The following is a 57,671-nucleotide window of genomic DNA, read 5'->3' as shown; positions in this document are numbered from 1 at the left end:
GCTTTTGTTTCCTCTTTAACTGATATATTTCCAAGCCTTGAAAGGTCAAAATAATAAAATATTCTTAAAAGCTTTACAGCTGCAGCTGATATTTTAAAGTGATACGGGTCTTTTTCAAGACAGCGGTGGCAGATAAATCCTCCCTCTCTGACTGAAAAAGAGAATTGGCCCTCCATACTGCCACAAACTGCACATTGATTCAATATAGGATGTAGCCCAAGTACATTCAGTATCTTCAATTCAAAAATATTCTTGAGCACCTCTGGATCATAACCCTCATCCAAGTAATGAAGCGTTTGAAAAAGCAGCTCAAACAAAAATGGGTCGGGCTTTCTATCATCTGTGCTTTTATCTGTCAGCTCCACAATATAACTCGCGTAGGCAGTTAAAAAAATATCTTCCCTTATGGATCGCAAAGATGAAATCATTTCGCCCTGCTGAAGAGTTCCGAGTCCCGACCCCTTTTGAACAAGGAAGTATCCATGTGTAAAGAGCTGAGAGATGGCAGCAAGGCGGCTGTTTGTTTTTTTTGCTCCTCTTGCCATCGCCCCAATTTTGCCCCACTCACGTGTATAAAGAGTAACTATTTTATTTGTTTCACTATAATCCGTATTTCTTATGACGATGCCTTCGCATTTTTCGAGCATTTTAAGCCACCATCCATTTATGGAAGGTCAAACTTATGAAACAGGAGAATCCATTGTTGCTAGTTCATCATCCAGAGTCCCGGGTCTGTCTTGTCTTTCCTTCTCAAGCTCTTTAAAGAGAAGATATGTGTCAATGTTACCTGTTTCACTGAAAACCTTCCAGGTAAAATCCAACATTCAAAACCCCACCTTTCAATATTTATACTAGCATTTACAAATTCAAAACCTTACATTTATCATAGCCTGCCATCCTAAAATCATGAGTACTAAAAACTGTTAATCCAGAGCATGCATAATTTCCCTTGACTACTAATAATCTAATTAGGGCTCAAATTAATATTCGTCATCCCTGAATCCAAAGTCACGAAGCTGGGAGGCTTTATTTCTCCAATCCTTCTGAACCTTCACCCAAAGCTCCAGAAAGACCTTTGAGCCGAGAAGATTTTCAATATCCATTCTTGCTCGTTTTCCAATCTCTTTCATCATGGCTCCTTGTTTTCCGATAACAATGCCTTTTTGTGAATCTCTTTCCACAATAATTGTTGCCATGACATTGATAACATCCTTATCCTGGCGCCGTTCCATCTTATCGATTAATACTGCCAGAGAGTGAGGAATTTCTTCCCGTGTCAGATGAAGCGCCTTTTCCCTGATTAATTCTGAAACGATAAAACGCTCAGGATGGTCTGTAACCTGATCCGCCGGGTAAAATTGCGGCCCTTCAGGCATATAACCTTTAATTTGATCCAACAATCGATCAACATTATTGCCTTCAAGGGCAGAAATAGGAATAATTTCTTTAAAAGAATACTTTTCTTTATAAGATTCCATGATTGGAAGCAGATCATCGGGATGAACCTGATCAATTTTGTTAATAACAAGGAATACTGGGGTTTTTATTGATTGAAACTTTTCAAGGATAAATTCCTCACCCCGGCCAAAGCCTTCCTCTGCATTAACCATAAAAAGAACAAGATCCACCTCTTTGAGTGTATTTTGAGCTACTTTCATCATAAAGTCGCCGAGTTTATGCTTTGGTTTGTGAATTCCTGGTGTATCAATAAAAATCAGCTGTGCATCCTCAAGTGTAAGGACACCCTGTACTTTATTTCTAGTAGTTTGCGGTTTATCACTCATAATTGCGATCTTTTGTCCGATAACGCGGTTCAGGAAAGTTGATTTCCCAACGTTTGGCCTTCCGATAATAGAAATAAAGCCTGATTTATATCCTTGATTGTTGTTCATATTAGTTTCCATTTAGATCCTCCGGTGAAAAAGCCCCTGGCAGAAGTTCCCTTACAGTTAACTCTTGTATATCCCCTTTAAGGTTGGTTAAAACCACTACCATCTCTTTATCGCAAAGCTCAGCAATAACCTGCCTGCAGGCACCACAGGGCGAGCACGGACGGTCTGTATCAGCCACGACTGCAAGCATAGAATAATTCTTATCACCTTCTGAAAAGGCTTTAAAGAGTGCTGTGCGCTCTGCACAGTTGCACATTGTATATGCCGCATTTTCTATATTGCATCCTCGGTATACCTTGCCGTCACTAGTTAATAAAGCTGCTCCAACAGGGAAATTAGAATAAGGAACGTAAGCCATTTCCCTAGCCTTTTTTGCTTCTTCAATAAGTTCATTGATATTCAAGATGATACTCCCTTTCCAGCGGAAAAAGTTGGGATATATTTATTTTACCTCAAAACCAGCGGCTTTTCATTATTTGTAGCAAAATCGTAATAAAAAATTTAGAATTTTCTCATAACATTAAGGCATTATTTAACTTGCCTGCCTTGTCATTTTAACGGAACGTGATATCGTTTTCAAATGGCCATGAAAAAAGCCTATAAAAAGGCGTTAATAATCTTAGGAAGAAAAATAAACAGCCCTATAATAGCTGAAACAATGGAAAATCCAAAAACTGCCGCTGCGGCAATATCCTTTGCCTGTTTTGCCAGAGGGTGAAAGTCCTTTGTAACAAGGTCTACCACCCTTTCCATTGCCGTATTCATTAATTCCAAAGAGATTGTTCCGCCAATAGCTAGTATGATACAGACCCATTCAACCGATGAAATAGAAAAAAAGAAAGAGAGAAGGATAGCAACAACTGCAGCAAATAAATGAATTCGAATATTCCTCTCTGTCCTTACGGCTGAAGCAAGACCTGCTATGGCATGTGAAAAAGACTTCCAAAGAGGGATAGGCTTAGTGGTTTTCTTACCGTCTAAGCCCATACTCGTCCAATATATCCTTTTGGAGTGAAAACATTTCTTTTTCATCTTCCTCATTTTCGTGGTCATACCCAAGGAGATGAAGGAAGCCATGAACAGCTAGAAATCCGAGCTCACGCTCAAAAGAGTGGCCATATTCTTCAGCCTGCTCTTTAGTTCTCTCAGTGGAAATAATAATATCCCCAAGTACACGAGGCAAACCAGCGCCAATTAATTCTATTTCACCTTCTCCCATTTCCTCCATTGCAAATGAAATAACATCTGTAGGTCTGTCCTTATCACGATATTCCCGGTTAATTTCCTGAATCTTATCATTTGTTACAAAGGTAACTGAAAGCTCTGTGCCACCTTCAACCTTTTGCTTTTCGGCTGCAAAATTCAGGAGCTTTTCAATTTCTTTAATATCGTCTTCTGCTACTTGATTTGTTTCATCCATAAAGTCAATATTTAAATTCATGCCTCTATCACCTTCTGTTTTGTAATTTCCGGATATTCAATCCGGGAGTGGAATATTCCTTTTAATGTTTCACATAGAGTATGGGCAACCACTTCAAGTTCTTTTAGTGTAAGTTCACATTCATTAAATTGCCCATCCTGCAGCTTGTCAGCTGTAATGGCCCTAACAAGCGATTCTATTTGCACTGGGGTTGGCTGGGTCATTGAGCGTACAGCTGCTTCCACACTGTCTGCTATCCCAATAATGGCAATCTCTTTAGTTTGCGCCTTGGGCCCGGGATATCTATATTCTTTTTCTTTAATATCCGGATTAACCTGAACCGCTTTGTGATAAAAAAATTTCAGCAAAGAAGTTCCATGATGCTGTTCTGCAATTTCGACAATCTCTTTTGGCATATGGTACTTTCTTAGGATTGCCCCACCATCTGCTGCATGAGCAATAATAATTTGCGCACTTTTCTCCGGTGGCAGTCGATCATGAGGATTATCTCTGTTCAGCTGGTTTTCGATAAAAAAGAGGGGCCTTTTTGTTTTTCCTACATCGTGATAATAGCAGCCTACACGTGCAAGTAATCCATTAGCTCCTATAGCTTCACAGGCTGATTCAGCCAAATTGGCAACCATTACACTATGATGATAGGTTCCGGGAGCCTCTGTCAGTATTTTTCTTAGTAAAGGATGATTCGGGTTTGAAAGTTCAATCAGCTTCATTGTAGATAAAATCCCAAAGCTAGCTTCAAAAAAAGGCAGAAAGCCTATACATAAAACAGCAGACACTACTCCGGAAACAAGTGAAGCGATAATGAAAAAACCATATTCCATGCCGGAATACTGCCCATTTCGCAAAAACATAAGGGACAATAAAGTGATGAGGTTGACTGCCGATGCAAAAAATCCCGCTTGCAAAATCTTAGATCTCTGGTTTTGAGTACTGAGAAACAATATTCCAGCAAGTGAACTGAAGAGAATATAAATCCCTGCAGAAATATTTAAAGCCCCGGAAATCCCTTCATTAAAAATGATGCTCCCGCATACGGCCATAATGATTGAAATAAAAACAGCCAGCTTCTCATCCATTAAAATTTTGATAAGCATCCCGCACATAGCAGCGGGAAAAATATAACTGATTTCGGTGTAGTTCAGTTCGTGAAGCAGACTGACCATTTTCATTAAGAAAATGGAAAGCGTAAATATTAATCCAAAAAGCAGTAAAAACGTCTGTCTTTTGTCAGGATGCGTCTTCAGCTGATAAAAATAATAATAAATAAAGGAAAGAATAAGCCCTATTAAAAAAGCAAGGCCAATATATGGTTTTAGCGATTGATCATTATTAAGAAAACCTGCAAGCTTTAATTGGCGATATTTTTCCCTGGTGATCAATTCACCTTCTTCAACAATAATCTGTCCCTGAAGGATCTTTACAGGTTCCACATTTTCTGCAGCCTGGTTTCGCAATTCCTCCGTTGCTTCCGGATCATAAAATTCATTTTGAACAATAGCATATCGGCCAAGTTCAATAGCAGAGTTTTTAAGAGGTTTATCAAGTGTTGTGTATTTTAATTCTTCCTCTACTCTCTTTTTAGCATTTTCCACATCGTCAGCTGAAATTCTTTTACTCATAATATTGTTGATGGCTGTTACCGTTAGGTCCTTCGCAATTGCTAAGTCTTCCTTGCTTGCCTGCATTAAACTCAGGAATACTTCCTCAGGAATATCCTTCGTTACACCTTCAGTAAGCTTCTCTTTGAGCCGGGCTGCCTTTTCAGAGGGGACAGGCTCTAATGGCCTCGAAGAAGCTTCTCCCCCCTCCGCAGCTTTCTTTTGCATCTCATCCTTAATATCTTCATTAACTTCACTTGCTGATTCGAAAATAGATGTGATTAAATCTACCCTGTTCTGAGTGTATTCTTTTTTTAAAATTAGAACATCCTGTACTTGGTCGAGCGCTTCTTTCCTTTTTTTCTCGGTGCTTAGTTTATCCTCAACTGTTCCTGGTGACCGGATCGTTTTTTCAGCCACCTTAAAAAGGCTAATATCAAGCTTTTCGGGTCTGACATTGCTGAACATCGCTATATAGAGGAGTACACCCAAAGTTAGAAAAAATAAAACACGAAAAAAAGTGATATCAAGCAGTTTTCTTATTTTTATGAAATTCTGCTGTATTTTATCCAGTGCGTATCCCTCCAACGTTTTTGCGCCATGCTTTATGTAAAATCATAACAGTTTTTCTTCCAACTTTCACCTTAAATAAGAAAACAAGCACTGTGACTCATAATTATGAGCAAATAGAAAAGGCCGCTCAAAAACTGAACAGCCCTGGGTGTAAAATGTTCTATAAGTTTTTCTCGTAAGCGTCAATAATTCTGGCAACCAGCGGATGGCGAACAACATCACTTTTATCAAGATAAATAAAAGAAATGCCCTTTACATCCTTTAAAATTTCCTCTGCTACAATCAGTCCGGATTTAACACCTTTTGGAAGATCTACCTGAGAACGATCACCTGTAATGACCATTCGTGAACTGAAACCAAGACGGGTCAGGAACATTTTCATTTGTGCATGAGTCGTATTTTGGGCTTCATCCAGAATAACAAATGCTTCGTCCAGTGTCCGTCCTCTCATATAAGCTAACGGAGCGATTTCAATCGTTCCCCTCTCCATAAGCCTTTGGGTATGCTCCATGCCTAAAACGTCATGAAGAGCGTCGTAGAGCGGCCTTAAATAAGGATCCACCTTTTCCTTCAGGTCTCCCGGAAGAAAACCAAGGCTTTCACCCGCCTCGACAGCTGGGCGTGTAAGGATAATCTTGTTGACCTGTCCATTCCTCAAGGCATTTACTGCCATAATAACAGCCAAATAGGTTTTACCGGTACCGGCAGGCCCTATACTAAAAACCAGGTCATTTTCTTTGATTGCAGATATATAAATGCGCTGTCCAAGCGTTTTAATCCTAATGGACTTTCCTTTTACTGTTTTTGCTATTTCTTCATCATAAAGATTTTCAAAATATTCAAGTGTTCCTTTTTGCGCCATTTGAACAGCGTAAGTAACATCTCTCTGGCTAATGCTGACTCCTTTTCGTATAACAAAAAGTAATCTGTCCAGCACCCGGCTTGCAAGTTCCACATCTTCAGTTTCTCCAGACAGGCTGAGAGATTCTCCACGAGTAACGATTGTAACTTTAAGGTCTTCTTCAATAATTTTAAGGTTTGAATCGGCAGTTCCAAAGAGAGTCATTGCCTCATTTGGATTTTCAAGCTGCACATTGATTGTTTCTAACTTTTCAGTCATTCATAAGGTCTCCTTGGGTTATGGGTTGTCCCTTTGCAATATTTTCGTAAATCTTAAAGTGAATTGATAATGTTACTTTACCATTCTGAAATGCCTCATGTAAAATTTTTGTGTCCTTAATCGTAGCATCTTCATCAAGTCGTTTTTTTATATCTTTTTTTGCAATTTCCATTGCCTCTTTAATGGCTTCCTCTTTTGAATACGTTCGGATAATGTCTTCTTTCTCTCGAAAAGTCCTATTTATATATGAAATCGGCAAGCTCCATTTAAAAAAGTGTATTGCATGATCATTCTTTTCTGTTTCATATTCCCGAAACTTCACCTTTTGAAAACCCCATATTGGCAATTCAAATTTTCCAATTAAGAGTGAATGTTTTTGCTGCTCTTTCCCGTTATAAACTTTAAAGCGGGTTTGCAGCGGCAATTCAACATAACTTTTATACCAGGTTTCTCCAAGTATTTCACCCTTTGCTGCAACAGCCTGCGTAGGTCCGTCTTCTTTACCGATTAATCCCGAAACAAGAAGTTGCCCTGCCTCAACATGATCATTGAGATCAACTACCGGTTTTCCTCTTTCAACAAACCTCTTTACAATAATTGCTTTCTTTTTAGCAATAAGGTTTTGAGGCGCCAAAACTTTAGGGTCCTTGGGCTGTTTTTTTTCTACAACCTGAAAATGATAGGTTGTCCCCTTTAATTCCACACCTACCCACGTGATGGCGCCAATATTATTGGTAAGCTTTCGTTGGATACTTTCAACACTATCTACAGTAAATTGAAACTTTCCAACTTTTATTCCCATATGGTCCAATTCCTTGCGTATTTTATATTCCGTTGCAGGCTTGGCCCCCTTTATTTCGATCCCCCATATACTGTTTGATAAAACAATAATTATGAGGAAAAAGGCAACAGCTCCCAGAAAAAATCCGCTGTTTTTAAAGATTCTCTTAACAAGAAATGGGGCACCATTTCGTCTTAAAAAGCCAATAGAGCAATCACTGTGTCTTGCATACCTTCTTATTTGGAGAGCATCCCGCAGCCTCATTGTAAATGTAGCAGTACCGCTTCCATGTCTTTTAACATTCCATACATGCAATCCGTTTCGTATAAGCACATTTAAGAATCTTTCTATTCCCTTTCCTTCAACCCTTACAGTTACACTGCCATAAAAAAATTCAAGCCACTGGTTCTTCATTTTTGTCCCCCTGTTTCATTTAAATAAATGACTTGATCTATTTTTCCTTCCAATAAAATTTCTTCGGGCAAAATGGTTTTTATTACTAATGCCTTTCCCTTTATTAAAAGCTGCCCTTGCTTTAAAAGCAGCCTTACTTCAGAGTCAGTAAACCCCAATAAACCTCGGTGGTTTTCGATATATACGTGTATTTGTCCGATCATCGTGATCCGGGGTAAATCCATCATGACATCTTGAGGAAGATCCATTTTATCTGCCATCCAATTGCGAACACGTTGGCCCCATTTTTTTGCCATAAAAAAAGAACCCCCTTTCATCTCATATTTATGAAATGAAAGAAGGTTCTAGCACCATTTTTCTAAGGAAAATAGTGGGGTTTTCAATGGCGTTTCTGAAAAAAGGATTTTTTGGACCGGGGTGGGCCCAAAATTTCAGTCCATATAATTGCATTTACAAGGCTTTGTTTATCAACATGCAGAGAAGGATTGTCAGCCTCTGTTTCATCTGCCGCTTTGGAAGTTATTTCATTTTTACTGATTAATGGTTTTCTTTCTATTTCTCTTTTTTTCTCGTTGTATTCTTTTTCAAGACTGTTCTGCAGTTCCCTATCCTGCCACGTTTTGGCTGCAGCTGCAGCAGCCTGACGTTTTGGCTGCTGAGGTTTCTTTATGGGTACTGGGTCGATTCTTTCCTTTATTTCTGAGAAAAATGATCGGGTCCCCTTATTATTACGTCCAGCTTTATCTTTTTTCATGCTGTAAATGGCCGAAATTACAATTATAGCTATGAACACTAAACCTTCCAGGAAGCTCTCCTCCCTTCTGACAGGGCATGATTAAGGAGTAAGCTATTATTGCTCATCCTTTTTATTACCAGTCATTTTTCCGATAGAACCTCTCATATCGGTATCAGCAGATATATTTTTATAATTCATATAATCCATGACGCCCATTTTTCCCGATCTTAACGCTTCCGCCATGGCAAGTGGCACCTCGGCCTCGGCTTCTACCACTTTTGCTCTCATTTCCTGGACCTTTGCCTTCATTTCCTGCTCTGTTGCAACAGCCATAGCCCTGCGTTCTTCTGCCTTTGCCTGTGCAATCTTTTTATCTGCTTCCGCCTGCTCTGTCTGAAGTTCAGCCCCAATATTTTTACCGATATCCACATCCGCTATATCAATGGAGAGGATTTCAAAAGCTGTTCCGGCATCAAGCCCTTTTGATAAAACCGTTTGAGAAATCAAGTCTGGATTTTCAAGAACTTTACTATGGCTATCGGAGGAACCAATAGTCGAAACCACCCCTTCACCTACACGTGCAACTACCGTTTCTTCACCCGCTCCACCTACTAAACGCTCAATATTGGCACGGACGGTTATTCTTGCTTTAGCCTTAACTTCAATTCCGTTCATAGCAACGCCCGCAATAAAAGGAGTTTCAATAACTTTCGGGTTTACACTCATCTGTACGGCCTCGAGAACATCCCTGCCTGCAAGGTCGATAGCTGCACAACGCTCAAATGATAATTCGATATTGGCTCGATGTGCAGCAATAAGTGCGTTAACAACCCGATCTACGTTTCCGCCCGCTAAATAGTGGCTTTCGAGCTGGTTTGTAGTCACATTCAGTCCCGCTTTTTGAGCCTTAATGAGTGGAATAATAACACGGCTCGGCGTTACGCGGCGAAGCCTCATTCCTATCAAAGTAAAAATGCTGATTCGAACTCCGGCAGCTAATGCTGATATCCATAGCATGACAGGTACAAAAGACAAAAGAACCCCAAGCAGTATGATACCGACAATAATAATAGCTATTAAAAATACAGTTTCAGTACCCATTTAATTACCCCCTATTTTTTTGAAAGCTTATCTTCTATTTCTCTAACTACAATCCTTGCACCCTCTACCTTTATCACTTTTATTGGACAGTCTTGGGGAATATAACTGCCCTCAGTAACAACTGTGATTCTTTCTTTATTAAACACGCCAGTTCCTGAGGGCCTAAGAACGGTCAGGGCTCTTCCTTCCTGCCCAAGAAGTTCAGTCCGGTTTACATTAGTAACGTAGCCATCTTCCTTTCTTGCCGCCTCCATTAGAACCATACGGTTAAAAAGAACCATTTTTTGGTGAAAAACCTTAATTAATAAAATGAAAAGCACAATGGAAAAAAATAAAGCAATAATAATAGATATGGCCATTTGAAAGGTGTTTTCTCCCGCCCAAAACAGGCTTCCAACTAATGCGGCTATACCAGCTGTTCCGGCAACCGCTCCAGGAAGAAAAAACTCAAGGAATATAAGAACAATTCCCGCGATAAACAATAAAATTGTTCCTGTTCCGGCAAGACCTGCGGCAAAATGCCCGTAAAAAAATAAAATAAGCGCTGCCATCCCTACCAAACCAGGCAATCCGATACGAGGAGAAAAAAGCTCAAGTACCATAGCCATCCCAGCAATACTCAATAAAACCGTAATGGTTATGGGATCCGTAATCCAGCCAGCCATAAACCGGCCTCCTTCCTTATCCTGACAATAATACTTACGTTAAAAGATTCGCAAAGTTTCGCAAAACTTAAATTATTTTTCTGTTAAAGAAGAAATAGAGCCTTAAGTTTTAATAGTATGTAAAAAGTGAAAAACCGCAAGCATCTGCTTGCGGCCTTGTTGTTGTTGGTTTTATGATAGGTGTTGTTGCACAAGTTTATTTACAAGTGATCCATCTGCTTTGCCCTTAACTTTAGGCATTATGGCAGCCATCACTTTCCCTATATCAGCTTTTGATTTTGCATCTGTTTCTTCAATCGTTTCTTTTACAATTCCTGAAACCTTTTCTTCAGAAAGCTGTTCCGGCATATAAAGTTCTACAATTGCAATTTCAGTCTGCAATTTTTCAACCAGGTCAGGACGACCCGCTTTATCAAATTCGTTGAGGGAGTCTTTGCGTTGTTTCATTTCGCGAGAAAGGACAGTCAATTCCTCTTCTTCAGATAGATCTCTGCCAAGCTTGATTGCTTCATTCTGTATCGAGGTTTTGATCATCCGAATAACAGAGAGTTTGTCTTTGTCTTTGTTTTTCATCGCTTGCTTCATTTCATTATTTAAACGCTCGAGAAGACTCAATTATTTACACCCTCTCTTAGAACTTACGTTTTCTGGCTGCTTCAGACTTCTTTTTACGTTTTACACTAGGCTTTTCGTAGAATTCGCGCTTTCTAGCTTCTTGCAAAGTACCAGTTTTAGAAACTGTACGTTTGAAGCGACGAAGAGCATCTTCAAGCGATTCGTTTTTACGAACGACGGTTTTAGACATTCTCTTTCCCTCCCTCCGAACACAACACACTCACATCAGAGACATGGTTTTCCATGTACTTTGCAATTATAATATAACCGCGTGGCAAGGTCAACTGAAAAAACATAATAGATGCCACCTTTATACATATTTTTTTTACAACTATATTTATTGCTGGATTTTTTTAATGGCATGTCCTGGCTTGTCCTGAAATAAGCTTTAAACAGGGAGGGGCTGGACGTTTATGCTTTATCTTTTATTATTCATTTTATGCATCGGTTTATTTATATTTGGAATGACCATTGTCAGGATTGGCATGTTCAATTTATCAGCAGATAAACTGAAGACTTGGCTGAAGAAACTTACCAGCACGCCATTAAAGGGCATGTTAACAGGTACTTTTATTACAGCTCTTGTCCAAAGCAGCTCAACGGTCATGGTACTCACCATTGGTTTAATCTCTGCAAAGATTATGACCTTTCCGCAATCAATTGGGATTATTCTAGGAACCAATATTGGGACAACATTTAAAACGGAGCTAATTACTTTCAATCTCGATCATGCGCTAATCCCGCTTGGAGTAACAGGAGCCGTCTTAATTTTATTAAAAAATAGAACCGCCAGAAGTATAGGAATGCTGATATTTGGAATTGCCTCTGTATTTACAGCCATGAAGGGGTTTGAGTCATTATCCGGGCCATTAACAAGTGTCCCTTTTATCCATAAAAGTCTGTTGTCCTTAAATGGCAGCATTTTTTTCAGTGTTATAGCCGGTGCGATTTTAACCTCCATTATTCAATCAAGTACAGCAATGACGGGAATTGCTATGGGCTTTTTAACTGGAGGAATATTGAATTTGGAAGCAGGAATAGCTGTAATGCTTGGTGCAAACATAGGAACTTGCATTACTGCCCTGGCTGCGGCAATTGGAAGCGGAAAAGAAGCGAAGCTGGCTGCTTTTGCACATGTCTGGCTGAATGTATTCGGTGTTCTGGCTTTCATCCCTCTGATCCCCTGGCTTGCCAATATCGCACCTGAGCTCGCATCCAGTAAGGATGTTCAGCTGGCTCATATAAGTGTTATTTTTAATGTAGCAACTTCAATAATCATGCTTCCTTTTGCAAATAGGTTTGGACACTTTATAATGAGGGTGCATAAATAAAGAAAACACGGCAATTTCCGAGCCGTAGATATCCTTTTCACTAAAATTATAAAGACGGCCGTTACGCCGTCTTTTTTGAATATATAGCTAACATCAGTAATCCGTATCCCCCTGCATTCCCTTGACGATTGCTACACCCGCACTCGCACCAATTCTCGTTGCACCTGCTTCCACCATTTTTTGTGTATCTTCGGTGTTTCGCACTCCCCCTGAAGCTTTAACGCCAATATCGGGACCTACAGTTTTTCTCATTAAAGCAATATCTTCTATGGTAGCCCCACCTGCCGAAAAACCCGTGGAGGTTTTTACATAGTCCGCCCCGGCTTTAACAGCAAGCTGGCAAGCTTTGACCTTTTCTTCTTCATTAAGCAAAGATGTTTCAATTATAACCTTCGTTAATGCCTTACCTCTCGTAGCGTCTACAACAGTGCGTATATCTTTTTCAACGAGTTCATCATTTCCATCCTTAAGGGCACCGATATTTATTACCATGTCTACCTCTTGGGCTCCCTTTTCAATGGCATCCTTTGCTTCAAAACCTTTCGTCTCTGAGGTTGTCGCCCCTAAAGGGAAGCCAATAACAGTGCACACCTTTACATTGCTGTTCTGGAGCAGTTTAGAAGCGGTTGAAACCCATGTGGGATTTACACATACAGACGCAAACTGATACTCTCTGGCTTCTTCACAAAGCTTTTCAATCTGATTTTTAGTTGCATCTGCTTTTAAAAGTGTATGATCTATCATTCCGGCGATATTATTCAACATTTGTCATCTTGCCTTTCCGGTAATAGTTTTTTCTTATTTACTATACCCAAAATAAACGGCAGAAAAATAAACTCTTTGTTCTCTTTTTTGACTATGTTAACTGTATGTTGCCTTTTAGGCCGTGCGCAAGTTCCTGTTATGTTAATAGGAATGAAAGGCTAAAGTCACCACTTCCTCTGGCAATGCGTTCTGACCCACATCCTCTTGACCTTCTTTTCCCTCTGATGAAATCCCAAGCCAACTCGCTGGTGCCTCCTTGGGCTCTTGTCTTCCTGTTTCTTCGCAAGACATCATTCAGACTCGCTAATATTTTTTTATCCTCCAGAGTCAGAGATGAACTTCATTCAGACAGCCTATAATTTTTAACTCACCTAATTGAAGAGAACCTGCTTTTTAGAAAAACTTGGCATTCGCCAATTCCCTTTGGCGGATGCCCTAGTTTTACTTATCACGCCCAAATCGGCACATCCTCGAAAAAGCTATGCTTTTTCTTCGTGCGAGGCAAAGCTGACGAAGCTTTCCTTGTCCTGTGCCTTTCGCCTGACTAGGACTTCCTCGGAAAAGCAGGAGCTTTTCCTTCGTGCGATGATAATGCTCACGAAGCCTTCCTTATCCTGTCCGTCGTGCGTTCAGAATTTAGGGATATAAGTTCTGATTAGCTAAAACAAAAATGCCGCTCCCTGAAAGGAACGGCATCTTCTTTATATTACAGCTTCTGCTTTTTCAATTGAGTAATCCATAACACGGACAAATTGTCCCTTGTTATATGGATAACCCGCTTTGGTAATTTTTACTTTAACAATTTGTCCGACCATTTCTTCTGTAGCAGGGAAAACAACCTTCAGGTAGTTGTCAGTGTAACCTACATACAAACCAGAATTGTTCTTTTCTTTAAATTCCTCTTCCGGAATTACTTCAAGAACTTCATTTTCAAACTGTGAAGCGTATTCCTTGGCAAGCTGGTCAGAGAGTGCAATGAGGCGGTGTACCCTTTCGTTTTTCACTTCTTCATCTACCTGGTCGTCCATTCTTGCTGCTGGAGTTCCAGTTCGCTTGGAATAAGGGAAAACGTGAAGTTCTGAAAATTTATGTTCTTTTATAAAATTATATGTTTCCATAAATTCTTCTTCTGTTTCACCAGGGAAACCAACAATAACATCAGAGGTAACGGCAAGACCAGGAAGAGCTTCCTTTAGGCGCTCCAGTCTTTCTCCGAAAAACTCCATTGTATATTTTCGGCGCATTCTCTTTAAAACTGTATTAGAACCGGATTGAATTGGTATATGAAGATGGCGGACAATGATTTTTGAATCATTAATCACATCAATGACTTCGTCTGTAATTTGGCTAGCTTCAATTGAAGAGATTCGAAGGCGTTTAAGGCCTTTAACTTCGGATTCTAGCTCTCTAAGCAGCATAGCCAGATTGTAATCTTTCATGTCTTCGCCGTAACCGCCTGTATGAATACCAGTCAGGACAATCTCCTTATAACCGGCATCAACCAGCTGTTGTGCCTGGCGGATAACCTCTTGTGGATCACGGGATCTCATTAAGCCGCGTGCCCAGGGAATTATACAGAAAGTACAGAAATTATTACAGCCTTCCTGAATTTTCAAAGAGGCGCGGGTACGGTCAGTAAAAGCTGGAACATCCAGTTCTTCATAGACACGGTTTTTCATAATATTACGCACGCCATTGATTGGCTGGCGTTCCTGCTTATATTGCTCAATATATCCCAGCATTTTAACCCGATCCTGGGTACCTACAACAATGTCTACACCAGGTATAGCCATTATTTCTGCAGGAGAGGTTTGAGCATAGCAGCCAGTTACACAAATAACGGCATCAGGATTCTTTCTTACAGCTCTCCTGATAACCTGACGGCTTTTTTTATCACCTGTATTAGTAACAGTACATGTGTTGATTATATATACATCTGAGGATGATTCGAAATCTACCCTCTCATAACCTTCTTGCTTAAACAATTGCCAGATGGCTTCAGTTTCATAGTGGTTCACCTTGCATCCGAGAGTATGAAACGCAACTGTTGACATGTAAACTCACCCCATTAATTCAAAATGATAGGAAATTGCTCCAAGAGTATATAGCGGGGCAGTTTCCGTACGAAGGATCCTGGGACCCAATCCGCATGTTTGAAAACCATATTCTTTTAACATTGAAATTTCCTGGTCGGTTAAACCGCCTTCAGGACCATAAACCATCATAAGAGATTCGCCTTTTTTCATACTGGAAAGAGTAGATGAGAATACAGAGACTTCACCGTTTCTGCTTTCGTCCTCAAATGCAGCCAATTTTAGATCATAGGCTTTGCTTTTTTGGATCATCTCTTTAAAGCTTAGTGGAGAAAGAACCTCAGGAATATGATTTCGATGAGACTGTTCTGCGGCTTCCTTGGCAATTTTCTGCCAGCGCTCTACTTTTTTCGCAGCCTTCTTCTCTTCCCATTTTACAACGGAGCGGGCAGCAGCAAAAGGGACAAATTCATAAGCTCCCAATTCTGTTCCTTTTTGGATAATCCACTCCAGCTTGTCCCCTTTAGGCAGACCGCTAACAATTGTAACTTTTACCGGAAGTTCGGATGTTTCATCAATCCATTGTACTACGTTTGCTGCTACTTGTTCATCGGTAATTTCTGCAATCTCGCAAACAGCACTTTTCCCATTTGGATCAACACAAATTATTTTATCCCCTGGTCCCATTCTCATCACTTTCAGAATATGATGCCGGTCCTCTTCACCAAGGACAAACCGCTGATTGTTAACCGATTGTTTTACAAAGTATCGCTGCATGCGCTGCACCCCGCTCAATCTAAAAACCTAAAGTAAATTTATTTTACTAAAAAATAGAAACAAAAGCCAAACCATGAAAAAACAAGTTCTAAAAAGAAACAAAGAGGGGTAATTGACTACCCCTCAAAGCAACCTTATTTTCTTTTTGCAATAAGAGCTACCCAGTCTTCCATTAAAATTGTTTCTGTGATCTCAAATCCCGCTTCTGCCAGAGCATCTTTCACTTGATCCTTTTTCTGGTTAATGATCCCTGAAGCAATGAAGTAACCATTTTGTTTTACAACCCTGGCTACATCATCAGTAAAACGCAGGATAACCTCGGCAAGAATGTTCGCTACTACAACTTCTGCACAATCCCTTTCAACTCCATCGAGAAGGTTATTCTGTGATACAGAAGCAACTTGATGAACTTTATTAAGTTTCAAATTCAGTCTTGCACTCGTGACTGCAACTTCGTCAAGGTCAAATGCGCGTACTTCTTTTGCTCCGAGCATAGCCGCTGCAATACTCAAAACTCCAGAGCCAGTTCCTACATCAATTACATAATCACCCTTCTTCACTGTTCTTTCAAGGGCCTGGATGCACATTACTGTTGTAGGATGGGTCCCTGTTCCAAAAGCCATTCCGGGATCCAACTCGATAATCAATTCGTCACTGTTTACCGGGCTGTATTCCTCCCATGTAGGAACAATTGTGAATTTCTCAGATATTTTTACTGGATGGTAATATTTCTTCCAGGCTGTGGCCCATTCCTCTTCATTGACTTCGCTTATGGTTACCTTATTTAAACCTATATCTATATTGTGAATGATAAGATTGTTAATTGAATCTTTTATTTCTTCAACCGTTTCCCCTAGAAAGCTATTAACTTGCAAGTAAGCCTTCACGATAACGCCTTCTTCAGGATAATCGTTTGGATCGAGTTGGTAGATTTCGCCGAATTGATCTTCCCGCTCCTTAATAAGTTCAAATGGATCTTCAATAACGACTCCACTTGCGCCAGCCTCATGTAAAATATGAGAAATCGGCTCAACCGCTTCATTTGTGGTATGAATGCTGAATTCAGACCATTTCATCTCTGCCAACTCCAATCCTTATTCAATCAACTTTAAATGCTCTTTTCACCTTTGAAAAAAAACTTTCCTCATGGTCCCCTAGTGGTGCGGTACCGCTAATCTCCGCAAATTCCTTTAGCAGCTGCTTTTGTTTATCCGACAATTTAGTAGGAGTTAAAACTCTCACCTTTACATGCTGATCGCCTGTTCCATAGCCGCGTACATTCGGAATTCCCTTCCCAGATAATCGGAATATTTTTCCTGTTTGGGTGCCTGATGGAATCTTAAGCTTAACCTTTCCATGAAGGGTCGGAACTTCAATCTCATCACCAAGTGATGCCTGAACAAAAGTGATAGGCATTTCACATGCAATGTCATCGCCGTGTCTTTCAAAAAACTCGTGGTGTTTTACATGGAACACAATATAAAGGTCTCCTGCCGGGCCACCGTTGGTACCCGGTTCACCTTGGCTTGTCATCCTTAGCTGCTGACCGTCATCAATTCCAGCCGGAACTTTGACGCGAACAGTTCTCCGTTTTCTTACTTTACCTGCGCCTCCACAAGTGGAGCACTTATGTTTAATCTCTTTACCTGTACCATTACAATGCTGGCAGACTCTGCGATTAACAATACGTCCAAATGGAGTATTTTGCTCAATATTCAGCTGGCCGGTACCATGGCAATGCTGACATGTTTCCGGCTTGGTTCCCGGTTTTGCTCCAGTACCGCCGCATGTCTCGCAATTCTCTTCACGTGGTATTTCAATATCAGTCTCTTTTCCAAAGGCAGCCTCTTCAAAGGAAATAGTCATATCATATTGAAGGTCTGCTCCCTGTCTTGGCGCATTCGGATCGCGGCGTCTGCCTCCGCCCCCACCGCCAAAGAAGGTATTGAAAATATCTTCAAAACCGCCGAAACCGCCAAAATCTCCGCCTCCGCCTCCGCCGAAGCCCCCAAATCCCTGGTTCGGATCTGTATGTCCAAATTGGTCATAGTGAGCGCGGCTTTGGTCATCACTTAATGTTTCGTAGGCCTCTTTTACTTCTTTAAATTTGTCGGCTGCATCCGGCTCTTTATTAATGTCCGGATGATATTTCTTTGAAAGCTTGCGATACGCCTTCTTGATTTCATCCTTAGAAGCACTCTTTTCTATTCCCAGCACTTCATAGTAATCCCTCTTACTCATGATTACCACTCCCGAATCTTCACATAAAGATTATTGTAACACTGTACGCATAAATAAGGCAACAAAAGAACAAAGGGTTTTTCGTGTCTAAGCTAATGACTGCCCTATGCCATTATCATTCTTTTTAAATACTTACAATGCTCCTATATCATAGAAAAAGTCAAAGTCATTAGGACTGACTTCGACTTTTCCTTATCTGCTAAATGATTATTTGTCGTCTTTTACTTCTTCAAAATCTGCATCAATAATGTCATCAGACTTGCCGCCCGCAGCTCCCTGATCTTGTGCTCCCTGCTGTGCCTGGGCTTGCTTAGCTGCCTCTTCGTATAGCTTAACAGAGAGATTTTGAACAATTTCCTGCAATGCGTCTTTTTTGCTGCGCATTTCGGCAAGATCGTTCTTTTCAATCGCTGCCTTAAGAGCGTCTTTTGCTTCGTTTGCTTTTGCAACTTCTGCTGCATCTACTTTGCCTTCAAGGTCTTTCAATGTTTTTTCAGTAGTAAAAACAAGCTGATCTGCTTCATTGCGAAGCTCTGCTTCTTCCTTACGATTCTTGTCAGCCTCAGCATTTTCCTCAGCTTCTCTTACCATTTTTTGAATTTCATCATCTGATAATCCGGTAGAAGATTTAATAGTAATTTGCTGCTCTTTGTTAGTGCCAAGATCTTTCGCACGTACATTTACAATTCCGTTTTTATCGATATCGAACGTTACTTCGATTTGTGGTACACCGCGTGGTGCTGGTGGAATATCGCTTAACTGGAAGCGGCCAAGTGTTTTATTGTCCGCAGCCATTTGACGTTCGCCCTGCAATACGTGTATGTCAACAGCAGTTTGGCTATCTGCAGCAGTTGAGAAAATTTGTGATTTAGAAGTTGGGATGGTTGTATTTCTGTCAATCAATCTTGTAAATACTCCGCCCATTGTTTCAATACCAAGTGATAGCGGCGTTACGTCTAACAATACAACATCCTTAACATCACCTGTAAGAACGCCGCCCTGGATAGCTGCACCCATTGCAACAACTTCATCAGGATTTACACCTCTATGAGGCTCTTTACCAGTCGCTTTTTTAATTGCTTCCTGAACAGCAGGAATACGAGTTGATCCGCCGACAAGAATAACTTTATCGATCTCTGCTGAAGTTAATCCAGCATCAGACATAGCCTGACGAGTTGGTCCCATTGTACGTTCAACAAGATCTGCAGTAAGTTCATCAAACTTCGCTCTTGTCATAGAGACGTCAAGGTGAAGCGGACCGCTTGCACCTGCAGTAATAAATGGCAAGGAAATCTGTGTAGAAGAAACGCCGGAAAGGTCCTTCTTTGCCTTTTCTGCAGCATCCTTCAAGCGTTGAAGCGCCATTTTATCCTGTGAAAGGTCAATGCCATTTTCTTTTTTAAACTGTTCTACCAAATAATCAATGATTTTTTGGTCAAAGTCGTCACCGCCAAGACGGTTATCACCTGCAGTTGCCTTAACCTCGAAAACGCCATCTCCCAGTTCAAGGATGGATACGTCAAAAGTACCACCGCCAAGGTCATAAACAAGAATGGTCTGATCTTCTTCCATTTTATCCAGACCATATGCCAGAGCCGCTGCTGTAGGCTCGTTAATAATACGTTCTACTTCCAGTCCTGCAATTCTGCCGGCATCCTTTGTTGCCTGACGTTCTGCATCATTGAAGTAAGCAGGAACTGTAATTACAGCCTTTGTTACAGGCTCTCCAAGATAATCTTCAGCATAAGACTTCAAATATTGAAGGATAATAGCTGAGATTTCCTGTGGAGTATATCCTTTACCTTCGATGTCTTCTTTGTGAGCTGTGCCCATATGGCGTTTTATTGAAATAATAGTATTAGGGTTAGTAATGGCCTGACGCTTTGCCACCTCACCAACCTGTCGCTCACCATTTTTGAAAGCTACAACTGATGGAGTTGTACGGTTTCCCTCTGGATTTGGAATAACTTTTGGTTCTCCGCCTTCAAGGACGGCTACGCATGAGTTGGTTGTACCAAGGTCGATACCAATGATTTTGCTCATATTGTTTTTCCTCCCGTCAAAATATGTAAGTTCGTTTATTGGGTTACTTTTACCATGGATGGACGGATTACTCTGTCCTTCAAAATATAACCCTTTTGGAATTCATCAATTACTGTATTCGGCCCGTAGTTTTCATCTTCAGCCTGCATAACAGCCTGATGAAGATAAGGATCAAACTCTTTCCCCACGGATTCAATTGGTTCCACGCCTTCTTTTTTCAATGCATCCAGAAGACCTTTATAAACCATTTCCATCCCCTGCAGCAATGACTTTGTCTGTTCATCTTCTGTTTCAACCTTAAGCGCTCTTTCAAAATTGTCAAGAGCTGGAAGAAGATCAGAGATTAGGGACTGAGCTCTGTATTTCTCGCTTGCTTCCGCATCCAGCCGGGTGCGGCGGCGGAAATTATCGAAATCAGCCTGAAGTCTTAGCAAGCGGTTTTCCGCTTCCTCAAGTTTCTTCTCCAATTGATTGTTGTTTTCTTCGGCCTGGCGAAGCTGCTCTTCCAGCCCTTCTGTCTTATCTATATCTGCAGATTCTTCTGCTTCTCCAAAAATGGATCCAGCTTCAGCCTCTTCGGTAAGTTCAGCATTCTCGTTATTTAAATCTTCATTTAGAGTGTTTTTTTCTTCTGTCAACTTACTCACCTCCCTTAAAGCAAAACTTTTCACTTAAATCTTTAAAAGATACCCGGAAACAAAAATACAGGCATTTAAAATTTACTTTTAAAAGCTAATAGTCATGTAAATGGGGTGGAATAAGGCATTCCACCCTTAAACACTATTTCCAGCGTTAGTTGGTTTGATACAATTTTGATAAAAGTGATGATAAGTCCTTGCTTAAGAATTCAAGCAGACCTATAACACGGGAATATTCCATCCTTGTTGGACCTAGTATAGCGATAGTGCCTAGATTTTCTTTACCAGCAGAATAAGTGGCAGTTATCAGACTGCAATTTTCCATCGCGCTAATATCATTTTCCCTGCCAATCTTAACATTAATCCCCGCTGGATTTTTTCGTATTAAATCAAAGACCCGGTCTTCTTCCTCGATCATGTTTAGAAGACTTCTTATTTTTGAGATATCATTATGAAATTCAGGCTGGCTCAGCATATTGGTTTTTCCGCCAAAGAATAATTTTTCACTTACAGGCATTTTGAAAGCCTCAGCGATACCATAGAGCAGAAAATCATAGTTGTGGATATGCTGTTTTAAAAGCATGGCCACTTCCTTAAAAATCTTATCATTAAGTTCTTCGAGCGGCACATTGGCCAAGCGTTCATTTAGAATATTAACCGTCTTTTCCAGGTCGGAAGGGTCAATTGCAGGAGGCAGATGGAATGTCCTGTTTTCGACATGCCCTGTATCCGTAACGATGATCGCAATAGCCGTTTCTTTATTTAAAGGGATTATCTGAATCCTTTTAAGTTTATTAATGCCTGCGGCAGGGCCGAGCACAATGGAAGTATAGTTGGTTAATTCCGACAGAATTTTTGCCGACCTTTGAATAATCTTTTCAAATTCATAAATCCGCTCTGCAAATATGGACTTTATTGTCGTAATATCTTGTTGGTTGAGCCTTTTTGGCGACAGCAAATGGTCGACATAATAGCGATAGCCCTTTTCCGACGGAACCCGCCCTGAGGAAGAATGGGTCTTTTCAATAAAGCCCAATCCTTCGAGATCAGCCATCTCATTTCGGATCGTTGCCGAACTAAAAGAAATCTCTTCTTTTTTCGACAAAGACCTTGAGCCGACAGGTTGTGCAGATCGAATAAAGTCATCAACAATTACCTGGAGAATCAACAATTGACGATCTGTTAACAACATTCATCACCTCTGTTAGCACTCCTATGAACCGAGTGCTAAATCTAATAATAAATTATCAAAAAAGGTGGGAAGGTGTCAATGATTTCATATCAAGAAATACAGAAGGAATGTCGGAAAATATTGCCGGTCCCGAAAAGCCTCATTTTATCAACAGCTTTTTAGATTCTTGAAGTGATGAAAGCTAAGGGAAAAGCCTAACGGAATATTGACTTTAATTTAATAAGCTTGCTTTTAAACTAATTTGATACTCCTAAAAACATTTGGAATACTTCATTTCCAAGCATTCGTCCTTTTTTGCTTAATAAGACCCTTCCAGCCTCTGTTTCAATCAAGCCTCTTTCATGCAGCTGTTTAATTTCTTTGCCATAGGTTATCATGAGATCCCGATTAAATTTTTCTGTAAAACCTTGAATGGAAACACCTTCTGTTTTCCTTAGGCCCAGGAACATCTCTTCCTCCATTTTTTCAGGGAGGGTCACTAGATGTTCATCTAATACGGGCAAACTGCCACTGCTAATTTGGTCCATATATTTCTTTAATGGTCCAATATTGGAATTTCTCCAGCCGTCCGTATAGCTATGGGCTCCGGCCCCAAACCCAAAGTACTCTTCATTGTTCCAATAGGTAAGATTATGCCTGCTCTCGTATCCCGGCAGGGAAAAATTACTGATTTCATATTGTTTAAATCCATGTTTAGCCATTTCTTCCATTAATAATTCATACATGGCTGCTTCAATATCTTCACCCGGGAGAGGAAGTTTGCCCTTTCGCATTAGGTTATAAAAAACGGTTTTCGGCTCAATGATGAGAGAATAGCCTGAATAGTGCTGTATATCAAGACTGAAGGCTGTTTGTAATGAATCTTTAAAATCATCGTAAGTCTGCCCCGGAAGGCTGTATATTAAATCAATACTTATATTTTCAAATCCAGCATTTTTCGCCTTTTCTATCGTGTTAAATACATCCTTAGCTCTGTGAACGCGTCCAATTGATTTTAGTAATTCATCATTAAAAGTTTGAACTCCGAGACTGAGCCGGTTTACCCCTGCATCCTTTAGGACTTTTAGTTTTTCAAATGAAAGATCACCAGGGTTAGCCTCAAAGGTAAACTCTGCTCCGGCAGCCAATTTTAAATTCTTATGGATGCTGCTGCATAGTTGTTCCAATTGCCTTTCGTTTAAAGAGGTTGGCGTTCCTCCCCCCACAAAAATGGTTTGGAGCGGCCCTGAACCGTATTTTTCCAATGTAAGCTCCATCTCCCTGTCCATTGCCCTTAAATATTCATCAACAGGCTGTCCCTTCAAGAAGACCTTGTTAAAATCACAATAATGACAAATATGCTCACAAAATGGAATATGGATATATGCTGTCTGTATCATGCTTTCACTTCCCTATTTTCTACACTTTTTCAACCAAAATTTTTGACTGGCTTAAGCACCTGATATCTTACTAGGCCTCGCTGCGCGGCCTTGCGAGCCCTTTTTCCGCAGGGATACTAAGAAGCTAGCACCCTCTAAATGCCTTATACGACCTGCCCCATTGCTTGACAGAGCCTTTAAAAACAAAAGGCGCAAGCGCCCTACTTTAATGATGAAAGGCTAAAATCACCACGTCCTGTGGCAACGCCTTCCTGACCCACATCCTGTGGGCCTCCAACAGGTATAAGACGAATCACGTAGGAAATCCTGATTTCTGAAGTGATTTGGCTTATGACCCCGAGGGGCTGGGCGCTGAAGCTAGATTACAATAACCTAGTTCGGAGTTATCCACAAGGTAAAAATCTATAATTTCCTATACGATAAAAAAAGAGGCTAGAATCCCTGAAGCAGGTAAGTCTAACCTCTCTCTATAGACTTTATTTCTTTGGATTATTATCATCCATTTTCAATACCGCCATGAAGGCTTCTTGAGGCACTTCAACGGATCCTACTTGTTTCATCCGTTTTTTACCTTCTTTTTGTTTCTCTAATAGCTTACGTTTACGGGATATATCTCCGCCGTAACATTTAGCCAGTACGTTTTTGCCCATCGATTTTATGGTTGAACGAGCAATGATTTTTTGGCCAACGGCTGCTTGGACAGGTACCTCGAACTGCTGTCTTGGAATTAATTCCTTCAGTTTTTCTACGATAACCTTTCCACGGTCGTAAGCAAAATCGTTGTGAACAATAAAACTCAAGGCATCTACTTTCTCCGCATTTAGCAGAATATCCATCTTGACAAGCTTGGAAGGCTTGTACCCAATTAAAACATAATCAAATGAAGCATAGCCTTTTGTTCCTGATTTTAATTGATCGAAGAAATCGTAGACTATTTCCGCCAGTGGCAGCTCATAAACGATGCTGACACGGTTTTGATCAAGGTACTGCATATCACCAAAGATTCCCCGTTTTTGCTGACAGAGTTCCATGATCGCTCCTACATATTCATTAGGTGCCATCATCGTTGCTTTAACATATGGCTCTTCAACCCGTTCAATTTTCTGAGGATCAGGTAAATTCGAAGGGTTATCTACAGAAATTTCAGTGCCGTTAGTCATAATAACGTGATAAATAACGCTTGGAGCTGTTGTAATTAAATCAATCTTAAATTCGCGTTCAATACGCTCCTGTATAATTTCCATGTGAAGCAAACCTAAAAATCCACACCGGAATCCAAATCCTAATGCCTGGGAGGTTTCAGGCTCAAACTGTAAAGCTGCGTCATTCAACTGAAGCTTTTCAAGCGCGTCTCTCAAGTCATTAAACTTCGCAGTATCGATTGGATATAGTCCGCAATATACCATCGGATTCATTTTACGGTAACCAGGTAATGCCTCAGTTGAGCCGTTTTTAGCATTTGTAATCGTATCACCGACTCTTGTATCCCCTACATTTTTAATGGCTGCTGTAAGGAATCCAACATCTCCAACCGTCAATTCATCACATAAAGTAGATTTTGGCGTAAATACTCCAACTTCAATTACTTCAAACTCTTTTCCGGTTGCCATCATCTTAATTTTGTCTCCGGCTTTTACTGACCCTTCAACTACTCGAATATAGGCGACTACTCCGCGATAAGCATCATATAGAGAATCAAAAATGAGCGCCTTCAAAGGTCCCTCAGGGTCTCCAGTTGGAGCAGGCACATTTGCAACGACCTGTTCCAAAATTTCCTCAATACCAATTCCCGCTTTTGCAGAAGCTAATACTGCTTCTGAAGCATCTAGTCCAATTACCTCTTCAATTTCATTTCGAACTCTCTCCGGGTCGGCACTAGGAAGGTCAATTTTATTAATGACCGGTAAGATTTCCAGGTCGTTATCCAATGCCAAATATACATTAGCAAGTGTCTGAGCCTCAATTCCCTGAGCTGCATCTACAACCAGGATTGCTCCTTCACATGCCGCAAGGCTGCGGGATACCTCGTAGGTAAAGTCGACGTGCCCCGGGGTATCAATCAGATGCAGGATATATTCTTCTCCATCCTTAGCTGCATATTTTAGCTGAACTGCATTTAATTTAATTGTAATGCCACGTTCCCTTTCCAGATCCATGGAATCCAGAAGCTGAGCTTTCATTTCTCTGGATGATAAGGCATTTGTTTTCTCGAGGATTCTGTCGGCAAGCGTAGATTTGCCGTGATCAATATGGGCTATTATGGAAAAATTTCTTATTTTGGATTGTCTTTTAAGTTTATCTTCTCTATTCATGGTAGTTCACTCCTACTATACTCGCACGATATACACTATTTTTGATTATATCAGCACGGTTGTTAAGATTCAACGAAAACCAAAATTCCCTCTTTTTCCACCTTCCACTTTTTAGGACTGTACTTTTCTTATTCATTCTAAAAAAGTGATGCAGCAAGCTGCACCACTTTGGAATGATTATTTATTCTCCGGTTATGGAGTTTATGATTTTTTTCGAAGCCGTAGATATTCCCTTTGTAATTTTTTTACCCGTAACAGAGAAAAGATTCGAGCCCTGGATATCTTCAAGCTGCTGTTTTTTCTCCTTAAGGTCATGTGCTGTAATTTCGTTTCCTAAAAGAGAGGCATTTATTTCACCGTTCTCCCCATTCTCCAGGCCAGCGGCTTTTGAAAATCCTTCAGCCTTATAGCCTTTCATTTCATGAATTCCGTCATTGGCTATCTGCATCCCGGCCAAAACTGAAATAAACATGAGAGCAGCAATCAACAGACTTTTTAACATAAACTTTTTCACAAAAATCGCCTCTCTTTACTGTTTCATTTTATTTTCAGTTCCGCCAGTGCCATTTACTTTTTCTGCCTGCCAATAATACTCGGAAAAAACGTCGGCAAGAGCATCGGCTGATCGATTTAATTCTTCAAATGTATTATCAACACCGCCAAATTCAATTAAAAGAGATTTCCCATTTAAATCTTGATTGTATTTCCCGTTTGACCCCGGGTCCTTTTTAAGAATAACTCCCCAGCTAAGACCCTTGTATTTTTTTTCTAGGAGACGATGTAGGTCTGTTGCAATTTTTTGGTTTTGTTCATAATTGGGGTTTTTCCCCCCGATAACAAAGGAGAGCTTGGCATAAGCTTTGCCATTGATCATAACCGTTGTTTGGTCTTTTCGCCTCGAATCCCTGTGTATGTCAATAATATATTGTAAATCCCTGTTGGAAGCCATAGCGGCTTGGACCAGCGGTCTTGATTCCTGATAGGCAACTGGCATCTTCAATCCTTTTTTCACAAAGTTACCCATTACATCAGTTTTATCTTCTGCAGTTCCAATTCCCCTTGACTCAAGGCTTTCCTTAAGTTTATCCCCTACCATACTTACATTGATTTTGGAGTGGTAAGCCAAATTAGGATTCGTTACTCCTTTTAGATACGGCAAGTAGGATTCTCGGTTATGGGTGAAATAAAGATAAACTACTTTTCTGCCTTCAGTTGTTTGTGAAGGTGCTGGAGAAGAGGTGCTGTCATTAGGTTTATTTAGGCTGTCTAAATTTTGCAGGGAAGCTTCACGTTCAGCCTCCATAATTTCAACAGGCGGGGCTGATTCCATGGGCATGTTAGTATAATTGGCCCCTTCACCGGCAACAAGAATTTGCCCATCAAATTGGTCAAAACCGGGAAGTTCACGGCCCAGAAGGCTTCGCGGATCATTTAAATTAATATTTGATGATAGTTTAAAAATAAGGTTGGCCATTTTTGGCCCTGCGGTTATGTCTCTTTCTGATTTCAGAAAATGGTGGTTTTCCCAGCCCATTAATTGATAGAGCAATTCACCATTTACATTATTGGCCGCTTCGTTTACGGAGGATGATGCAGGTCTGTATTGGGGCTTTATAGAAGTCAAAAGCCCGCTGATTGAAAAAATAATAAACATAAACAACAACAGAAGCCCTACTAATTTTAGAATGGTTGTCCCTTGTATTGCTACAAAAGTGCCGGATATCCTGGTCTGTTTCATGTTTCCACCTCTCAAAACAATTCTAGTAAATCATATGACGTTACTAGATTTGTCAGAACCAATTATTAAGAGAGTCGGCAATATCTTCTGAAACATTCATTTATAAGTATTATGTAAAATGCTTTGTTATCAGTATTTAATTACAGAAGTACAGGGGTAACGGAGGATCTCCTTACCCCTTTTGCTCCTCTATTTACAGTAGGGGTCACTAAATGCCCTATGATTCCTTTTCCCCTACCCCTTGATATGAATATTTTAAATTTATCTAGTCATGAACCCAGTGTTATCCTGATCCACAGCATGATGAAGAGATGAATTAAGCCCTGATGCAATTAAATTAGCCATATCTTCAATAAAGACATCAACTTCTTTTGGTGTAACCATTAAGTTGTGACCAAGAGGAGAAAGAACCTCGTAAATTAGTCTGCGTTTCTCTTCTTCCTCCAATGTCCCAATGATCCCAAGGAAAGTTTTCCTATGTTGCTCTTCAGGCATATCTTCCTCGGTAAGCTTTTTTCGTTTTCCAAAGTTCATCCCGGCTGGTGCCAAAGCTCGGGAAGGACGGTCCCCTTCTTTCAGTTCCTTGCCAAAATGTTTTAAAATAAAATCAATTGTGTCACTGGTGATTGAAACCGCATCGACTACTGTTGGAACACCAATTGCTATTACAGGTATTCCTAGAGTCTCCTTACTAAGTTCTTTTCGCTTATTACCCACACCTGAGCCAGGATGAATTCCGGTATCCGATATTTGAATAGTGGAATTCACTCTTTCAATTGAACGTGATGCAAGCGCATCAATTGCAATAACAAAATCTGGCTTCGTTTTTTCGACGACACCAAAGATGATGTCGCTAGTCTCAATTCCAGTCAAACCCATAACCCCAGGTGCCAATGCGCTAACAGGCCGATAGCCCTCTTCTACGCTTTGCGGCTGCAGTTCAAATAAATGGCGGGTAACAAGAAGATTTTCACAAACAATCGGACCGAGGGCATCTGGCGTTACATTCCAGTTTCCCAGACCTACGACAAGGCAGGAAGCATCTTTACTAATGCCAATACCAGTTAAAAATTTCGCGAATTCCTCAGCAAAAACTTTTTCTACCTTTTGCTGCAGCTCGCTATCTTGGTCTCTGATGCCAGTTACTTCAATCGTCAGGTAACGCCCGGCTTTTTTCCCGATCTCCTGAACTCCCTCAGGCGTAATTTCAACCATCGAAATTTTTATATCATCTATATCTTTCTCTTTAATAATTACCCCTTTTATCTGTGAAAGATTTTCCTGTTCCTGTACAGTGGAAAATCTTTGTGCAAGCGCCATTTCATTTGCTTCAATGGCAAGGTCTGTCCTGACTGAATACTTGCTTAAATCCAGAGAGTCTTTCATGTATTTCATTCCCTTCATTCCATTCTTTTAGAAAAAATCCTGAAACTATTTCCTATCATTGCCTTTTTCCGAAAAAACATTCAGGGATTACACTTATGTTTTCAATCAAATTAGCCCTATGGTATTGCAATATGTGCGTCTGTTTGATAGAATATCATTTGTTCTGATAATAATTGTGAATGTTTAAAGTCGAGTTCATATAGTCTCGATTCTTTGTAGGAGGTGAATGGAATGCCAAACATTAAATCTGCTATTAAGCGTGTTAAAACAAGCGAAGATCGTAACGCTCAAAATACAACTGCTAAATCTGCAATGCGTACTGCTGTTAAAAAAGCTGATGCTGCCGTTGTAAACAATGACAGCGCGGTTGCTAAAGAAGTATTTGCAGAAGCGGCTAGAAAATTAGACAAAGCTGCAGCTAAAGGTCTAATCCATAAGAATGCTGCTGCTCGTAAAAAATCTCGTCTTGCTAAAAAAATCAACGCTCTATAATACAGCGTTCGTTTAAAAAACGATTCCCTCAGGAATCGTTTTTTTTGATTGAATGCTTTTACACTTTATCATCAAAAAACCCGGCTGCCGCCGGGTTGGAAATTTATCTTTTTAACTTGAACAAAAACAACTCTACAAGAAGTGATTTATTCATACCGCCGGTTTTCATTTGATAATCCGCTTCAGCCAAGGTTTCCATTATGGCTGCAAGTTCCTCATCCGTAAACTTTGCAGCCTGTCCAGCGGCCAGTTTGACCCTGAACGGGTGTACTTTCAGATACCCTGCCATCTGCTGCTGTCCATACCCTCTTCTCGAAAGCTCTTTTACCTGGTAAATTAACCGAAACTGTCCGGAAAGAAGAGCTAATATTTTTATTGGCTCCTCGTTTTGTTTCAAAAGATCGTAATAAATTCTTAGGGCCTCATCCATTTTACGCTGAACAACTTTTTCAATTAGAGTAAAAATATTCTGTTCAAGTGATCTTGAAACGAGCTTTTCAACAAGCTCCGCATCAATTACTGGCTCCTCTTTTGGATACAAAGCAAGCTTATCCACTTCACTCGCAAGCATGAACATATTGGTACCTGATAAAGAAATCATTAGTTCAATAGCCCCTGGCTCTATTTCCACTCCATTTGAGTGTGCTCTTTCTTGAATCCATTTCTTCAGTTCATGTTCATTAAGCTTTTTCGCTTCTACCGTAACAGCTTTTCTCTTCAGCTCCTTTGTAATCTTTTTCCGCTCATCTAATTTTTCGTAAGGTGCCGAGATAACAATGACAGAATAAGGTGCAGGCTCTTCTAGATAACGTTCAAGCCGAGATAACTGGTGTTCTGTTTTTTCCTTTACTTTTTCAGACGTTAAAAAAGCAGGATTATGTAAAAAGATTAATTTTTTTTCTCCCAGGAAAGGAAAAGTTTCAGCATCTTCCAAAGCAATCTCTATGGGTGTCTCTTCAAGATCATACACCGACAGATTAAAATCTTTTTCATCTTCCTCTAATACCTGATCAATTAGCAGCTGCTTTGTTTCATTTATCAGGAACGCTTCCGGTCCATATACTAAATATATGGGAGCAATTTGTTTTTGCCTTATTTGTTTCCAAACATCTATTACCATTTGTCAATAAGCTCCCCCTGTTTCTCCGAATAACACATATTAATGGTAAAGAAGCTTGGACATTTTTACAAGGGTTAATTCTTCAAAAATGAGGGTAAATTCAGCTTTACCAAGAACTTCCGATTTGGGAATAGAAAAAACCCAAGAGGGAATTGACCTCCCTTTTGGAAGCCAATTCCCTATCTATAGTGAACGCCGGCAAAATGAGTCCCGGGAACTTACTCTGACGACGGGATTCCTGATGTACTTTTATTTTTAGCCAACAGGCTAATAAGTATTTGTGTTAACTCTTGTCAGTAAAGGAAAACAGAAAGGGGATGCTAGATTTTTTTTCTCGAATGTCTTATACTATAATGGAAATAGGAGGGGTAGATTATGAACGAATTTGAAAAAAACGTTCAGAGCAAGCGTAATGACGCTATTGATTCAGGGGTAGGCTTTGGCGTTTCATTCGGCTTCTTTGCTCTAATGTTTATCATCGCAACAGTAATCAAACTAATCGGATCCTGATATCAAGCTACATAATGAAGATTGCGGAGACTGCGTATTAGATGCGGTCTCTTTACTTTTCGCCGCTAACCTGTTCTGCTATATACTATGGCCGGAAGACTGAGAAGGTTCCTTTCCTCCGAAAAAAAGAATACGTTATTGCTCCCTGTTTATCAGTTCGAAATATCATAATTCCTCTCTCCTTTAATTTATCAAGCACCTCAGCATGTGGATGACCAAAGTGATTCTTTTCTCCTGCAGAAATTAGAGCTATTTGTGGATGTAATGTTTCAAGGAATTCAGTTGAAGTTGAGGTCCTGCTCCCATGGTGCCCAGCTTTTAGAACGTCTGCTTTTAGATAAGGGAATCTCTTTAGAAGCCTCTGCTCACCTTCAATATCTAAATCCCCTGTAAATAGCCATTTCAGGCCCCCCACCTCTGCATAAAGCACCAAAGAACCTGTATTAGTGTCTCCTTCAAAGTTCTTTTCTGGAGACAAAATCTTAAAAAAAGAACTTCGACTTTTCCATTGATCTCCTGCAGAAGCCATCAAAATGGGGATTTTTTGTAAGGATGCAATTTGAATCACATCCCTAACTGCGTTATTTTGGTTCAATACAGCGGGCATAATAATTTGCTTAACTTTTATATCCTTTAAAACTGCAAAGCTCCCTCCAATATGGTCCATATCTCCATGGGTCAAAATAAGTTTGTCAATTTCTTTAATCCCTTTAGCTTTTAAGAACGGAACTACAATATTTTTTCCTGTTTCAAATGAATTCGAGGGCTTTCTCCACTTGTCTTGTTCAAAGGCAGGAGAACCTCCGGTGTCTATTAAATAATTCCCCTGATCAAAGGGAAGTTTAATCAAAATACTGTCCCCCTGCCCGACATCAATCATTGTAATTTCCCCTCTTAAATCAACCTTACTGGATGCATCGAATAAAAATAAAAGAAGAAGCGGAAGGACGAAAAATCCCCTTCTTTTTTTGCTCAGGAGTGACTTTTCCCAATAAACCAACATAATAGGCCCGATTACTGCGAAAAGAAGAAGTCCTGGAGCTGATGGCCGCCCAATTAAAATAGATCCCCAAGGAATCAAGGCAATACGCTGTGCCAGGGTTCCGGAAAAGGTGACTACTGCGGAAAAGAAATAGTTGAGGAAAACAGGTATTGTTCCCATTAATAAATGCCAGAAAAATAACAAATAAACACCTGGCAAAAAGAAAAAAGAATAAAGGGGAATATAAAAGAGGTTCACAAATATACCAAGGATGGATACTTCATAAAAATGATAAAGCAAAAAAGGAAGAGCTGACAGCTGAGAAATATACGAAGCCTTAAGCATGCTTTTGAATAGGCTAGAGGGCTGGGAAAAGATAAAAGCTGAGGAGAGAATCAAGGAAAAACTGACAGAAAAAGAAAGTTGAAAGCCTGCATCGTAAACAGCGTATGGATTTACAAAAATATAAACCATTAGCGCCAAACTAATCGCATCTGCCGGATGAAGACTAATTCTTTTTTTTGAGGCTGCCGCCCCTGTAACTATAAATATCATAAGTACAGAACGGATAACGGAGGGCGAACCTCCAGTAAGAATGGCGTAAGCTGGGAGGAATACTAAAATAAATATGATCATTTTTTCTTTTGATATACCTGCTCTTAACCCAGATAGATAAAGTAACCCAATTGAGAGTGAGACATGGAGACCAGAAATCGCGAGGAGGTGGATGATCCCTATTTTTTGGTATGCAGCAAGAATGTCAGGTTCAAAAGCAGCCCTTTCTCCAAAAATAAGCGCTGCTGCCATAGCCGCGGTTTCTTCGGGAAAGTTGTCTTCCAAATAATTTACTCCCTCCATCCTGATTTCCCCTAGGAGAGAAGAGGGGGTCCTTTTTAATGGTATACAGTTTTGATAAGGATATTTTTGCAGCCTTAAAATCCAGAATATGTTTTTACGATTTAAATATTTTTCATAATTAAAGGCATATGGATTTTTAACTATTAAAGGCTTTTGAAGTTCACCTGAAACAGTACATAACTGATTCGGAAATTTAAAATGCTCAAGAGTGGCCTTCTCTTTCTCAGAAGAAATCTTAAAACGGACCAAAATCTTTTCCCTTGTTTTTGAATCCATAGCCTGAGTCTCATATTTGTCCCCCTTGATACTATATTCCGAATTGAATACTAATGAAAACTCTGTTTGTTGGCTTTTTATTCTTGTATGGTTTTCTTTTAGCATCCAGTGTGAACTAAATAAAAAGAGAACAAATACAATAGAAACTGCGGTAATAAATATAAAGGGAAATGTTTTAAAGTAGTAAAGAAAGAAAAGATACATGAGGAAGAAAAAAGTGAGGATTGAGAATGATTCCAGGGTGGCCAAAATCCCAAACAAGGATGCAATGGATAAGTAAATTAACTTACCGCTCATAGATATAATTCCTTTCTAGAGTATCTGCCATGAAAGTATACAAAGAGACACAAACATCAGGGTTACCCCGATGCCTGTGCTGATTACTGGCTGATTTTGCTAAGGTCGATAACTTTTTCCTGTAACTCTACATGCTCGACTTTTACGCCTGCATTCTCGAATAATTCAATAGCGTATGGATGGTTATTATAATCCTGTGCATAATAAACGGCTCTAATTCCAGCCTGGATTAATGCCTTACAGCATTGAAGGCATGGGAAATGAGTTACATAAATCTCCGCATCCGCAGTCGGAACTCCAAATTTGGCACATTGAAGCAAAGCATTCATTTCCGCATGAATGGTCCTAACACAATGATTATCAATCACATAACAGCCCTCGTCGATGCAATGGTCACTTCCAGCAATGGAACCGTTGTATCCGCCGGCAATAATCCTTTTATCTCTGACAATGGTAGCTCCCACAGTCAGGCGAGTACAGGTGCTTCTCATTGCTAGTAAATGGCTTTGGGCCATAAAATACTGGTCCCATGAAATTCTTTCCACTTTTCTTCCCCCTTGTTTTTGCCAGCTAAATAACTTATGTCTTTAGTTTAATGCTCTTAGGCCGAATGGGTCAAACCCTGTTTTCCCTCAATGTACAGAAATATATTCCTGCAGTTTTTCAAATGTTTTATCACCAATCCCGCTTATTTGTTTTAAATCCTCCACTTTTTGAAAAGGCCCGTTTGTTTCCCTGTATTCCATAATGGCCGTTGCCTTGGAAGGACCTATTCCAGGGAGTGTCTGCAGTTCTGTTTCACCTGCGGTGTTTATATTAACGAGCGATTTATCTGCAGGCTTTCCATTGGCTGGAGTTTGTCCAGTTCTTCCACTTCCCGCCACTGGGGATAATACAGGTTCTTCCCCTATTGCAGGAATATAGATAACCATCTCATCCGCAATATGCTGTGCGAGATTTACCTGATTTTTATCTGCTTTCCGTGTCATCCCTCCAGCCTTATTAATCAAATCAATTACTCTTTCTCCATCAAGTGATTGATAAACTCCAGGATGGTTTACTTCACCTTTAACATCAACCATTAAAGGAGTATTCGGTTTCTGTGCATCTGTTTTTGGGTTCTCGTCTTTAGCCTTCATAGGTGTTTTATTTACTTCAGATTTATCAATAGTCTGAATACTGCTATGTTCAATAACAGGCGTATCTGGTAAATCTGAATAATAAAAAATTCCTCCAGCTGCTAAAGCTACCCCTGTAAAAAGGCTAAGTTTATGTTCAAGTATCCATTCTTTCAAAGTCCGTCATCCTTTCAAATGGTATAATTTTCTTAACCAATTCATATTGTTAGATGAGAGGAATGCATGTGAAGGAGGGATAAATTTTGAGAATTGGCATAATAGGTACAGGCAATATGGGGAGAGTTTTGGCGGAAGCGCTTATCGAAAGCAAAGCCGTTCCCCCTTCTTCAATGGTGATCACAAATCGGACAAAAGCCAAAGCATACATGCTTAAAAATAAATACAATAAACTCCAAATTTATGATGATGCACAGGAAGTGGCTGCCCATTCAGATTTGATTTTTGTCTGTGTAAAACCACTGGATGTTCTTCCTGTTTTACAGGGGATATCACCTTACCTGACGCAGGAAAAGTGTGTTGTGTCAATAACCAGCCCTATAAGTACAGAGCACCTTGAAAAAGCGGTTATTTGTTCTGCAGCGAGAGTAATTCCCAGCATAACGAATAGGGCCCTGTCAGGTGTGTCACTTATTACCTTTGCTGATAATTGCAGTGCAGGATGGAAAAGAGAAATTGAAAATTTACTGAGTAAGTTTTCCGTTCCGGTGAAAATCGAAGAAAAGGTGACAAGAGTTGCTTCCGACATTGTAAGCTGCGGTCCTGCATTTTTTAGTTTTCTAATCCAGCGTTTTATCGACGCGGCGGTTAAAGAAACAGAAATTGATAATAATACGGCCACTGTATTGGCGGGAGAAATGATTATTGGATTAGGAGAGTTATTAAAGCAGGGGCACTTTACCCTGCCAACACTGCAGGAAAAAGTATGTGTAAAAGGCGGCATAACAGGAGAAGGCATTAAATCAATGGAGAACGATATTGGAGAAATGTTTGAACATGTCTTCAGGGTTACGCAGGAAAAATTCAAAGAGGACATTGAAAAAGTAAACCACCAATTCTCTGCTATATAGCTTCGCTTTTGATAATGGCATTCCCTTTAATTTTTCATAAAATAATTAGAAAAACTCAGCTATTACCGAGACTTAGCTGAGGGCAGAGCCGTAGCTGCCCTTATCACGCTCGAAACGGGACTTCCTTCAAATACGTTGCTTTTCCTTCGTTGATGTTGCACCAGTTCACGAAGCCTTTCCTGTCCTGTTCGTCGTGTGTTAAGAACACACGCTAAAAAAATGAGCCGTCTCCTTTTATGCGGAGATGGCTCATTTTATTTCTTTTCTCATTTTGATTATGCTTTTTTAGCCATGAAGAAAATTCTTTCCGAATCAGACTGTGGTCCTGCATCTTCAAAATCTGCGCATACCTCAACCAAATTAAATCCGGTTTCTTTAAGCCAGTGCTTGTATTGTTCAACTGAATACGTACGCTGATAATGAAGTTCATCAAACCTGTCATATTTGCCGGAATTTTCATCTAAAACAAAAAAAGTAAGTTCATGTTCAACACTGTTTGGGTGTTCGCCGGCAAAACTGTTCCAAATGTACGCAAGCTGATCATCATTTAGTGTAAATGTCTGATTAATAAAGCCTTGTGTAATTTTATAAGTAGAATGAACGTCAAATATGAATATACCATCTTCTCTTAAGTGTTTAAAAACATGCGAAAAAGTATTGATAACTTCCTCTTCGGATCGTAAATAGTTTAGTGAATCGCAAAAAATGCCGATAACATCAAAACTTCTCAATCCTTCTAGCGCAGACATGTCCTGCTGGAAAAAAGGAATATGAAACCCGGCTCCTTCTGCCTTTGCATTTGCTACTGTCAGCATATCTTCAGACAAATCAACGCCTGTTATGTTAAAGCCTTCTTTAGCAAAACGAATGGAGAGCTCACCCGTACCACAGGCGAGATCGAGCATGTCTCGTTTCATAACACCATGCTTCTCAACCTTTTTAAGAACAAACTTTACCCATTCTTCATAAGGAGCCTCTTCCATCAGCTCATCATATAAATAGGCAAACCTTTCATAACTCATATATTAAGCACACTCTGGATGTCTTCAGCCGGAGCATCGCCCCATAATCTTTCAAGATTATAATAAATCCTCTCGTCTCTGTGGAATACATGTACTACTACATCCCCTAGGTCGATCAGGATCCATTTTGCTTCATCAAAACCTTCCATTCTCCGAACACCAAATTGGTTTTCTTCTGCTGTGTCCTTTATCCCTCTGGCAATTGCCTGAACCTGCTTATCAGAGTTTCCATGACAGATAATAAAGTAATCCGCAATTAAAGATATCCCCTTCATATTTAATGCAACGATATCCTCTGCTCTTTTATCATCTGCCGCTTTGACTGCGATTTGCAATAATTCCTGGTTGTTCATCCAGTTACCCCCTATTTTTCTTTTCAACGTTCTTTGCTTGTTCTTTAATATTTTTAACTAAATCATTGTAAGTATTAAAAGTCTCTGGATATACGGGCTGCTTTTTTTTCATCAAAAAAAGAATTGTATTCTGCACTGCCTGTAGGAGCGCTTCATCAATATCTCTCTCTGCCATTTCCCTAACTTCCTCTACTCCGGGAAAGTGGCGGCCTGGTTCAATGTAGTCGGCAAGATAAATGATTTTTTCCAGGAGTGACATTCCCGCCCTTCCTGAAGTATGGAAGCGAATAGCCTCCAAAACCTCGGGATCTTCTATTCCTGCCTCGTTTTTTGCTAAATAAGCCCCCGCAGGCGCATGCCAGAGTTCTGCATTAAATCCGATTAAATTCTCAGGAAATCCCTGTGTTAAAATGATTTCCTTCATTTCTTCTTTAGGCCGAAATTTTGCGTAGTCATGGAATATAGCAGCCAATTCTGCCTTCTTTTCATTTCCGCCGAATCGCTGCGCCAATTTTATCGCCGTTTCCATGACTCCAACTGTATGAATATAGCGGTGTTCAGTCAATTGTTCCTTTACCAGTTTTAAAGCTCTTTCACGTTCCATATAAATGATTCTCCTTAATATATTGGCTAACTGAATCAGGGAGCAGATATCTAACTGTCTTCCCATTGCCCAGTCTCTCCCGAATCAGGCTGGAGGATATATCAATAATAGGAATATTAACCAATGTAATAGGATATTTTGTTTCATGACTATAGGACGGCCTGTCAACTCCAACAAAATTGACCAATTGTACAAGTTCATCGATTTTTTGCCATTTCGGCAAATACTCGATCATATCTGCCCCGATGATAAAATAAAAATGCTGTCCGGGATACAAATCTGTCAATAATTTCATAGTATCTATGGTATATGAAGCTCCAGACCTTTGCCATTCTATTGTTTCGATTTTAAACTTTTCATTTCCTTCGAGGGCAAGCCTTAGCATTTCCAGCCGGTTTTCATTGCTTGCCGTATCAGGCCTTTCTTTATGCGGAGGAACTTGATTGGGCATGAACCAAATTTCATCAAGTTCTAGGGCTGACATGACCTCATTGGCTATAATTAGATGGCCATTGTGGGGCGGACTAAAGGTGCCCCCGAGAATCCCGACTTTTTTCACGCCAATCCTCCTCCTGCCTAAGTTATCTTGGTAATTCCAGTTGTTTATTTTCCTTTGATTCCTTATATAGAACGATCGTATTTCCTATAACCTGAACAAGCTCGGCCTTTGTACCTGAAGATATGACCTCTGCCACTTCGTCCCGGTCCTGATCACAGTTTTGTAAAATACTTACTTTAATTAACTCCCTTACTTCTAGGGCTTCGCCAATTTGCTTTACCATATTTTCATTTACCCCGCCTTTACCTACTTGAAAAATAGGGTTTAGGTGGTGAGCTTTTGATCGTAAAAATCTTTTTTGTTTACCAGTTAACATATTGTTCCTCCCAGCTGCTGTAAAACATTCATTCTCATTCGGTTTGTGTCAGGAAATATTCCTGTCCATTTTTCAAAAGCAATAGCCCCTTGATAGATAAACATTTCTATTCCGTTTTGAATGCGTGCGCCTTTTTCTTTCGCGGCAGCCAAAAATTGAGTTTCAAGAGGGTTATAAATAATATCAGAAACTACACTTGTTTCAGAAAGGTTTTCAAGAGAAAGCGGCTTTTCGTTTTCCCTTGGGTACATTCCTACTGATGTAGTTTGAACAATTAAATCATAGACGGGCAATTCTTCTTGGACCATTTGCGAGCTTACTGCTTTTGACAGATAACTATAAGGCGAGCTATCAATTAAGGCTTTTGCTCTTTCCTGGGTCCTATTATATATATCAACTCTGGCAGCCCCTGCTTTTGCAAGTGTAAAATAAATGGCACGAGCCGCACCACCAGCACCAATTAATAATACCCTTTTCCCATAAATATCAGGCATCTCGCTTTGGATACCAGTGAGGAAACCAGGTCCGTCGGTATTAAACCCAATAAGTCTGCCATTCTGATTAACAACGGTATTAACAGCTCCAATTTCAAGAGCCAGTGGATCCACCTCATCCAGCAAAGGGATAATGGCGCTCTTATGAGGAATTGTTACATTAAATCCTGATGCACCAATGGCCTTTAACCCTTTTACGGCGTCGTTGAGTCCCTCTGTTTTTACTTGGAATGCATGGTATGCCGCGTCAACTCCATAAAAAGCAAATAGATCATTATGCATTTGGGGCGACATTGATTGACTGATTGGATCTCCCAGAACTGCATAAAGCTTTTTCAATCCACTTCTCCCCTAACCATCCTGCTTTCCGGATGTTCTTTTTTTCCGGTTACGTTAAATTAATGACTTTCTTAGAATCGTCTGTACGCCTTTAGGAACATAGGCAGCAACCTTTGCCCCCGGTTCATTAACAGTAATCCAGCCAAGTCCCGAAAAAACGATATCCGTTTTTGGCTCTTTGATCATAAATTCCTGTCTGACTAATTCCGGAAAGTGTTCCATATCATCCTGATTAGGAGGTGTCAGCATTTCACCTGCGTGCTTTTCATATAATTCTGAAGCCTTCTCCATTTTGGTACGATGAATTTTTAAATCATTAGAGAAATGGCACACAAATGATCTTCTTCCGCCGCTTATATAATCAAATCTAGCTAATCCACCAAAAAACAGCGTTTGTTCCTCGTTTAATTGATAAACTGCTGGTTTAATTTCCTTTTTAGGCGTAATAATTTTTAGGTCTTTTTTATCAACAAAATGAGCCATTTGGTGATGATTAATTATTCCCGGAGTATCGATAATTGCCTTTCCATCATCCAATGGAATTTCAATAATATCCAAAGTGGTACCAGGAAAATGGGAAGTAGTAATTACATCCTGTCCGCCGGCAACATCTTTAATAATCCTGTTAATAAAAGTTGATTTCCCAACATTCGTACAGCCGACAACATAGACATCTTTTCCATTCCTTAGTTCGTCAATAGCCTCAGCTGTTTCTCTGACAAAATCGCCTTTAGCCGCACTAACAAGGAAGATTTCTTCAGGGGTTAAACCAAGTTCCCGGGACTGTTCCTTCATCCAGTGAATTAGCTTGCCGTGCTTAACTGACTTTGGAAGAAGATCCACCTTATTGCCAACTAAGACCACTTTATTGCTGCCTGCAAAACGTTGAATTCCTGGGAGCCAGCTGCCGTTAAAATCAAAGATATCCACAACCTTGACAATTAGGGCATCTGTTTCCCCTATTCCATTTAGTATTTTTAAGAAATCATCATCAGTCAAACTTACGTCCTGAATTTCATTATAATGCTTCAGCCTGAAACAGCGCTGACAAATGATCATTTCTTTTTCCAGAGCGGAGGCAGGAGCATACCCCAACCCGCCTGTGTCTGCAGTTTGTATTTTTACTCCACAGCCTATACATACATGCTGATGTTCACTCACACATTAATCCTCCCATTGAATCATGCCGCGCCTGCGGAACCAATTTAATATTCTACGTTCCACAAGCCGGTTAAATTTAGTTACAAATCCATCTGTCTGGGCAACCGGAACAACTAGTATGGTATGGAAACCGCTGCGATTCCCTCCCAGTACATCCGTCAAAAGCTGGTCGCCAATAACGACAGCTTCGTTTCTTTTAATCCCCATTGCAGCTATCGCACGGCGAAAAGCTCTCCCCATAGGTTTTCTTGCCTGAAAAATAAAAGGGATGCCAAGAGGGTCAGAAAAAGATTTTACTCTTTGCTCATTATTATTAGAAACAATAGTAACAAGTATATTATGTTTTCTTACCTCATCAAACCATTTTATCAACTGCGGAGTGGCAGTAGGCCTGTCCCATTCCACAAGGGTGTTATCCAAATCAGTAATAATCCCTTTGATTCCTCTTTTTTGTAAATCTTCAGGGGATATATCCAGAATACTCTTTACATGTTCATCTGGTAAAAAATGCTTTAGCACAACTTACACCTCTTATATATGTCCTTATTATCGTTATCATCATAACCAATTTTAACCGTTGATTCAAAGTTTAAATGGCATAAGACAAAAAACTCATTGGAAAATTTTAAGTTTACGTCTTTCTTTTAAAAAAAGAAACCTTTCATTACCTCTTTTTTCGACTTTTTAAAAATATTTTTCGACAAATTCTCTTCTCTTTCACTCTTGTGGATAAAGTTATTAACATTATACCCTTTGATTCAATTACTTTTTCATGGTTTATAAACAAGTTAGTCACAGCTTATCCACCTAAACCTGTGGATAATCCGAACGATTGTTCTACCTTCTACTTTCTGGTAGATTAAGGGTACAACCAAACGAACTTACTATCATATGAGTAAAAATGATGAAGTAGAACTTAAAATAGGAGGTGGCTTTTAGTTTTGCGTAAACTTTCTGATGATTTATTAATTGAATCGTATTTTAAAGCGAGAGAACTTAATCTTAGTCCCGATTTTATACGCTTGATTGAAACAGAAATACACCGCCGGTCCCTTACTAATAAAATCAGAATTTCCTCTTAATCATTGCCCTATTGATAGGGCTTTTTCTTTTTTATTGGCTAGGAAATTTTTATTGTTGATTTACTGTAGCTTGACTGTTGATTTTCGCTCCAATTAATAACAGCTTAAAATCAACTAGATGCTTTCACACAGCCTTAATAAAAGCGCAAGCCCTTATGATAAGGTTGAAAAGCTAAAATTAGCCTTTTTTTAATACTATTAATCGTTCTAAGTTTATATAATCCGGCTTAAAACGCTTTTGAATCTATTTACCACACTTTATTTCTTTTTTAACTTAATGGATTAAAACGAGGATGCCCCTTTAGCCAGGAGACATCCTCTGCTGCTTTTTATTTCAACTTAAATGTTCCAATTCTTTCGCCGACTTTTACATTTGCCGGGGTCTTAATGGTCTTTTCCAATTCAAATATATCTTTTTCAAACAGCAATACGACCGTGGATCCAAAGCTGAAAAAGGCCATTTCTTTTCCTCTTTCCAGTTCTGTTCCCTGGTGGGTAGTTTCTATGGAATTAACAAACATAGCCCCAACCTTTACAACGCAAACATGGCCAAAGTTTGTTTTAACCTCTGTAATCATCCGGTAGTTTTTTGCAAGTGTTCTGACCCCATATTTTAACCCTAATTTATTAACAGGATAAGATTTCCTTCCTAAAGTCCACTGCCTAATTACAGTTCCATCCACCGGACTGTGGATACGGTGATAATGGGTTGGACTTAAATAAAGGATCATATATGTACCATTTAAGTACTTTTCTAATGCCTCTTTATCACCGAGCATTTCATCAATGGAATAAACCTTCCCTTTTACTTCTACCTCACTCGTTTCTCTAATATTGCCCACATCTTCTATAACAGCATCCACAGGGCTGACAACTGCATCTATTGCAGGATCTATCTTTCTAGTACCAGGTTTTAATTGGCGTACAAACAAGTGGTGCAGAGTAGGAAAGGATTCCAGAGTTTCCTGCATTTCTTCCTTATTGATGTTATAAATCCTTGCGAAGGAAGGAACAACTGCCTTACTGAGGCGGGAACGGGAAAACTTTCTTAAAATCCACGATGTAACCCTTCCATTTGTAAGTTCTATAAGCAAACGATATAACGGCTGGATCAAATGTAACTACCTCCAAAAAGTGTAAAAATACTCTTTACTAACATTCATAAAAGTCTTAAAATTAAATATTATTAAGTTAACTAGGCGAATGCAGAGCTTTAATGCGTTTATCCCGCTCAACTGAAGACTACATAAAAGCTGGCGCTTTTCCCTCTAAGAGACAAAGCTGAAGACTTTTTCTAATGCTTCTATTCCAGCGTTTAGAATTTATAAAATCGGTTTAGCGAATGTATCCGGAGGAACAATTCCGCTTAATAGTAAAGTGCGGATATGGTGCAGATAAATAGATCTCCTGGCCAGGCTTCATATTTAAGGAGTGATGGAATGTTCTTGTCAAATGTGCTGGACCAAACGATTAAAAAAATTAAGTCCCAGACCGCAAATGTAATCACGCTTGCCAATTTGTCATTAGGCGGTTTTGCCATTATTTATGGGATCCGCGGGAATTTACGCCTAAGCCTTCTGCTAATATTCATTGCTGCACTTTGTGATCGTTTTGATGGAATGGCAGCCCGTAAATTTCACATTGAATCCGAACTCGGAAAACAACTGGATTCCATGAGTGATATTATATCATTTGGAGTGGCACCTGCACTATTGTTATATCAGGGGATTTTATTTGACTTTGGTATACCAGGCATATTTTTTACCGTTCTCTACATTGCATGCGGTGCCTTCAGGCTCGCACGTTTCAATATTTCTGAGAGCAACGGATACTTTACTGGCCTTCCCATCACCGCGGCAGGCTGCCTTGCAACGTTAAGCTTTCTGGTTATTCCTTATTGGCCTCCGCAAATATTCATTTTTATAATAATGCTTTTATCTTTCCTTATGGTAAGTACCTTTAAACTTAAAAAGGTTTAATAGTAAACAACAATAAAGCAACCCGATTGAAAATGCCGGGTTGCTTTATTGTGTTACTTATATTTGTAAGAGATTTAGTCTATTCAGTAAGTACCAGAAACTCTTCGATATCATCAACGCATACTTTTACTGCCTTTTCCCAGAAATCACGTTTGGTAAGGTCTGCCTGTAAATGTTTTAAGACTAAATCTTCCACCGTCATGGAGGCGGTATCTTTTAATAGTGCAATATATTTCTCCTCATATCGAGCCCCTTCTTCCAGAGCACGAGCATAGATGCCAAGAGAAAATAAGTAGCCGAATGTATAAGGGAAATTATAAAAAGGGACCCCTGTAATAAAGAAATGAAGCTTTGATGCCCAAAATAGCGGATGGTACTCTTCCAGCGCCCCGCTGTATGCCTCTTTCTGGGCCTCCTGCATTAATTCACCTAAACGAGAGGTACTTACCGGCCCTCCTTTTCTTTCTTCGTAAAAACGGGTTTCAAAGAGGAATCGGGCGTGAATATTCATCAGCAATGCCACAGACCTTTGAATTTTATCATCAAGCAGGGCTAATTTTTCCTCTTTTGATTTAGCTTGTTTCACTGAAGCATCAGACACAATCATTTCAGCAAAAGTAGAAGCTGTTTCCGCCACGTTCATAGCATAATTTCTGTTAAGGTAATGCTGCTCATTCATAGCATAGGTATGAAAACCATGCCCCAGTTCATGAGCTAAAGTGGACACATTGGAAGGTGTCCCTGAATATGTCATAAAAATCCTAGATTGTGCACTCTCAGGAAAATAAGTATGGAAGCCTCCAGGAGCTTTTCCAGGCCTATCTTCTGCTTCAATCCAGCTTTCCTCAAATGCCTTTTTCCCAAATGCAGCCATTTTTTCTCCAAACGCAGCGAAGTTATCAAGAATAAAGTCTGCCCCTTCCTGATAAGATACCTTGGTATCTGCGTTTCCATATGGAGCATCAAGATCATACCAGCTAAGTTTATCAATATTTAGTAATTTGGCTTTTCGTTCTAAATACTTAACAAACGGCTGCTTATTTTCTGATATAACAGTCCACATCGTATCAAGTGTCTCTTTCTTCATACGATTCACCTGAAGAGGTTCCTTTAAAAAGTCGTCCCATCCTCTGGCTTTATAGACGTTAAGCCTAAAGCCGGCCAAGTGGTTAAGCGTATGGGAAAGGAGATCAGACTTTTCTCCCCATGCTTTTTCCCATTCTTTAAAAACTTCCTTACGTCCTTCCCTGTCAGACTGTGAGAATTTATTGGAAGCCTGGCCAACTGAAAGGGACTCACCCTTATATGAAACTTTTATGCTGCTTACAATCAGGTCATACAATTGGCTCCAGGAATGGTATCCATCGACGCCTAAGGAGTTGATTAATGCTTCTTCCTCTTTGGATAATTTCTCGCTAGCCCGTTCCCTCCGCTCGGATAATACAAAAGAAAGTTCACTTAGAGATTGGAAAGAAATTAATTTTCCCCATTCCTCGTCATCGATTTGTGTTAGTTTACTGTCAAATATAGTTAAGGCATTTTGAAACGATGCACTTAATGATGTTACCTTTGCCTGAAGACTGCTGGCATGCTTATCTTCTGTATTCTGGGCCTGAAGGCAGCTCACAAAAGCTCCTGCCTGGCGAATCTTTTTTGCTGTTTGTTCAAAACCGCCAATGATGTTAGACAGACTTTGTTCATTTTTACTTTTTTGTGAAGGCTCCCATTTCTCTACTTCGCTGTGAAACGCAATGATAGTGGCTTGAGTGCTAGTTAGAAATTCAGTAAACTCGGCTGAATTACTTCCTCCAGGAAAAAAAACATCCAGGTTCCAAATATTCACATATGTTGATGTTGTCATTATTATCCCCCTTATATGTACGTCTCTTTCAATTATAAGATTATGTATTTGAAATTTCTATCAATTCAAACTTTTAATACAAAAAATCTTTCTTTTAGCTTTACCTGAACAATTAAAATAGCCTGAGGCGAAATTGCCCAGGCATAAGAAACTTAACAGCCCCTGTAGCTAAAATACCACCAGCCGCCAAAAATTAATACAAGAATTAATAGAACCATAAATAATGCATACCATGGACCGGCGCCGCCCGAATAACACGGATATGCAGGATAAGGGGCTGGGAAGCCGAATGGATAAGGATAACCGTATGGCATGTTTTTCCCTCCTTTTATCCTTTTCTTTATGATATGTATCCCTTTCTAGGAATGTATGGGCCTTTTAAAATCGAAATCTTGTTACGTTTTTCGCAGAATTGACATTGTTTAAGGAAAAAACAATATCTTCATATTGTATAATTACAACAATAAGCCTGCTGGGGGGAAATGGATTGAAAAGACTTTTGCTCATTGACGATGAAAATAGAATGCTTGATTTATTGTCCCTTTATTTAACGCCAAGGGGCTACCATTGTATAAAAATGAATTCAGCAGTAAAAGCAATTCGTTATTTAGAGACCAATCTGGCTGATTTAATTTTATTGGATGTTATGATGCCTGAAATGGGAGGATGGGAAGCCTGCAAAGAGATTCGGAAAAATTGGGATATTCCAATCATCATGCTGACAGCCCGCAGCGAAAAAAGCGATGTAATAAATGGATTAAAAATAGGTGCGGATGATTATATTGTAAAACCCTTTGATGAAGAAGAACTAATAGCCCGAATAGAAGCTGTGTTAAGAAGAAACAGCAAAAACGAGCAGGAGGTCCATTTTAACGGACTAACACTAAAACCAGATTCCTTCGAATTAACCTTCCATACTAATACAATTCCTCTTACTCCTAAGGAATTTTCCCTATTAGGACTATTTCTGCAAAACAGGAATAAAGTTTTTAGCCGTGATCATTTACTTTCTTCTATATGGGGATATTCGGTTTCAACAGAAGACAGAACTGTGGACTCCCATGTAAGAAACTTAAGGGAAAAGCTGCGGAAGACGGGGTTCCCCATTGATGATTATTTGACAACTGTGTGGGGCGTGGGGTATAAGTGGATGGACACAGAAACTTAAGTATCCCATCTACAGGAGGAAGAAAAGTGAAATCAGGAAAGAAGCTTTTGCTGGCAGGCATGGCAGGACTGATGATTTTCGGTTCCGGATGTGCCGACAAACAAATGAAAGAGCCTAAGCAAAAGACAAACCAGCAAGAAAACAAAGAAGATAACAAACAGGAATTCTCAATTATAAAAAGTAAAAAGGTAAAAATTAGCCACCTTCATGGGCTGGGGTACCCGGGAAATGATGACTCTCTTTATATAGCAACCCATAATGGTTTAAAAATGTTCGATGGAAAAAATTGGTCTGAAACAAGCAGTAATAACAACGATTATATGGGATTTCAAGCAGTAAGAGATGGTTTTCTCGCATCTGGCCATCCGCAAAAAGGTTCAGGCCTTAAAAATCCTTTAGGGCTTATTCAAAGTACCGATAAGGGGAAAACATTAAAAAAACTGGCGTTCTATGGTGAAAGTGACTTTCACTTTTTATCAGCCAGTTATTCCGGAAATGAAGTCTATATTATTAATGAACAGCCAAACAGTAAAATCGATGCCGGTATATATTTTTCTAAGGATCTGGGGAGGTCCTGGAAAAAAAGCAAGCTTACCGGTTTTACTGCCGATTCGTTTGGAATGATTGCCGTTCATCCCGATAAGGGTGATACAATGGCTATGGCAACTAGAAACGGAATATTTTATTCTGTGGATAGCGGTAACACCATGAAGGCAATAACAAGTCCGGAAATGGTAACTGCACTAACCTTTTCAGGTGACAGGCTCTACTATTGCAGTGTAGGAAATAATACCGTCCAGTTAAAGAAGCTGGATACAAAGACGCAAACAGAAACGGAAGTTAAAATTCCTTTCCTAGATTATAATAACCCTATAACTTATCTTGCAGCAGATTTAAAGAATCCACAAAGAATGGCGTTTTCTACTTATAATAATGATATCTATGAAACACGTGATGGAGGTATGAATTGGACCGCTCTCCTCCAAAATGGACAAAACACTGTTTCACCTTAGAAAAGCGTAGGCCTCGTTCAGTGAAGCGACTGCCGAGAAACATCATGTAAATATCTCTTCTCTTGTATCTGCATCCTTCAGCCTCTTAGATATGCTTATGGCGCAGGAGCGTAGTATGTTTACTTGGATTGAAAGCTAAACTCACGAAATGCAGACCATTTCTCGCAGGAAGAAGTGGGATGGACTTTAACTGCACCAAGTATCACTCTAAAGATCATTAAAGATCCCAGAAGGCTTTTTTCAAGGATGAAAACTCGCTTGGCACTAGAGCTAGACAATATATGAAAAAAGGCAGCCGATTGAGCTGCCTTTTTTCTCATTCTTAGCGATTTTTACGTTTTTCTTTTTCTGCCCTGTAGAATTCATGAAACATTTTCATCAGAGCCCTTTTTTCAATTCTTGAAACATAACTCCTTGAAATTCCCAATTCTTTAGCTATTTCCCTCTGTGTTTTTTCTTTCTGAAGGTCAAGACCAAATCTCCCTATTATTACTTCCTTCTCCCGATCATCTAGTACATCGATATACTTTTTAATTTTTTCGAGCTCCATATTAAGCTGAATTGTATCAATGACATCTTCAGACTCTGACTTTAAAACATCAATAAGTGAAATTTCATTACCTTCTTTATCCTGGCCAATAGGATCATGGAGGGAAACATCTTTTTTAGTCTTTTTAAGAGCTCTTAAGTGCATAAGGATTTCATTTTCAATACAGCGTGCAGCATACGTGGCAAGCTTGGTGCCCTTTCCTTCCGAATAACTTTCAATGGCTTTGATTAATCCGATTGTACCAATCGAAATTAAGTCCTCGGAATCCTCCCCGGTATTTTCAAATTTCTTGATATTGTGAACTCGATTCAAAGTCAATATCGACGGAATAAGGCAAAAAGTCTCTAGCTGCACCCAAAACATTTATGTTAACTGTTTCAAGATCATCTTCAAAATTTAGAACTACTTCTTCAATAAGATTTTCAATAATAAATCTTCTTTCTTTGAAAGATAATGATGTTGAGCTGGTTTCAAGAATATTACCAATATGTTTTAGTATTTCATTTATTTTCTCTTTATCATTTATCGCATTATAGTACTCATCGATGAAATTTTGATACTTATCTTTATCGAGAAGAAGATTTTGTAATTCATTATTTATTTTAAGAAATCCCGATGACATTTCATCTTCATCAATAAATCCCTTTACAAACATTTGTTTAATTCTTTCTCGTTCTTTATATTTATTATTTACGTTTTGTGTAACTAGTTTTAATGTGTTTTCAATATCTTCTATTGACTCTGTGAAATTTTCTTTATACTCGGTAATAATTTCATCAGGATTGGAGATGATGTCTAAAATTAGCTCCCAAATATATTCCTCAATAATATCAGCTCTAATGGAGCGACTTTTACATTTTTTTACTTCTGGGCCGTATTTTTTAGGAAATAGATTTGGACAACGATAAACTGGATACTTCGTTTTTTCTCCGGTAATTTTATCTGCTCTACCATTGTAAGTTGTTGCCTGATATATTCTACCGCAGTTTCCGCATCTTAAAAGAGATTTTAAAAGGTAATCAAATTTTTGATTACCTGATTTCTTGGTATTCTTAACTTTTTGTTCTTGGGCAAGATTAAATAAGTCCACATCTACTATTGATGGTACCTCAATAGTAATCCATTCGGATTTATCCCTTTCTTTTAATATTTTTCTTGGTTTACCTGATAATGTTTTTTGACCTTTTACTTTTTGGGATTGTCTCTTATTATATGTGTATTTTCCAATATAAATGGGTGAAGACAAGATTCTTCTTATGGAACTAGCACTCCAATTTTTGGATTCTCCACGTTTTGGTTGAACCCCGAGACTATATAGTTTTTCCCCAATTTCTCTAAGGGTCAATTTGTCGTAGACATACCATTCATAAATTTTTTTCACAAAAAAAGCTTCTGCTTCGTTAATTAATAGCTTAGATTCAAACAAATCATACCCAAAAGGTGCCACCCTCATTGGCATTACTTTTTTATCTTTTCTAACAGCCTCTAATCTTCCCCGAGTAGTTCTTTTCCTAATTAGCGATAGTTCATATTGTGCAATTACACTTTGCATATTAAAGAATAGTTGACCTTCCGGGGTGTTTTTATATTCAGTATCAACAAAAATTAGATCAACATTGTGCTTTTGTAATTCTCTGCAAATTAATAATTTATCGGTTAAGTCACGGCTTAGTCTGTCAGGGTGAACACAAATAACTTTAGTAATAGTTCCTTGTGTAACATCAGTTCTCAGGCGGTTTAGTTCTGGTCTATCGATATCCTCTCCTGAAACTCCCTCCTCTCGATATATTTCAATATTATTAATGCTAATATTAAGTTCTTTTGCTTTTTGGAAACACAGCTCTTCTTGTGAGTCAAGACTAAATCCATCAACTGCTTGCAAACCTGTTGAAACACGAAGGTAAAGACCTGTTTTCAATGAAATCACCTTGTTGTATTAATTTTTTTGTCCATCATCTCAAACGCCTTTTTTATTAAAAATCCGTAAATATTTTTTTTTGATTTTATTGATTCTTTATTAGAACAACCTTGTTTTTCAAAATAGGAAGTATCTAATGAAATTTTTATTTCTTTTTTCCCCATATGCTCTCCCTCGCTAGCCTTTTCTTTATGTCTATGCTGGAAAGCCTGTACACATTGATTAAATCTCTGGAGTATTTAAACCGTCTACATAAGAGTTGTTATGTATGGAACCATATTTTTACTTGAATAAGGAGTGACGCTATGGATATTAACGTTACGATAAAGGACTATCTTTCCTATTTGAAATACGAAAGAGCCTATTCCCCTCATACCATTAGTGCTTATCAAAGTGATATAAGGGAGTTTATTTCATTTTTAAATAATTCTATAGGATTTGAAATGCAGCTATCTCGATTAACGAAAAAGATATGTCGTGATTATGTTGAATATTTAAATGTAGAAAAGCTTTTAACTGGTTCGACTATTAGGAGGAAAATCTATGCCCTTAATTCATTCTTTTCATTTTTAGAAAACGAGGGGGTCATTGAACATAATCCGTTTATTAAATTAAAAATGCCTAAGAAAAAGAAAACTCTACCGATTTATCTAAACAGTGCTGAGTTAGATAGATTGATTCTTTCTGCTGAACTAAATCCAAATAAATATTACGGATTAAGGGATTTAGTTTGCATAGGTATTTTAAGATTCACCGGTTGCAGAAGAAATGAGCTACTATGCCTTAGATGGGAAGATGTTGATACTAACAAAGATTCAATTAAATTTCTTGGCAAAGGAAATAAAGAGAGATTAGTACCGCTCCATCCAGTATTGAAACTGTATTTAACTCGGTTTAAATCACAATTGAATAATCCGGAGAAAGGATTAATCATTAAAGGGCAAAACGAACAAAAACTTTCAGATTCAGGGTTAAGAAAAGTCTTGAATAAATATTTAAGGATTGCAGGATTAGATAAAAAGAAAATCACTCCTCATACGATTCGTCATAGTTTTGCTTCCGAACTTTTACAAAAAGGAGTAGATATACGAATTATTCAACAATGGTTAGGTCACGAGAATATTTCCACGACTGCTATTTATACTCACGTTACCTTCGAACAACTATCTAATGTTTGGAGAGTTTAAAGGATGAATAAAAAAAGAATAAGGATTAAAGAAACAAGTTATTTTGTGCGAGAAAGGTCTGGTGATTTCTGGTATGAAGAGATCTACAACTGGATCTTTAATTCATCTTTTTCTCGCATAGTTGATACGGAAGATTCTCTAGAAGAAAGATACAATGATTAACAATAAAATGAGGTGTAGTGAAAAATGAAAGATATAAACCAATTGAATCTAAAAAAAGAAACTTATGCTCTATATCGAAGGGTCGCATTGGCATCAACTGAGGAATTGGATTACCAGTATAATTTAGCTGAAAAATTTATTGCTGAAAGAAGTAATAATAAACTGTTATTCGATTACTGTGAAATAGAATCAGCAAGTACGCATTATTTAAAAAGACCAGAATTGAAAAGAATGTTAGATGATGCAAGAAGTGGTGTTTTTTCAACACTCCTTCTATCTAAAAGAGACAGACTGAGCCGAGATTCCAAAGAATTCATACAGATACGGTACATCCTGCAACAAGCGGAGGTTAAGGTAATTTTTTTAGACTATAATGAACTCAATTTAGAAGAAACTATTTACGAAAATTTAATTGATCATTTTATAACTTCCATTGTTGCCATTGAACCTAAATAATTCTTTAGTGTTAAACCACATTTAAAGAAAACCTAAACCAGAAATGAGGAAAATTTGATTTAAAAGTAAGCACCTGAAAACTCAACCAATTAATGAGAGGATAACAATGAAAAGTAATAAAGATCGTTATAGTGGAATGACTAAAGATGCAGCAATGGCCTTTTATGGTCGTGTCTCAACAGGAAGACAAGTAGAGAAAGGAGAATCTTTAGAAACTCAGTTAGCATTAGCTAAACAGCATATAGCTAAATCAGACCGGGAAATTACCCTTTACGAATACTGTGACCAAGGTGTGTCAGCTAGTAAAATTCACTTTACAAAACGGCCTGAACTTATGAGAATGTTGGATGATGCAAAAAAAGGATTGTTTTCTACTCTCTTGGTCTTTAGGCGTGACAGATTGGCACGAAATGAGGATGAATTCTTCTCAATAAAATATATTTTAATCAAAGCAAATATAAAAATTATCTATTTAGATCCAAGAGAAATTAATATAAAAGAAAATGATATATATGGAAATTTAATTGAATCTGTTATTACTTCTATTGCTGCTCTCGAACCTAAATTAATATCAACAAGAGTAAAAGCAGTGTTCAGAGAAAAGGCATTGAATGGCTTTTGGAGAACTGGGAGACCGCCTTTTGGATTGTACCTAGACAAAGATAACGACAAAAGCAAATCCAAATTAATCCCAATACCCGAGGAAGCTGAGATTGTAAAAAAAATATTTGATTACTATATAAATGAGAAAATGGGTTACCGAAAAATCGCACTTTTTTTGAATAAGGAAAATATCCTCTTTAGAAATAACCAAAGCATCAAGAAGCAATGGTCAATATCTAACATAAAAACAATTATTAATAATCCGATATATAAAGGCTATATAAGGCTTATTGAAGAAGACAATAGTATTAAACTTATACCTTGTTCAGGGATGGATTCCCCCATTATCCCCCCCGCTATTTTTGACAAAGCAAATGAAATAAAAAAAAATCGAAGTAATTTCTCTATAAAGCCAAGAGAAATAACTACTACTTTTTTGTTAAGCAATATTCTTTATTGTAATTGTGGGAGTCGGATGAGTGGTATTGATAATTCGTATTATTACACTAATAAGAAAGGAGATAAAGAATACAAAAAATATTCTTATTATATGTGCGGACTTAAATACCAAGGAAAACACCAAGGAATTTGTAATTTTGGAAGAATTAATGCAGAACAGGTTCACCAAATCATCCTTGAAAAGTGCAGCGAGCTGTTTCTACCAAGTAATTATGAGAAAACTCGTATTAAACTTATTGAAAAACAGAACTTATCAATTGAAGAAACTAAAAGTAAAATTAAAAATCTAAGCAGACGGATATCAGATTTAAAAAGAAAAATTGAAGTATTACTTGAGAACTTAGAGTCATCGACTCAAACGCATTTAGTTGCCACTTACGAGGACCGTCTTGCCCATAGATCAAAAGAGTTAAAGAAATTTCAAGTTGAACTCCTAAATGAGAAGAAGTATTACAATGAATTAAAAGATAAAGTTTGGTCGATTGAGGAAATTAGTGCAAAATTAAAAGATTGGAGAGAAAAAATTTATGATGTAGAATCGGAAGTACAACGCAAAATGTTACTCGATGTAATCAATAAAGTTCAATTGAATGAAGAAGGCGAGATATCCATTGAGCTGAAATTAAGTTTAGATAACCTAGAAACAGTAAAGGAAAAAGGTACACATAACAACTCTTATGTGTACCTTTTTCCTTTATTTAATTAAATCAGGAAAACATTTACTTTAAAAGGTAGTATGTGAACCACTTTATATTTTATACACGTTAATTTGTAAATCAAATGGTAATATTTAGTCCGGATATAAACTTTCTAAACAAAAATAATATACATAGACAACTCGCCCCGGCAAGAGTAAGTTGTCTATCCCATCAAAACGATATGTCCTTTTATGGACTTCCACACATTCTATGAAGGTTTTTTAACTATGCCTTCTAAAACAAATGTGAGTAATCGTTTCGTTTTTATTATGTGCTTTATTATTTGGTTTACTCAAAAAACCATAAATTTTTCTGTGAAAAATATAAAAAAGAAACTTTTGTTTCGTTATCGGAGGTGGGAAAAAGCTCTTATTGTTACTAAAACCAAGGAAAAATCATTCTGTTTTTTAAAAACATATAATTATTTTTTGCCTAAAAATATAAAGAAAGAATCATTCGATTCTTTGCCGAAATAGCCTTTTTTGTTACTAATAACAATGAAAAATTCTTTCTGTTTTTTAAAATAGTTATAATTATTTTTTGCTTAAAAATATAAAAAGAAACATTCGATTGTTTGCTGGAAAAGCCTTTTTTGTTACTAATAACAATGAAAAATTCTTTCTGTTTTTTAAAATAGTTATAATTATTTTTGCTTAAAAATATAAAAAGAAACATTCGATTCTTTGCCGGAAAAGCCTTTTTTGTTACTAATAATAATGAAAAGTTCTTTCCGACTTTAAAAAAATCTAAAATTTTTCTACCTAAAAAATAATAAAAGACTCTTTTTGATTCGTTATCGAAGGAGGAAAGACGACTGTATAAAAAATACTTAAAAAAAAGACAAACTAAAAATGTTCCAATAGTTGAAAGTGTTTTACAAACTTATTTAAAACTATCCAAAACAGAAAATACAGAAAAAGTAAAAAAAACTTGGTTAGTTAACTTCATTAATACATTACCTAAAAAACAAAATTCAATTATAGGTGATATAACTGTTGAACAGATAAATAATTGTTTACGCCTTTGGTGGGATTGCTATCCTAATGCAAACACCTTTAACCTGGCAAGGCAAGTGTTATTAGGTTTCGTTAGATGGGCAACAGATGAAGGAATTATTCAACTCCAGATAAAAAAAACAAATGTCTTAGGGAGAAAAAAAGGTGGAGAAAGAGCTCGAGGTCCATATAAGGATGAAGAAATTAACAAATTAATTGAATCCACTTTGAAATTTAAAAGTACGAGATTAGAATTGCTACTAATCCTTCTTCTAACAATTGCACCGAGAGCATCCGAAATAGCAAATATAAAATGGGTAGATGTCTTACAGGAACCGAATTATATTTTTTTAAAAAGAAAAGGAGGTAAGTTAATAAGTTTACCAATTTGTACTGAAATTCAAAACTCATTTTCTAAATGGTTTATGGAAAATAATGAACCTGATCAAAGTTCATATGTTTTTTCAAAGGGTAAAAAGCAAAGACCAAATCGATTTGATATATATTCAGATATGAAAAATCTTTTTAAAATTGCAGGGATTAGTTACCGGGGAGTTCACTTATTTAGACATAACCTTGCGACCACATTTGATAACTATAACATCCAGAATTCTATGTTCTTAAAGAACTTTGGATGGGAAGATGAACGACAAAAAAAGATATATGTAAAAAACAAGGATGACGACATCCTTCGTAATCTCCAACAAAAGTTAATTGGAATTTATAGATTTAAGGAGGAAAATTAATGTCGAAAAGAGCTGAGCAGATTTTCGATGATTTACTGGTGGAATACGCGGATGAAAATCTTCAAGTAAGAATTAATAACGATTTGTTATCAGATTTGAAAATAAATAAGGCTGCATTAACTAGATTTGCCAATCAGTGGTTAGAACAAAAAAGAGCAAAATGGATAGGAACCAACACCCTTCAATTGATAATAAATGATGACAGTGTTGAAAGTGAAGAGGTTATAAAAGAGAAAAATGAAGAGGCCGAACATAAATCGAAGAATGAAGCTTCCAATGAAAATGTACTTCCAGATATGACAACAAATTTAAAAATTCGAAACGATGTAAATCTCCCCAACAACCTAACAAATATAATTATTGAATTGATTGAGGGAAAGTTTGAAATTAAATTAACTAAAGAGATGCATTTATTAATTTTAAACAATGTAACTAAGTTCGAAATATGGGAAAGAACATTTAAAAATATTTTGTATAATCCCATTCCTGATTATATTGTTAACGATTATCTAAATTACGTGCTAAAAGAAAAAATTTAGTGTTTATTTTATAGGTATCTTTATTCTACAATCCTTCCATAACAGAACAAAGATACCTATAATTTTTTAGGTTCTCTTTCGCCTTCCGAAACTAAACAATGATACCTATCATTTCTTAGGATTCGTTTGTTACATCAATACATTAATAAAGGAAATTAGGCTTACGTTTACTACAAAGAAATTACTGTTTTATCTGCCACATCCTAACATTCAAACTGAAAGATAACAAACCTTAAGGCATTCTTAATATCACCCTTCTTCAACTATCCTCCCCCGGTAGCTCAATAAGAAAACGGGATAGCCGCAGCCATCCCACCTTTAACAAAAGCCCCCGTTACTTTAAGTACATTATTTCACAAAAGGAAAGCCCCGTTTGAAAAGAGCAAGTTATTTACTTCATAATACTTTTGTCATAAAAACACTATTGGGGTCGTCTTTGTAATCTGAAAAAGGATTACAATATTGAAACCCGAAACTTTCATATAGCCTTTTAGCAGGTTCAAAAGCATTCATTGAACCTGTTTCCAAACTTAACCTATAATAACCACGTCTTTTGGCTTCCTCCATTATGTGGTCAAGCATTCGTTTTGCAACACCTTTTCTTTGATGTTTAGTTGCAGTTCGCATTGACTTAATTTCTCCGTGTTGTGGCTCAAGCTCTTTGAGTGCACCACAACCTAGTAATTCATTTCCTTCCCACACACTCCAGAAAGTAATCTCTGGTCTCCGTAATTCATCAAGATTTAGTGCGTGTATGCTTTCTGGTGGAGAAATTAATGACATACCTAAAAGATGTTCCCTAATCAAGTTAGTAATTTCAGTTCCTGTTAAATCATCGATTTTGATTTCCATTAGACCCCTCCTTATCCTTGTCACTATAATTTATAGTCCTAAAAATAATTTTTCAACAATTTTGGAAGGTTATCTTACAATTAAAATCATTCTCTTACTTTACCTCCTTTTCTTGTTGAACTATCCTGCCCCGTTTGTTGAATAACAAAAAAAAGCCACCTTTGTTGACAGCAAGATCCGGAGCTCACTCCCCCTTTAGCTGAATAACATTCAGTTTCCGTATTTATCATCTCGAACTGGAATCCCATTATCTTTCGGGTGTTTAAAAATGTCTTCATAAGGTAAGGAACTAACTACTTCGAATTTTTTGGTATTTGGGTTGTATTCAAAAACCACAAGTTGTTCCCAACCACTTCCATTTCCAGTATCAATAACACCAACTCTATTAGGTGCAATTTGTACAACTCTCCCACCTTGATTATTAACGTCAACATTAGGTGTCAGTGTTTGAGTATACTCCTTAGTATTAATTTTGAAAGCAATTACAAACAAACACACTAAAATACCACTTAAAATAACTTTAATAAAAGTATCATTTTTCATTCCCCAGACTCCCCTCATATGTTTAATTTCTACCATATTCTTCTTCAACCAACCTGCCCCATTAGTCGAATAACAAAAAATGCCTCCAGGATTGGAAGCTTATTTTGAAACTCTTGTAATGTTTGCTAATGAACTTGCAGAACTCACCTTTTACATTTCTTCGCTTTAATTATCATTGTAGTTGGAAATCTTCTCGCTTTGTATAAAGAATAATAACGGTCAGAAAATTCCTCTTTTATAGAATCAAAACTTGCAGATACATTACTTTCAACAACAGAGTCAATAGTAAAGCCAGCCCTAATTAATTCATTTATATAAGTACTCATTTTTCTCTTGGGAATTACAACGGGGGCTTCTTCGCCTTTGAATCGTTGGTACATTGTTGTTCCTTCATCCTGGTATGATCCATCAAGATAGATTTGTCCATTTCGACTTATCATATGAGCATATAAGGGGTGATCCCAGCTAAATATAAAGTAACCGTCAGGCTTTAAATAAGA

The 57,671-nt window shown here is 38.4% G+C and carries 59 protein-coding genes and 3 pseudogenes (1 of these 62 running past the window's edge); 13 read left to right on the top strand and 49 right to left on the bottom strand.

Annotated features, from left to right (window positions below):
* The 15 genes from recO to rpsU form a co-directional block, all read right to left on the bottom strand.
* Positions 1–647: the 5' portion of a DNA repair protein RecO gene (recO, locus tag AC3WR0_RS19245; RefSeq protein WP_492553827.1), read on the bottom strand. 106 nt of this gene lie to the left of the window's left edge; only the first 647 of its 753 coding nucleotides appear in the window; it begins with the start codon at positions 645–647; the stop codon falls past the left edge of the window.
* 33 nt (positions 648–680) lie between these two features.
* A complete protein-coding gene (locus AC3WR0_RS19240) occupies positions 681–824 on the bottom strand; it encodes a YqzL family protein (RefSeq protein WP_081679945.1) in 144 nt (47 codons plus the stop codon).
* A gap of 156 nt (positions 825–980) precedes the next feature.
* A complete protein-coding gene (gene era / locus AC3WR0_RS19235) occupies positions 981–1,904 on the bottom strand; it encodes a GTPase Era (protein WP_492553826.1) in 924 nt (307 codons plus the stop codon).
* Complete coding sequence (locus tag AC3WR0_RS19230) at positions 1,894–2,295, bottom strand: cytidine deaminase (RefSeq protein ID WP_492553825.1); 402 nt, start codon at positions 2,293–2,295, stop codon at positions 1,894–1,896. Before AC3WR0_RS19230 ends, era begins: the two co-directional genes overlap by 11 nt.
* A gap of 194 nt (positions 2,296–2,489) precedes the next feature.
* Positions 2,490–2,879 carry a diacylglycerol kinase family protein gene (locus tag AC3WR0_RS19225; RefSeq protein WP_492553824.1) on the bottom strand — a complete coding sequence of 130 codons (390 nt, stop codon included), beginning with the start codon at positions 2,877–2,879 and terminating at the stop codon, positions 2,490–2,492.
* Positions 2,863–3,333, bottom strand: coding sequence for an rRNA maturation RNase YbeY (gene ybeY, locus AC3WR0_RS19220; protein WP_492553823.1), 471 nt, complete (start codon positions 3,331–3,333; stop codon positions 2,863–2,865). The genes AC3WR0_RS19225 and ybeY overlap by 17 nt, the downstream gene beginning before the upstream one ends.
* Positions 3,330–5,504 carry an HD family phosphohydrolase gene (locus AC3WR0_RS19215; RefSeq protein WP_492553844.1) on the bottom strand — a complete coding sequence of 725 codons (2,175 nt, stop codon included), beginning with the start codon at positions 5,502–5,504 and terminating at the stop codon, positions 3,330–3,332. The genes ybeY and AC3WR0_RS19215 overlap by 4 nt, the downstream gene beginning before the upstream one ends.
* Positions 5,505–5,664: 160 nt before the next feature.
* Positions 5,665–6,624, bottom strand: a complete 960-nt coding sequence (locus AC3WR0_RS19210; protein WP_027320004.1) for a PhoH family protein — start codon at positions 6,622–6,624, stop codon at positions 5,665–5,667.
* Complete coding sequence (gene yqfD, locus AC3WR0_RS19205; protein WP_492553822.1) at positions 6,617–7,819, bottom strand: sporulation protein YqfD; 1,203 nt, start codon at positions 7,817–7,819, stop codon at positions 6,617–6,619. The genes AC3WR0_RS19210 and yqfD overlap by 8 nt, the downstream gene beginning before the upstream one ends.
* Positions 7,816–8,115, bottom strand: coding sequence for a sporulation protein YqfC (gene yqfC, locus AC3WR0_RS19200; RefSeq protein ID WP_027320002.1), 300 nt, complete (start codon positions 8,113–8,115; stop codon positions 7,816–7,818). Before yqfC ends, yqfD begins: the two co-directional genes overlap by 4 nt.
* A gap of 83 nt (positions 8,116–8,198) precedes the next feature.
* Positions 8,199–8,612 carry a YqfB family membrane protein gene (locus AC3WR0_RS19195; protein ID WP_492553821.1) on the bottom strand — a complete coding sequence of 138 codons (414 nt, stop codon included), beginning with the start codon at positions 8,610–8,612 and terminating at the stop codon, positions 8,199–8,201.
* A gap of 57 nt (positions 8,613–8,669) precedes the next feature.
* A complete protein-coding gene (gene floA, locus AC3WR0_RS19190) occupies positions 8,670–9,656 on the bottom strand; it encodes a flotillin-like protein FloA (RefSeq protein ID WP_492553820.1) in 987 nt (328 codons plus the stop codon).
* An 11-nt stretch (positions 9,657–9,667) separates the two neighbouring features.
* Positions 9,668–10,321: an NfeD family protein gene (locus AC3WR0_RS19185; RefSeq protein ID WP_492553819.1), complete on the bottom strand. Its 654-nt coding sequence runs from the start codon at positions 10,319–10,321 to the stop codon at positions 9,668–9,670.
* A 171-nt stretch (positions 10,322–10,492) separates the two neighbouring features.
* Positions 10,493–10,936 (bottom strand): GatB/YqeY domain-containing protein, encoded by a 444-nt coding sequence (locus AC3WR0_RS19180; RefSeq protein ID WP_492553818.1) that lies wholly within the window; start codon positions 10,934–10,936, stop codon positions 10,493–10,495.
* Between the two features lie 16 nt (positions 10,937–10,952).
* Positions 10,953–11,126, bottom strand: coding sequence for a 30S ribosomal protein S21 (gene rpsU / locus AC3WR0_RS19175; protein ID WP_007087607.1), 174 nt, complete (start codon positions 11,124–11,126; stop codon positions 10,953–10,955).
* 223 nt (positions 11,127–11,349) lie between these two features.
* On the opposite strand from rpsU, the gene AC3WR0_RS19170 reads away from it, so the two are divergent.
* Positions 11,350–12,267: a Na/Pi symporter gene (locus tag AC3WR0_RS19170; RefSeq protein ID WP_492553817.1), complete on the top strand. Its 918-nt coding sequence runs from the start codon at positions 11,350–11,352 to the stop codon at positions 12,265–12,267.
* Between the two features lie 93 nt (positions 12,268–12,360).
* Here AC3WR0_RS19170 and deoC read toward each other — a convergent pair whose 3' ends face one another.
* The 13 genes from deoC to gpr form a co-directional block, all read right to left on the bottom strand.
* Positions 12,361–13,032, bottom strand: coding sequence for a deoxyribose-phosphate aldolase (gene deoC / locus AC3WR0_RS19165; protein WP_492553816.1), 672 nt, complete (start codon positions 13,030–13,032; stop codon positions 12,361–12,363).
* Positions 13,033–13,733: 701 nt separating this feature from the next.
* On the bottom strand, positions 13,734–15,086 hold the full coding sequence (gene mtaB, locus AC3WR0_RS19160) for a tRNA (N(6)-L-threonylcarbamoyladenosine(37)-C(2))-methylthiotransferase MtaB (protein ID WP_492553815.1): 1,353 nt from the start codon (positions 15,084–15,086) through the stop codon (positions 13,734–13,736).
* 6 nt (positions 15,087–15,092) lie between these two features.
* Positions 15,093–15,842, bottom strand: coding sequence for a 16S rRNA (uracil(1498)-N(3))-methyltransferase (locus AC3WR0_RS19155; protein WP_492553814.1), 750 nt, complete (start codon positions 15,840–15,842; stop codon positions 15,093–15,095).
* A gap of 134 nt (positions 15,843–15,976) precedes the next feature.
* Entirely contained in the window at positions 15,977–16,918 is a 942-nt protein-coding gene (gene prmA / locus AC3WR0_RS19150; protein ID WP_492553813.1) for a 50S ribosomal protein L11 methyltransferase, read from the bottom strand.
* A 22-nt stretch (positions 16,919–16,940) separates the two neighbouring features.
* Complete coding sequence (dnaJ, locus tag AC3WR0_RS19145; protein WP_492553812.1) at positions 16,941–18,083, bottom strand: molecular chaperone DnaJ; 1,143 nt, start codon at positions 18,081–18,083, stop codon at positions 16,941–16,943.
* A gap of 207 nt (positions 18,084–18,290) precedes the next feature.
* The gene (dnaK, locus tag AC3WR0_RS19140; RefSeq protein ID WP_492553811.1) at positions 18,291–20,126 is read right to left on the bottom strand and encodes a molecular chaperone DnaK; all 1,836 of its coding nucleotides are present in this window, start codon (positions 20,124–20,126) and stop codon (positions 18,291–18,293) included.
* Between the two features lie 35 nt (positions 20,127–20,161).
* Positions 20,162–20,764, bottom strand: coding sequence for a nucleotide exchange factor GrpE (gene grpE / locus AC3WR0_RS19135; protein WP_492553810.1), 603 nt, complete (start codon positions 20,762–20,764; stop codon positions 20,162–20,164).
* 154 nt (positions 20,765–20,918) lie between these two features.
* Positions 20,919–21,953 (bottom strand): heat-inducible transcriptional repressor HrcA, encoded by a 1,035-nt coding sequence (gene hrcA / locus AC3WR0_RS19130; protein WP_492553843.1) that lies wholly within the window; start codon positions 21,951–21,953, stop codon positions 20,919–20,921.
* Between the two features lie 239 nt (positions 21,954–22,192).
* Positions 22,193–23,335 carry a radical SAM family heme chaperone HemW gene (gene hemW, locus AC3WR0_RS19125; RefSeq protein WP_492553809.1) on the bottom strand — a complete coding sequence of 381 codons (1,143 nt, stop codon included), beginning with the start codon at positions 23,333–23,335 and terminating at the stop codon, positions 22,193–22,195.
* A 476-nt stretch (positions 23,336–23,811) separates the two neighbouring features.
* The gene (lepA, locus tag AC3WR0_RS19120; protein ID WP_492553808.1) at positions 23,812–25,647 is read right to left on the bottom strand and encodes a translation elongation factor 4; all 1,836 of its coding nucleotides are present in this window, start codon (positions 25,645–25,647) and stop codon (positions 23,812–23,814) included.
* A gap of 181 nt (positions 25,648–25,828) precedes the next feature.
* On the bottom strand, positions 25,829–26,161 hold the full coding sequence (locus AC3WR0_RS19115) for a DUF3679 domain-containing protein (RefSeq protein ID WP_492553807.1): 333 nt from the start codon (positions 26,159–26,161) through the stop codon (positions 25,829–25,831).
* A gap of 15 nt (positions 26,162–26,176) precedes the next feature.
* Complete coding sequence (spoIIP, locus tag AC3WR0_RS19110) at positions 26,177–27,385, bottom strand: stage II sporulation protein P (protein ID WP_492553806.1); 1,209 nt, start codon at positions 27,383–27,385, stop codon at positions 26,177–26,179.
* Positions 27,386–27,646: 261 nt separating this feature from the next.
* Positions 27,647–28,771, bottom strand: a complete 1,125-nt coding sequence (gene gpr, locus AC3WR0_RS19105; protein WP_492553842.1) for a GPR endopeptidase — start codon at positions 28,769–28,771, stop codon at positions 27,647–27,649.
* A 231-nt stretch (positions 28,772–29,002) separates the two neighbouring features.
* Here gpr and rpsT point away from each other — a divergent pair, with 231 nt between their 5' ends.
* Positions 29,003–29,263 carry a 30S ribosomal protein S20 gene (gene rpsT / locus AC3WR0_RS19100; protein WP_166025074.1) on the top strand — a complete coding sequence of 87 codons (261 nt, stop codon included), beginning with the start codon at positions 29,003–29,005 and terminating at the stop codon, positions 29,261–29,263.
* A gap of 103 nt (positions 29,264–29,366) precedes the next feature.
* On the opposite strand, the gene holA is transcribed toward rpsT, so the two are convergent.
* Entirely contained in the window at positions 29,367–30,383 is a 1,017-nt protein-coding gene (gene holA / locus AC3WR0_RS19095) for a DNA polymerase III subunit delta (RefSeq protein ID WP_492553805.1), read from the bottom strand.
* 375 nt (positions 30,384–30,758) lie between these two features.
* Here holA and AC3WR0_RS19090 point away from each other — a divergent pair, with 375 nt between their 5' ends.
* Entirely contained in the window at positions 30,759–30,893 is a 135-nt protein-coding gene (locus tag AC3WR0_RS19090) for a YqzM family protein (RefSeq protein ID WP_027319982.1), read from the top strand.
* Positions 30,894–30,978: 85 nt separating this feature from the next.
* Here AC3WR0_RS19090 and AC3WR0_RS19085 read toward each other — a convergent pair whose 3' ends face one another.
* The 3 genes and pseudogenes from AC3WR0_RS19085 to AC3WR0_RS19075 all read right to left on the bottom strand — a co-directional run bounded on the left by AC3WR0_RS19085 (position 30,979) and on the right by AC3WR0_RS19075 (position 34,601).
* On the bottom strand, positions 30,979–33,306 hold the full coding sequence (locus AC3WR0_RS19085; RefSeq protein ID WP_492553804.1) for a DNA internalization-related competence protein ComEC/Rec2: 2,328 nt from the start codon (positions 33,304–33,306) through the stop codon (positions 30,979–30,981).
* 101 nt (positions 33,307–33,407) lie between these two features.
* A pseudogene (locus AC3WR0_RS19080) lies at positions 33,408–33,851 on the bottom strand (ComE operon protein 2); the annotation flags it as partial.
* Between the two features lie 87 nt (positions 33,852–33,938).
* Positions 33,939–34,601: a helix-hairpin-helix domain-containing protein gene (locus AC3WR0_RS19075; RefSeq protein ID WP_492553803.1), complete on the bottom strand. Its 663-nt coding sequence runs from the start codon at positions 34,599–34,601 to the stop codon at positions 33,939–33,941.
* Positions 34,602–34,687: 86 nt separating this feature from the next.
* Here AC3WR0_RS19075 and comER point away from each other — a divergent pair, with 86 nt between their 5' ends.
* The gene (gene comER, locus AC3WR0_RS19070) at positions 34,688–35,512 is read left to right on the top strand and encodes a late competence protein ComER (protein ID WP_492553802.1); all 825 of its coding nucleotides are present in this window, start codon (positions 34,688–34,690) and stop codon (positions 35,510–35,512) included.
* A gap of 275 nt (positions 35,513–35,787) precedes the next feature.
* Here the strand turns inward: comER and AC3WR0_RS19065 are convergent, their stop codons facing one another.
* Genes AC3WR0_RS19065 through AC3WR0_RS19030 form a run of 8 tightly spaced genes read right to left on the bottom strand, consistent with a single transcriptional unit; the run spans position 35,788 to position 40,879 of the window.
* Entirely contained in the window at positions 35,788–36,534 is a 747-nt protein-coding gene (locus AC3WR0_RS19065) for a class I SAM-dependent DNA methyltransferase (protein ID WP_492553801.1), read from the bottom strand.
* Entirely contained in the window at positions 36,531–36,887 is a 357-nt protein-coding gene (gene rsfS / locus AC3WR0_RS19060; protein ID WP_492553800.1) for a ribosome silencing factor, read from the bottom strand. The genes AC3WR0_RS19065 and rsfS overlap by 4 nt, the downstream gene beginning before the upstream one ends.
* Positions 36,888–36,891: 4 nt before the next feature.
* Complete coding sequence (gene yqeK, locus AC3WR0_RS19055; protein ID WP_492553799.1) at positions 36,892–37,491, bottom strand: bis(5'-nucleosyl)-tetraphosphatase (symmetrical) YqeK; 600 nt, start codon at positions 37,489–37,491, stop codon at positions 36,892–36,894.
* Positions 37,481–38,050, bottom strand: coding sequence for a nicotinate-nucleotide adenylyltransferase (locus tag AC3WR0_RS19050; protein ID WP_492553798.1), 570 nt, complete (start codon positions 38,048–38,050; stop codon positions 37,481–37,483). The genes yqeK and AC3WR0_RS19050 overlap by 11 nt, the downstream gene beginning before the upstream one ends.
* Before the next feature lie 22 nt (positions 38,051–38,072).
* Positions 38,073–38,366: a ribosome assembly RNA-binding protein YhbY gene (yhbY, locus tag AC3WR0_RS19045; RefSeq protein WP_027319973.1), complete on the bottom strand. Its 294-nt coding sequence runs from the start codon at positions 38,364–38,366 to the stop codon at positions 38,073–38,075.
* Positions 38,360–39,199, bottom strand: a complete 840-nt coding sequence (gene aroE, locus AC3WR0_RS19040) for a shikimate dehydrogenase (protein WP_492553797.1) — start codon at positions 39,197–39,199, stop codon at positions 38,360–38,362. The genes yhbY and aroE overlap by 7 nt, the downstream gene beginning before the upstream one ends.
* Positions 39,200–39,253: 54 nt before the next feature.
* Complete coding sequence (yqeH, locus tag AC3WR0_RS19035; protein WP_492553796.1) at positions 39,254–40,360, bottom strand: ribosome biogenesis GTPase YqeH; 1,107 nt, start codon at positions 40,358–40,360, stop codon at positions 39,254–39,256.
* Positions 40,361–40,363: 3 nt separating this feature from the next.
* Positions 40,364–40,879 carry a YqeG family HAD IIIA-type phosphatase gene (locus AC3WR0_RS19030; protein WP_166025099.1) on the bottom strand — a complete coding sequence of 172 codons (516 nt, stop codon included), beginning with the start codon at positions 40,877–40,879 and terminating at the stop codon, positions 40,364–40,366.
* Between the two features lie 422 nt (positions 40,880–41,301).
* Between AC3WR0_RS19030 and AC3WR0_RS19025 the strand changes: the two genes are divergently transcribed.
* Positions 41,302–41,442, top strand: a complete 141-nt coding sequence (locus AC3WR0_RS19025) for a sporulation histidine kinase inhibitor Sda (protein WP_081679944.1) — start codon at positions 41,302–41,304, stop codon at positions 41,440–41,442.
* A gap of 329 nt (positions 41,443–41,771) precedes the next feature.
* On the opposite strand, the gene AC3WR0_RS19020 is transcribed toward AC3WR0_RS19025, so the two are convergent.
* Positions 41,772–42,557 carry a phosphatidylserine decarboxylase gene (locus tag AC3WR0_RS19020; RefSeq protein ID WP_492553795.1) on the bottom strand — a complete coding sequence of 262 codons (786 nt, stop codon included), beginning with the start codon at positions 42,555–42,557 and terminating at the stop codon, positions 41,772–41,774.
* Between the two features lie 324 nt (positions 42,558–42,881).
* Here AC3WR0_RS19020 and pssA point away from each other — a divergent pair, with 324 nt between their 5' ends.
* Entirely contained in the window at positions 42,882–43,421 is a 540-nt protein-coding gene (gene pssA / locus AC3WR0_RS19015) for a CDP-diacylglycerol--serine O-phosphatidyltransferase (protein ID WP_492553794.1), read from the top strand.
* A 79-nt stretch (positions 43,422–43,500) separates the two neighbouring features.
* On the opposite strand, the gene AC3WR0_RS19010 is transcribed toward pssA, so the two are convergent.
* A complete protein-coding gene (locus tag AC3WR0_RS19010) occupies positions 43,501–45,282 on the bottom strand; it encodes a M3 family oligoendopeptidase (RefSeq protein ID WP_492553793.1) in 1,782 nt (593 codons plus the stop codon).
* 152 nt (positions 45,283–45,434) lie between these two features.
* Complete coding sequence (locus AC3WR0_RS19005; protein ID WP_492553792.1) at positions 45,435–45,596, bottom strand: hypothetical protein; 162 nt, start codon at positions 45,594–45,596, stop codon at positions 45,435–45,437.
* Between the two features lie 173 nt (positions 45,597–45,769).
* Here AC3WR0_RS19005 and AC3WR0_RS19000 point away from each other — a divergent pair, with 173 nt between their 5' ends.
* Both AC3WR0_RS19000 and AC3WR0_RS18995 read left to right on the top strand, forming a co-directional pair.
* Positions 45,770–46,450 carry a response regulator transcription factor gene (locus AC3WR0_RS19000; protein WP_492553791.1) on the top strand — a complete coding sequence of 227 codons (681 nt, stop codon included), beginning with the start codon at positions 45,770–45,772 and terminating at the stop codon, positions 46,448–46,450.
* Between the two features lie 26 nt (positions 46,451–46,476).
* On the top strand, positions 46,477–47,463 hold the full coding sequence (locus AC3WR0_RS18995; RefSeq protein WP_492553790.1) for a F510_1955 family glycosylhydrolase: 987 nt from the start codon (positions 46,477–46,479) through the stop codon (positions 47,461–47,463).
* 322 nt (positions 47,464–47,785) lie between these two features.
* On the opposite strand, the pseudogene sigK reads toward AC3WR0_RS18995, so the two are convergent.
* The 3 genes and pseudogenes from sigK to AC3WR0_RS18980 all read right to left on the bottom strand — a co-directional run.
* Positions 47,786–48,313: pseudogene (gene sigK, locus AC3WR0_RS18990) on the bottom strand (RNA polymerase sporulation sigma factor SigK); the annotation flags it as partial.
* Entirely contained in the window at positions 48,294–49,931 is a 1,638-nt protein-coding gene (locus AC3WR0_RS18985; protein ID WP_492553789.1) for a recombinase family protein, read from the bottom strand. The pseudogene sigK and the gene AC3WR0_RS18985, both read right to left, overlap by 20 nt.
* 5 nt (positions 49,932–49,936) lie before the next feature.
* Positions 49,937–50,095 (bottom strand): hypothetical protein, encoded by a 159-nt coding sequence (locus tag AC3WR0_RS18980; RefSeq protein WP_492553788.1) that lies wholly within the window; start codon positions 50,093–50,095, stop codon positions 49,937–49,939.
* A 141-nt stretch (positions 50,096–50,236) separates the two neighbouring features.
* On the opposite strand from AC3WR0_RS18980, the gene AC3WR0_RS18975 reads away from it, so the two are divergent.
* The 5 genes from AC3WR0_RS18975 (at position 50,237) to AC3WR0_RS18955 (ending at position 55,776) form a co-directional block, all read left to right on the top strand.
* On the top strand, positions 50,237–51,118 hold the full coding sequence (locus tag AC3WR0_RS18975) for a tyrosine-type recombinase/integrase (protein WP_492553787.1): 882 nt from the start codon (positions 50,237–50,239) through the stop codon (positions 51,116–51,118).
* 186 nt (positions 51,119–51,304) lie between these two features.
* Positions 51,305–51,736 carry a recombinase family protein gene (locus AC3WR0_RS18970; protein WP_492553786.1) on the top strand — a complete coding sequence of 144 codons (432 nt, stop codon included), beginning with the start codon at positions 51,305–51,307 and terminating at the stop codon, positions 51,734–51,736.
* 106 nt (positions 51,737–51,842) lie between these two features.
* A complete protein-coding gene (locus AC3WR0_RS18965) occupies positions 51,843–53,504 on the top strand; it encodes a recombinase family protein (protein ID WP_492553785.1) in 1,662 nt (553 codons plus the stop codon).
* A 1,064-nt stretch (positions 53,505–54,568) separates the two neighbouring features.
* A complete protein-coding gene (locus AC3WR0_RS18960) occupies positions 54,569–55,237 on the top strand; it encodes a tyrosine-type recombinase/integrase (protein ID WP_492553784.1) in 669 nt (222 codons plus the stop codon).
* Positions 55,237–55,776: a hypothetical protein gene (locus tag AC3WR0_RS18955; RefSeq protein ID WP_492553783.1), complete on the top strand. Its 540-nt coding sequence runs from the start codon at positions 55,237–55,239 to the stop codon at positions 55,774–55,776. Before AC3WR0_RS18960 ends, AC3WR0_RS18955 begins: the two co-directional genes overlap by 1 nt.
* Positions 55,777–56,172: 396 nt before the next feature.
* On the opposite strand, the gene AC3WR0_RS18950 is transcribed toward AC3WR0_RS18955, so the two are convergent.
* The 3 genes and pseudogenes from AC3WR0_RS18950 to AC3WR0_RS18940 form a co-directional block, all read right to left on the bottom strand.
* A complete protein-coding gene (locus AC3WR0_RS18950; RefSeq protein WP_492553782.1) occupies positions 56,173–56,628 on the bottom strand; it encodes a GNAT family N-acetyltransferase in 456 nt (151 codons plus the stop codon).
* A 210-nt stretch (positions 56,629–56,838) separates the two neighbouring features.
* Entirely contained in the window at positions 56,839–57,171 is a 333-nt protein-coding gene (locus tag AC3WR0_RS18945; protein WP_492553781.1) for a hypothetical protein, read from the bottom strand.
* Between the two features lie 143 nt (positions 57,172–57,314).
* Positions 57,315–57,671: pseudogene (locus AC3WR0_RS18940) on the bottom strand (class I SAM-dependent methyltransferase); the annotation flags it as partial.

Source organism: Neobacillus sp. FW104-15D2 (assembly GCF_058790155.1).
The sequence above is the reverse complement of the archived record's forward strand: the minus strand, read 5'-3'. Positions and strand labels throughout refer to the sequence as shown.

What these genes read in the sequence shown, in the direction of transcription:
- AC3WR0_RS19240 (WP_081679945.1), bottom strand. Translation starts at nt 824, where the DNA reads ATGTTGGATTTTACCTGGAAGGTTTTCAGTGAAACAGGTAACATTGAC.
- era (WP_492553826.1), bottom strand. Translation starts at nt 1,904, where the DNA reads ATGGAAACTAATATGAACAACAATCAAGGATATAAATCAGGCTTTATT.
- AC3WR0_RS19225 (WP_492553824.1), bottom strand. Translation starts at nt 2,879, where the DNA reads ATGGGCTTAGACGGTAAGAAAACCACTAAGCCTATCCCTCTTTGGAAG.
- ybeY (WP_492553823.1), bottom strand. Translation starts at nt 3,333, where the DNA reads ATGAATTTAAATATTGACTTTATGGATGAAACAAATCAAGTAGCAGAA.
- AC3WR0_RS19210 (WP_027320004.1), bottom strand. Translation starts at nt 6,624, where the DNA reads ATGACTGAAAAGTTAGAAACAATCAATGTGCAGCTTGAAAATCCAAAT.
- yqfD (WP_492553822.1), bottom strand. Translation starts at nt 7,819, where the DNA reads ATGAAGAACCAGTGGCTTGAATTTTTTTATGGCAGTGTAACTGTAAGG.
- yqfC (WP_027320002.1), bottom strand. Translation starts at nt 8,115, where the DNA reads ATGGCAAAAAAATGGGGCCAACGTGTTCGCAATTGGATGGCAGATAAA.
- floA (WP_492553820.1), bottom strand. Translation starts at nt 9,656, where the DNA reads ATGGGTACTGAAACTGTATTTTTAATAGCTATTATTATTGTCGGTATC.
- AC3WR0_RS19185 (WP_492553819.1), bottom strand. Translation starts at nt 10,321, where the DNA reads ATGGCTGGCTGGATTACGGATCCCATAACCATTACGGTTTTATTGAGT.
- rpsU (WP_007087607.1), bottom strand. Translation starts at nt 11,126, where the DNA reads ATGTCTAAAACCGTCGTTCGTAAAAACGAATCGCTTGAAGATGCTCTT.
- AC3WR0_RS19170 (WP_492553817.1), top strand. Translation starts at nt 11,350, where the DNA reads ATGCTTTATCTTTTATTATTCATTTTATGCATCGGTTTATTTATATTT.
- deoC (WP_492553816.1), bottom strand. Translation starts at nt 13,032, where the DNA reads ATGTTGAATAATATCGCCGGAATGATAGATCATACACTTTTAAAAGCA.
- mtaB (WP_492553815.1), bottom strand. Translation starts at nt 15,086, where the DNA reads ATGTCAACAGTTGCGTTTCATACTCTCGGATGCAAGGTGAACCACTAT.
- AC3WR0_RS19155 (WP_492553814.1), bottom strand. Translation starts at nt 15,842, where the DNA reads ATGCAGCGATACTTTGTAAAACAATCGGTTAACAATCAGCGGTTTGTC.
- prmA (WP_492553813.1), bottom strand. Translation starts at nt 16,918, where the DNA reads ATGAAATGGTCTGAATTCAGCATTCATACCACAAATGAAGCGGTTGAG.
- dnaJ (WP_492553812.1), bottom strand. Translation starts at nt 18,083, where the DNA reads ATGAGTAAGAGGGATTACTATGAAGTGCTGGGAATAGAAAAGAGTGCT.
- dnaK (WP_492553811.1), bottom strand. Translation starts at nt 20,126, where the DNA reads ATGAGCAAAATCATTGGTATCGACCTTGGTACAACCAACTCATGCGTA.
- hemW (WP_492553809.1), bottom strand. Translation starts at nt 23,335, where the DNA reads ATGATACAGACAGCATATATCCATATTCCATTTTGTGAGCATATTTGT.
- lepA (WP_492553808.1), bottom strand. Translation starts at nt 25,647, where the DNA reads ATGAATAGAGAAGATAAACTTAAAAGACAATCCAAAATAAGAAATTTT.
- spoIIP (WP_492553806.1), bottom strand. Translation starts at nt 27,385, where the DNA reads ATGAAACAGACCAGGATATCCGGCACTTTTGTAGCAATACAAGGGACA.
- gpr (WP_492553842.1), bottom strand. Translation starts at nt 28,771, where the DNA reads ATGAAAGACTCTCTGGATTTAAGCAAGTATTCAGTCAGGACAGACCTT.
- rpsT (WP_166025074.1), top strand. Translation starts at nt 29,003, where the DNA reads ATGCCAAACATTAAATCTGCTATTAAGCGTGTTAAAACAAGCGAAGAT.
- holA (WP_492553805.1), bottom strand. Translation starts at nt 30,383, where the DNA reads ATGGTAATAGATGTTTGGAAACAAATAAGGCAAAAACAAATTGCTCCC.
- AC3WR0_RS19090 (WP_027319982.1), top strand. Translation starts at nt 30,759, where the DNA reads ATGAACGAATTTGAAAAAAACGTTCAGAGCAAGCGTAATGACGCTATT.
- AC3WR0_RS19085 (WP_492553804.1), bottom strand. Translation starts at nt 33,306, where the DNA reads ATGAGCGGTAAGTTAATTTACTTATCCATTGCATCCTTGTTTGGGATT.
- AC3WR0_RS19065 (WP_492553801.1), bottom strand. Translation starts at nt 36,534, where the DNA reads ATGAGTTATGAAAGGTTTGCCTATTTATATGATGAGCTGATGGAAGAG.
- rsfS (WP_492553800.1), bottom strand. Translation starts at nt 36,887, where the DNA reads ATGAACAACCAGGAATTATTGCAAATCGCAGTCAAAGCGGCAGATGAT.
- yqeK (WP_492553799.1), bottom strand. Translation starts at nt 37,491, where the DNA reads ATGGAACGTGAAAGAGCTTTAAAACTGGTAAAGGAACAATTGACTGAA.
- yhbY (WP_027319973.1), bottom strand. Translation starts at nt 38,366, where the DNA reads ATGTTAACTGGTAAACAAAAAAGATTTTTACGATCAAAAGCTCACCAC.
- pssA (WP_492553794.1), top strand. Translation starts at nt 42,882, where the DNA reads ATGTTCTTGTCAAATGTGCTGGACCAAACGATTAAAAAAATTAAGTCC.
- AC3WR0_RS19010 (WP_492553793.1), bottom strand. Translation starts at nt 45,282, where the DNA reads ATGACAACATCAACATATGTGAATATTTGGAACCTGGATGTTTTTTTT.
- AC3WR0_RS19005 (WP_492553792.1), bottom strand. Translation starts at nt 45,596, where the DNA reads ATGCCATACGGTTATCCTTATCCATTCGGCTTCCCAGCCCCTTATCCT.
- AC3WR0_RS18980 (WP_492553788.1), bottom strand. Translation starts at nt 50,095, where the DNA reads ATGGGGAAAAAAGAAATAAAAATTTCATTAGATACTTCCTATTTTGAA.
- AC3WR0_RS18975 (WP_492553787.1), top strand. Translation starts at nt 50,237, where the DNA reads ATGGATATTAACGTTACGATAAAGGACTATCTTTCCTATTTGAAATAC.
- AC3WR0_RS18970 (WP_492553786.1), top strand. Translation starts at nt 51,305, where the DNA reads ATGAAAGATATAAACCAATTGAATCTAAAAAAAGAAACTTATGCTCTA.
- AC3WR0_RS18965 (WP_492553785.1), top strand. Translation starts at nt 51,843, where the DNA reads ATGAAAAGTAATAAAGATCGTTATAGTGGAATGACTAAAGATGCAGCA.
- AC3WR0_RS18955 (WP_492553783.1), top strand. Translation starts at nt 55,237, where the DNA reads ATGTCGAAAAGAGCTGAGCAGATTTTCGATGATTTACTGGTGGAATAC.
- AC3WR0_RS18950 (WP_492553782.1), bottom strand. Translation starts at nt 56,628, where the DNA reads ATGGAAATCAAAATCGATGATTTAACAGGAACTGAAATTACTAACTTG.
- AC3WR0_RS18945 (WP_492553781.1), bottom strand. Translation starts at nt 57,171, where the DNA reads ATGAAAAATGATACTTTTATTAAAGTTATTTTAAGTGGTATTTTAGTG.